Source organism: Patescibacteria group bacterium, assembly GCA_027858235.1.
GTDB lineage: Bacteria > Patescibacteriota > Patescibacteriia > Patescibacteriales > BM507 > BM507.
The window spans coordinates 1-57,671 of record JAQIDC010000055.1 but is presented as its reverse complement, the minus strand read 5'-3'; the positions used below and the strand labels follow the sequence as shown (position 1 = coordinate 57,671).

The 57,671-nt window shown below is 35.1% G+C and carries 38 protein-coding genes (1 of these 38 running past the window's edge); 36 read left to right on the top strand and 2 right to left on the bottom strand.

Annotation, left to right across the window (positions count from 1 at the left end):
• The 10 genes from PF572_04880 to PF572_04835 form a co-directional block, all read left to right on the top strand.
• A protein-coding gene (locus PF572_04880) for a fibronectin type III domain-containing protein (GenBank protein MDA3840399.1) crosses the window boundary here: on the top strand, nt 1-12,002 show its 3' portion. The gene continues 2,011 nt to the left of window position 1, outside the view; the window shows 12,002 of its 14,013 coding nt (coding positions 2,012-14,013); its start codon lies off the left edge, out of view; the stop codon is at nt 12,000-12,002.
• Between the two features lie 57 nt (nt 12,003-12,059).
• Complete coding sequence (locus PF572_04875; GenBank protein MDA3840398.1) at nt 12,060-13,688, top strand: hypothetical protein; 1,629 nt, start codon at nt 12,060-12,062, stop codon at nt 13,686-13,688.
• 85 nt (nt 13,689-13,773) lie between these two features.
• Nucleotides 13,774-15,096 (top strand): ABC transporter ATP-binding protein, encoded by a 1,323-nt coding sequence (locus tag PF572_04870; GenBank protein MDA3840397.1) that lies wholly within the window; start codon nt 13,774-13,776, stop codon nt 15,094-15,096.
• 197 nt (nt 15,097-15,293) lie between these two features.
• Nucleotides 15,294-16,490 carry an ABC transporter permease gene (locus PF572_04865; GenBank protein ID MDA3840396.1) on the top strand — a complete coding sequence of 399 codons (1,197 nt, stop codon included), beginning with the start codon at nt 15,294-15,296 and terminating at the stop codon, nt 16,488-16,490.
• 1 nt (nt 16,491) lies between these two features.
• A complete protein-coding gene (locus tag PF572_04860) occupies nt 16,492-16,959 on the top strand; it encodes a hypothetical protein (protein ID MDA3840395.1) in 468 nt (155 codons plus the stop codon).
• Between the two features lie 118 nt (nt 16,960-17,077).
• The gene (locus tag PF572_04855; protein ID MDA3840394.1) at nt 17,078-18,850 is read left to right on the top strand and encodes a hypothetical protein; all 1,773 of its coding nucleotides are present in this window, start codon (nt 17,078-17,080) and stop codon (nt 18,848-18,850) included.
• A gap of 204 nt (nt 18,851-19,054) precedes the next feature.
• The gene (locus PF572_04850) at nt 19,055-20,119 is read left to right on the top strand and encodes a hypothetical protein (protein MDA3840393.1); all 1,065 of its coding nucleotides are present in this window, start codon (nt 19,055-19,057) and stop codon (nt 20,117-20,119) included.
• 29 nt (nt 20,120-20,148) lie between these two features.
• A complete protein-coding gene (locus tag PF572_04845) occupies nt 20,149-21,408 on the top strand; it encodes a hypothetical protein (GenBank protein ID MDA3840392.1) in 1,260 nt (419 codons plus the stop codon).
• Between the two features lie 150 nt (nt 21,409-21,558).
• Nucleotides 21,559-22,620, top strand: coding sequence for a hypothetical protein (locus tag PF572_04840; GenBank protein ID MDA3840391.1), 1,062 nt, complete (start codon nt 21,559-21,561; stop codon nt 22,618-22,620).
• Nucleotides 22,621-22,644: 24 nt separating this feature from the next.
• Nucleotides 22,645-24,384: a cohesin domain-containing protein gene (locus PF572_04835; protein ID MDA3840390.1), complete on the top strand. Its 1,740-nt coding sequence runs from the start codon at nt 22,645-22,647 to the stop codon at nt 24,382-24,384.
• Nucleotides 24,385-25,296: 912 nt separating this feature from the next.
• Here the strand turns inward: PF572_04835 and PF572_04830 are convergent.
• Nucleotides 25,297-25,803 carry a hypothetical protein gene (locus PF572_04830; GenBank protein MDA3840389.1) on the bottom strand — a complete coding sequence of 169 codons (507 nt, stop codon included), beginning with the start codon at nt 25,801-25,803 and terminating at the stop codon, nt 25,297-25,299.
• Nucleotides 25,804-25,970: 167 nt separating this feature from the next.
• Here PF572_04830 and PF572_04825 point away from each other — a divergent pair, with 167 nt between their 5' ends.
• From PF572_04825 to PF572_04760, 14 genes are all read left to right on the top strand, one after another.
• On the top strand, nt 25,971-26,675 hold the full coding sequence (locus tag PF572_04825) for a DUF389 domain-containing protein (GenBank protein ID MDA3840388.1): 705 nt from the start codon (nt 25,971-25,973) through the stop codon (nt 26,673-26,675).
• Between the two features lies 1 nt (nt 26,676).
• The gene (gene argS, locus PF572_04820) at nt 26,677-28,374 is read left to right on the top strand and encodes an arginine--tRNA ligase (GenBank protein MDA3840387.1); all 1,698 of its coding nucleotides are present in this window, start codon (nt 26,677-26,679) and stop codon (nt 28,372-28,374) included.
• Between the two features lie 451 nt (nt 28,375-28,825).
• The gene (locus tag PF572_04815; GenBank protein MDA3840386.1) at nt 28,826-29,938 is read left to right on the top strand and encodes a 3-deoxy-7-phosphoheptulonate synthase; all 1,113 of its coding nucleotides are present in this window, start codon (nt 28,826-28,828) and stop codon (nt 29,936-29,938) included.
• Between the two features lie 153 nt (nt 29,939-30,091).
• Complete coding sequence (locus PF572_04810; protein MDA3840385.1) at nt 30,092-30,703, top strand: hypothetical protein; 612 nt, start codon at nt 30,092-30,094, stop codon at nt 30,701-30,703.
• 21 nt (nt 30,704-30,724) lie between these two features.
• On the top strand, nt 30,725-31,522 hold the full coding sequence (locus PF572_04805) for a hypothetical protein (GenBank protein MDA3840384.1): 798 nt from the start codon (nt 30,725-30,727) through the stop codon (nt 31,520-31,522).
• 46 nt (nt 31,523-31,568) lie between these two features.
• Nucleotides 31,569-33,452: a hypothetical protein gene (locus PF572_04800; GenBank protein MDA3840383.1), complete on the top strand. Its 1,884-nt coding sequence runs from the start codon at nt 31,569-31,571 to the stop codon at nt 33,450-33,452.
• Nucleotides 33,453-33,847: 395 nt separating this feature from the next.
• Nucleotides 33,848-34,489, top strand: coding sequence for a lysophospholipid acyltransferase family protein (locus tag PF572_04795; protein MDA3840382.1), 642 nt, complete (start codon nt 33,848-33,850; stop codon nt 34,487-34,489).
• Nucleotides 34,490-35,230 carry a lysophospholipid acyltransferase family protein gene (locus PF572_04790; protein ID MDA3840381.1) on the top strand — a complete coding sequence of 247 codons (741 nt, stop codon included), beginning with the start codon at nt 34,490-34,492 and terminating at the stop codon, nt 35,228-35,230.
• Between the two features lie 54 nt (nt 35,231-35,284).
• Nucleotides 35,285-35,935: an HAD-IB family hydrolase gene (locus PF572_04785; GenBank protein MDA3840380.1), complete on the top strand. Its 651-nt coding sequence runs from the start codon at nt 35,285-35,287 to the stop codon at nt 35,933-35,935.
• A 1-nt stretch (nt 35,936) separates the two neighbouring features.
• Nucleotides 35,937-38,114, top strand: coding sequence for an ATP-binding protein (locus PF572_04780; protein ID MDA3840379.1), 2,178 nt, complete (start codon nt 35,937-35,939; stop codon nt 38,112-38,114).
• The gene (locus PF572_04775; protein ID MDA3840378.1) at nt 38,115-40,301 is read left to right on the top strand and encodes an ATP-binding protein; all 2,187 of its coding nucleotides are present in this window, start codon (nt 38,115-38,117) and stop codon (nt 40,299-40,301) included.
• A 4-nt stretch (nt 40,302-40,305) separates the two neighbouring features.
• The gene (locus PF572_04770) at nt 40,306-40,671 is read left to right on the top strand and encodes a response regulator (protein ID MDA3840377.1); all 366 of its coding nucleotides are present in this window, start codon (nt 40,306-40,308) and stop codon (nt 40,669-40,671) included.
• A 62-nt stretch (nt 40,672-40,733) separates the two neighbouring features.
• Complete coding sequence (locus PF572_04765) at nt 40,734-40,910, top strand: ferredoxin (GenBank protein ID MDA3840376.1); 177 nt, start codon at nt 40,734-40,736, stop codon at nt 40,908-40,910.
• Between the two features lie 173 nt (nt 40,911-41,083).
• Nucleotides 41,084-42,373 carry a GIY-YIG nuclease family protein gene (locus tag PF572_04760; GenBank protein ID MDA3840375.1) on the top strand — a complete coding sequence of 430 codons (1,290 nt, stop codon included), beginning with the start codon at nt 41,084-41,086 and terminating at the stop codon, nt 42,371-42,373.
• A gap of 382 nt (nt 42,374-42,755) precedes the next feature.
• Here the strand turns inward: PF572_04760 and uvrB are convergent, their stop codons facing one another.
• On the bottom strand, nt 42,756-44,636 hold the full coding sequence (gene uvrB, locus PF572_04755; GenBank protein ID MDA3840374.1) for an excinuclease ABC subunit UvrB: 1,881 nt from the start codon (nt 44,634-44,636) through the stop codon (nt 42,756-42,758).
• A 613-nt stretch (nt 44,637-45,249) separates the two neighbouring features.
• Between uvrB and ileS the strand changes: the two genes are divergently transcribed.
• The 12 genes from ileS to PF572_04695 all read left to right on the top strand — a co-directional run.
• Nucleotides 45,250-48,276, top strand: a complete 3,027-nt coding sequence (gene ileS / locus PF572_04750) for an isoleucine--tRNA ligase (GenBank protein MDA3840373.1) — start codon at nt 45,250-45,252, stop codon at nt 48,274-48,276.
• Between the two features lie 143 nt (nt 48,277-48,419).
• The gene (locus PF572_04745; GenBank protein MDA3840372.1) at nt 48,420-49,616 is read left to right on the top strand and encodes a GspE/PulE family protein; all 1,197 of its coding nucleotides are present in this window, start codon (nt 48,420-48,422) and stop codon (nt 49,614-49,616) included.
• A gap of 169 nt (nt 49,617-49,785) precedes the next feature.
• The gene (locus PF572_04740; GenBank protein ID MDA3840371.1) at nt 49,786-50,769 is read left to right on the top strand and encodes a hypothetical protein; all 984 of its coding nucleotides are present in this window, start codon (nt 49,786-49,788) and stop codon (nt 50,767-50,769) included.
• A gap of 183 nt (nt 50,770-50,952) precedes the next feature.
• Nucleotides 50,953-51,519, top strand: coding sequence for a LemA family protein (locus PF572_04735; GenBank protein ID MDA3840370.1), 567 nt, complete (start codon nt 50,953-50,955; stop codon nt 51,517-51,519).
• Between the two features lie 242 nt (nt 51,520-51,761).
• The gene (locus tag PF572_04730; protein MDA3840369.1) at nt 51,762-52,676 is read left to right on the top strand and encodes a M48 family metallopeptidase; all 915 of its coding nucleotides are present in this window, start codon (nt 51,762-51,764) and stop codon (nt 52,674-52,676) included.
• A gap of 79 nt (nt 52,677-52,755) precedes the next feature.
• Complete coding sequence (locus PF572_04725) at nt 52,756-53,394, top strand: transposase (protein ID MDA3840368.1); 639 nt, start codon at nt 52,756-52,758, stop codon at nt 53,392-53,394.
• An 82-nt stretch (nt 53,395-53,476) separates the two neighbouring features.
• Nucleotides 53,477-53,746, top strand: coding sequence for a hypothetical protein (locus PF572_04720; GenBank protein ID MDA3840367.1), 270 nt, complete (start codon nt 53,477-53,479; stop codon nt 53,744-53,746).
• Between the two features lie 198 nt (nt 53,747-53,944).
• On the top strand, nt 53,945-54,838 hold the full coding sequence (locus PF572_04715) for a DUF1566 domain-containing protein (protein ID MDA3840366.1): 894 nt from the start codon (nt 53,945-53,947) through the stop codon (nt 54,836-54,838).
• Nucleotides 54,839-55,191: 353 nt separating this feature from the next.
• Complete coding sequence (locus PF572_04710) at nt 55,192-55,872, top strand: right-handed parallel beta-helix repeat-containing protein (GenBank protein MDA3840365.1); 681 nt, start codon at nt 55,192-55,194, stop codon at nt 55,870-55,872.
• A 45-nt stretch (nt 55,873-55,917) separates the two neighbouring features.
• On the top strand, nt 55,918-56,598 hold the full coding sequence (locus PF572_04705) for a hypothetical protein (GenBank protein MDA3840364.1): 681 nt from the start codon (nt 55,918-55,920) through the stop codon (nt 56,596-56,598).
• A gap of 17 nt (nt 56,599-56,615) precedes the next feature.
• Nucleotides 56,616-56,780 (top strand): hypothetical protein, encoded by a 165-nt coding sequence (locus PF572_04700; protein ID MDA3840363.1) that lies wholly within the window; start codon nt 56,616-56,618, stop codon nt 56,778-56,780.
• Between the two features lie 58 nt (nt 56,781-56,838).
• Nucleotides 56,839-57,671, top strand: an 833-nt coding sequence (locus PF572_04695) for a hypothetical protein (protein MDA3840362.1), incomplete at its 3' end; no start/stop codon positions are given.

Genomic DNA, 57,671 nt, shown 5'->3' with positions numbered 1-57,671 from the left:
GTTTTAAAATAAAATCTCTAGAAGGAGATTCGCAGGTGGTGCAACATGAGAATGAAAAAGTAATTGTTTGGGAAGTTGATTGGCAGTCTGGGGGAACATATGATTTAAAATATGTTTTTGATGCCCCTGATGTTTCTCCAGAGTTCTTTTTATTGGGACCAGCTCAAGTAGCCAATGAAAAAGGAAGTACAATATTTTTCGAGGCTAGGAAATGGCAAATAGCTTCTGATGCTGTTTATGAATATGATGGAGGTACAAGTATTGGTTGGATAAATTCTGCCAATGCTTGGGATTCGGTTGATGGTACATATGCCAAGAGAGATATTCCGAGAAGAAATGTTGATGATTCTGCGAATTATTTAGAAGCAAATGCCAATTCAGTTCCTTCTGAAACATATACTATAAATAGTGTCGAAATTGGAATTGAGGCTTATGCTGAATCTGCTGACGTTAGCGCCTACCTTGTTCCTAGGTTTAGTGGAAGCACCAGTGGATCTACCCAAACATTAACAGGGGCTACTATGGGGACTACTGATTCAGGAACTACTTTTTATTTTGATATAACAAATGATGCTCAAGCTCCAGGAACTTGGACTTGGTCTGACATTCAAAACCTAGATGTAAGAATCTATGGCAGCAACACCAACAATGGTCAACCTAGGGAATTATATGTTGATCAGGTGAGGATACAAGTTGATTATTCTGTTCCAAATGACCCCCCAACAGGGAGTTTTAATAGTGCCGCTCAAAAAACTGATGCCAGTGGAGTCGTCGATGTTTCGATAGAAATTGATGACCCCGATGATGATAATGTTAGTGCTCAAATTGAATATTCTGCTGGGGCTTGTCCTTTCGGAACTACGGCTGATCCTACCTTAAGTGAGGTTGATGGAGATACTAGTGCTGATTTTGGCGATCCTAATGTTCTTAACTCAAATATTTATCAAATCGGTAATGCGACAGCTTGGATCGAAACAGCCTCCGGAACTAATTCTGTTTTGTTTGATTGGGACTCTCAAACAGATGTTTCAACAGGGAATGGAGATTATTGTTTGCGCTTAACAGCAAATGATGGAACAGTAGACCAAACAACATCGGCTGTTCAAACTGTTACGGTTGATAATGTTAATCCAACTACACCTGGGGCCCTGACAAACAACTCAGTTGATGGGACTTCGGTAACTCTCAATTTTGGAGCCGTCTCTAGTGATACAAATTTTGATAAGTATATTATTTATTATAAAGAAGGATCTTCAGGAGTTGTAGTTACAGATGAATCTTTTACAAATACCGACATGGATTTAGCTAATTATAACGGGGCCAGTACTGTAAATATTCCAGACCTTTTTCCGAGCACGCAGTATGTTTTTAATATTTGGGCTTATGATGATTATGGAAATTTAGTAGCGGCGGCCACGGAGGTTACGGCTACAACGAATGCTCAATTAGTTCCTCCAATTTCTTCAGTTAATTCTGTTGCTCAAAAAACAGATGCTACTGGTATCGTTGATATATCTATTGAAGTTGATGACGGGAATGATGATGATGTTCGAGTTAGGATTGACTATGAATCAGGCTCGGCCTGTACTTTTGGGACGCCGCTAGACCCGACCTTGGACGAAACATCAGGAAATATTTCAGCTGATTTCGATTCGGTAATAATTGATAATTCTAGCACTTATCAAGTTGGAACAAGTACTGGTTGGGTTACAACTGCCTCTGGATCAAACTCAGTTCTATTTGACTGGGATACGAAAGATGATCTTACTGCTGCGGATGGAATTTATTGTATTCAAGTAACTGCCAATGATGACAATGCTAATCAAACTATTTCAGCAACATCAACTCTTTTAATTGACAATGTTTCCCCGGATGCACCAGGAGCACTTTCTCTGTCAACTTCTACTGACACAAGTGTTACTTTAACTTTTGGAGCAACAACAACTGATAGTAATTTTAGTCATTATAAAATATTTTACAAAGAAGGAACTAGCGGTGTTACTGAATCTGATTCTGAACACAGCGATGAAGATTTATTAGACTTAAATTTTAATGGAACACTCACCACAAGAGTAAATGACCTCGAGCCAGAAACAAGCTATATTTTTAATATTTGGGCTTATGATGATTATGGGAATAAAGCGAGTTCCACAGAAGTGAGCTATGCTACTCAAGAAGCAAAGCCAAGAAAAGCCAAAACAGTTACATACTTTGCAGGCATAAATTATGGTAATGGATCTACTGGTGATAATTCTGATACAGATAATACTTTTTCGACCTTTAATTTTTTACTAGGGGAGTCTGATGTAGAGATTAAAAACGCCTATATAATTTTTGAGGCTCAGTTTGAGGCTTATACAAATAATGCAGGAAATTATAGTGGTTATAATTTAGCTTTTGATACTTGCGTTGAGCCTTGTACAGCAGATGCATTCTCGGGAACAAATAGGATTTTAAAAGATGAGAATACAGTTTTGGTTTACGATGAAACTGAATCAAATCAGATTAGATTACTCTATGACGTCACCAGTGAAACTCAGTTGGCAGCATATGCTGGGGCGAGCGCAAACATGGAAGGACAAATTGGGTATCGAATTGAAAGAGGAGGAGCCTCCAATTCCATCTCCTATGCTTCAGCTAAATTAGTAGTAACTTATGTCTACGATGATTCTGTTACAAGTAATGTTACTAATACAGTTTACTACCCACTTGATTCAGATGTTGCGGGGCACAGCGGAACGAGACTAAGCTCTCAAGCTAACGGGTGTACTCTAAATACAGACTGCCCAACTTTTTCCTATCAAATGGATATTCCTGAATATGGTTCAAGTATTTCTGATTGGTTCGTAGGACAGATTGTAAATGATCATAATAATTCTACAAAGTCTGATGACATAGATTTCGATGTAAATATTGAGACTTATAATATTAATTCCGCTACGGTAATTCATGAGGTTGCAAACGCCGGCTCTCAGTCAAAGCCATTGTCATACTACTTCGGGTCTGTTCCAGGGCTCACTCCAAATGTTGCCCAAAGTCTAGAGATGCATCCTAATTCTTCCCTTGCTTACAATTATTTTTTAATGGGAGGGGAAGTGGCAATGACATATATTTCCTCAAGTACGGAGGCGACAAAAACAAGAACGGTTTCATTTCCTCTAGGAGTAACAAATAACGGGGCGAGCACAGCTCTTTCAAATTCTTCAGCTGATGTATATTTCCCTGAAAACGGAGCATCAAGTGGAGTAGTTACAATTAAAGATGCCTGGGTTAGAATAGTCAGTAGTAATTATGTTGCCGGAGGAAGTTCAGTAACAGTTTCATCACAGGTTGGAACAAATCTTCAGTCAGGAAACTATGTTTATAATTACGACCCTGCACCAGTGGCAGTTAATCCAACATTCGACATTTATCATATTATCCCATCATCTGATTATGCTGAGCTTGCTCTCGCCAACGGTGTTACTCCAAAGACTGTTACAGTAAACACAACCAATAGTTCAGCCAGTCAGGCGGGCGTTTCTGCTGAGCTTATGATTACCTATATTTATACAGATGAATCTAATGGATATTTAAGTAACATTAATTTATATGCTGGTCAAAGTAGTGAAAACGGAAATTCTCAATCATCAACCAGTACTGTAGCAAGAATAGTGGCTCCAGAAATAGTTGGAACAAAGACTATGCTAGGGGGACATCTCGAACCAAGTTATTTGATTTCAGATAGTGGGGGCACTGTAACTGGTGCAAATGCTTCTCTGGACGCAAATATTTCTACTACGACACCAACTTGTACAAATACTTATCTAACAGGAGTTGATAGCGCAAATGCATTTTCTCGTTTTTACAAGGATGTTTCCTCTGCTCTTTTGGCGGTTAATAGTACTCAGTATACAGCTTGTTATTCAAATAATGGAGTAGGGAGCGGAACAGGAGGAGCCAAGATGAATGGAATATTATCTTATACATATCAGTACGCACCTCCTCCTCCAGAGTTTACTCAAAATGATTGGCGTTGGTATGAGAATATTGATTCAGAAATTCCGCTTACAAGCAAAGCCTTAGAAAATACATCTATTTCTCAAGTTTATTTAGCTGATACTCTTAGATTGAGAATGAATGTTGCGGTAAGCAAAGAAGATTTGGCTACTTCATCAAAGAGTTTTAAATTACAATTTGGAAAAGATGCTGATTGCACAGCTGTTGGAACTTGGACTGATGTTGGAGATATTGGAAGCGGTGAAGCCTGGGAGGCTTATAACAACCCGAGCGTTTCTGATGGAGTTTCTGCTTCGTCGACTCTACTCGCATCTTCTACTGTAATAGAAACATACGAAGAAGAAAATCCAAGTGCTGTTGTGATTAATCATGTCGCCAAAGGAGAGCTGGCTGAATGGGACTGGGTTCTTTACGATAACAATGCTAGCTCGAGTGCAAATTATTGTTTTCGAATGGTAGAATCAGACGATACAATATTTACAAACTACAATACAGATGGCTATCCAAAATTGACAACTTCCCCAGCCAATACTGCTCCAACTACTCCTACGGATTTAGGACAATTTTTAGACGATGAAGTTACTGTGATAAACAATCAAAACTGGATAAGTGAAAATAATGTTAAATTGGTAGCGCAAGCAACTGACCCTGATGTGGCTGAAACAATTACACTTTATTATGAAGTAATTGACAATACTAATTTCTTTACAACATCTACTTCAACTCCCGTTGGAGCTTGTGTTTATGGAACTGCCTATGAGTCTTGCCCTTCATATATTTGGTATGTTGCAACTAGCTCTCCAGATTTTTTCAGATATGATCCCTATATTGGAACTACCAGTGTTACTGCCATTCCAGACGGTTCATATAAATGGCAAGTTCTTTCATGCGATGCTGATGGAGAATGTTCTACTTGGGTTGTGCCAGGAGCGAATCCAAATTTTCAAATTGATACTATTCCGCCAACAGCACCTGGTTCTTTGACCGACATAAGTGTTACTCCAACTAGTATTACGGTTGGACTTGGAGCATCAACTACTGAAATTAATTTTCTAGAATATAAAGTATTTTATAAAGAAGGTTCGTCGGGGGTTACTGAATTAGATTTGGAATATTTAAACCCAAGCGTTCTAGATTATCAAAATTATAATGGAACTCCTTCTGTTGATATTGGGAGTTTGTCTGCTGGGACTGCTTATGTAATAAATCTTTGGGCATACGACAAGGCCGGCAACAGCGCTAGCTCGACTATTGAGCTAGCAACAACAACCACGAGTTCATTTACAATTCCAACCGGTTCTATGGTTTCTACAATCCAGAAATTAGATGGTACGGGAGCAGTAGATATTTTGCTACAAGCTGATGATGCTGATAATGACAATACCTTGCGAGCCAAAATAGAGTATGTGGCAGGAGCGGTTTGTTATTTTACTACTCCTAATATAGCTACAATTGATTCTCGTGATGCCTATACTTCTGCTGACTATGGAGACCCTAAAGTTGACAATAACTTGGTCTATCAAGTAGGTTCGTCAACTGGTTGGATTTGGACTGCACCAGGAGAAAACTATGTTGCCTTTGATTGGCTTGCTAAAACAGATGTTCCAGATGTGGAAGGAACTTATTGTATTAGGTCAACGATTAATGATGGTATCGCTGACCAGTCTACTCCGAGTACAAAGCTAGTCTTGCTTGACACTGTGGACCCAACGGCCCCAGGAGCACTTACCCTAAATCAGAAAAATAGTGAAAGTATTGTTCTAAATTTTGGAGCAAAAACAGAAGAAAATAATTTTGCAAATTATAAAATATTTTATGCTACCACAAGCCCTGTTTCAGAAGATGGAGATGAACAAATTGATTCTAATTTGCTAGATATTGATTTTAATTTTGCAGCTACAACAACAATTAGTGGGCTAACTCCTGGAGTTACTTATTATTTTAATATTTGGGCTTACGATAATAACGGGAACAATGCTAGTTCGACTGAGTTAGTGGTGACAACAAATTATCTTCCTAACACTTTAGTGGTTGGAGATCAATATTGGAATGACGAAACTACTTTAATTACAAATGGAGCTTGGATAAATAACGATGATATTTATTTGTCAGCTTGGGCCAATGATCAAGATAGTTCAGAAATTTTAACTATTTATTTTGAATTAATTGATTCAAGCGGTACTTTTACAACAGCGACTACTGAGCCGACTGGTGCATGTGTTTGGGGAACTGATTACACGACCTGTGCTTCTAATATTTGGTTTACTTCAACTTCCACTCCAGGGAATTATAGCGTTACATCTTTTTATGCTACGACCAGCATAACAGATATCCCAGATTCAAGTGGAGGGTATAAGTGGCAAGTTTTTGCGTGTGATGATGATGGAGGGTGTGTTAGTGATTGGAGCACCTACAATACAGTTATTCCAAACTTTAAAGTTGATGATACAGCACCTTCACCTCCAGGAGCATTAGTCGAATCAAGTAAAAATAGTTCCAATATTACGATGACCTTTGGAACATCAACCGATGAAATCAATTTTACTGAATATAAAATATTTTATTCAACCACAACCCCGGTAGCAGAGACTGATGCTGAACACGCGGACACAAGTCTATCTTTCATTGATTATAATAGCGTCTCTATCACATCAATTTCTGACCTTCTTTCAAATACTCAATACTATATAAATATTTGGGCTTATGATGAGGCGGGGAATAAGGCAAGCTCAACAGAGGTGGCTATTACGACCGACCCGATATCTTCCACCCCGGGGGTATTTTTCTATACCAAAAATACGCAAAGTCTTTTCTATAGATATTGGGATGGTTCAGCTTGGAGCACGGAGCAAACTGGGCCAACACTTGGGTCAGCATCTGGAGATAACATCCGACATATAGACTCAATCCGTTCAGATGATGGAGCCAAAATTTTAGTAGTAGTGAAAACTTGGGATGGAACAAACCAAGAATGGTGGGGAACAGTTTATCGTTACGCTGCAGATGATTTTGTTAACACGTCTCAGCTTGGTTCGGCTTCGGCAGTTGCGACAGACGCTGATAAATTATCAGCTTGTCTTGGTTCTCTTTCTGAAAGCGAATTCTTTGTGCTTAGAAATAATAATTCTACAAACGGAACGCAGGTTTATTCCTGGAACTCAAGTGGTTGGACAACAGAATCGAACGGACCAGACCCAGGAGAAATCATGAATGGATGCAGACTTGAAAGAAGACCAGGGACAGACAACTATGTTCTCATGACTTTTGATAATCATTACCATAGAGCAGCTGGCCATAATTATTATGGAAATGTGGGAAGTGCGTATTATTACGGTGGTTCGACTTATGCAAATTCTTGGACAACCTGGACAGAACATTCAGGCGAAGAAGGAGAATTGGCAAACTATGTTGGTGAGGCTTATTTTAATCCAAGCGACAACACAAAGGGCGCTCTTAATTATTCAAATTCAGATACGGCTGCTTCTACAAAAGCAAAATATTTTGTTGTAACAAACACAACTATTAATTATGGAACGGAGGCTACAAGTCCTGTAACTTGGGCAGGGGCTTTTGTTCACGGTGAATTTGCTTCCAACCCCGAGTCGGATGGCGTGGCTTATTATATTGGTGATGACCAAAATGGAGAAGCAAATGTTTACGAAGTCGACATTTCAACTGGGGCTCCTGTTTGGTCAACTCCAACAAATGGAGATAACATTTCAGGCAGCAACGCCTATTCTTATACAAACAATTCTCAAAAACCCTATGATTTAGTTTTCTATGCGGCAGACTCCGCAGTTGCTCTTTGGAATGAAAACACTAGTGCTACACCAAAATATAGAAATCTAGATGCTAGCGCTAATTCTCTAGATGCTACTGACACCGCTGTCCCAGGATCATCTGCCGCAACTTGGTCAAGGGTAAGAACAGGCATTGATCCCAACGAGGATGAGTTTGTTGCAATTTATCAAAATAGCACTAGTGATTATTCGGCCGTATTTTGGGATGGTTTTAATGGTCGTTTTTACAATAGTACCGACAATCCAAGTTCCAATCAAATTTGGACTTCAATTGCGACCGGAATTACCCCGAGCGATTATGACGATGATGCAACAAGTTTTTCATTCGCCAAAAGAAATTCTGCTCCATCCACTCCGACTCTTTTAGTTCAGTATGAATCTGACGCGACCACCACTATTCCAAATGGAGATTGGTCAAGTACAAATGAGGTTTATCTTGAGGCAGCTGCCAATGACCCAGATACCAGTGAAGTGATTAGTCTCTATATTCAATTGATAGCAAACGCTTCTTCGTTTGAACTAAGCACTCAGGAGCCTGGGAGCGCTTGCGTCTGGGGGACAGCTTTTGGAAGTTGTGCTTCAAGAATTTGGTTTGTAGCATCAAGCTCGGCTGGAGATTATTCTGTCACAAAATTTTCTGATAAAGTTAGTATTCCTTCTGTCCCAGATTCAGCGACTGGATATAAATGGCAGGTCATTGCTTGTGATGACCAAGCGAAGTGTTCCAACTGGGTTAAATATAACCTAGCTACTCCAAATTTTAAAGTTGATGCTACTCCACCAACAGCGCCAGGAGCTCTAACAGAACAGACAAAAACTAGCAGTAGTGTTATTCTAAATTTTGGTGCACAAACCACTGAACTTAATTTTTCCGAATATAAAATATTTTATTCAACTACTTCACCAGTTAGTGAACTCAATGCCGAACATACCGACGCTAATTTGTCTGCTATAAATTATAGCGGGGCCAGTGATACAACGATTTACAGTCTCGAGGCTAATACAACTTATTATATAAATATCTGGGCTTATGATTTAGCCGGAAGTAGAGCAAGCTCAACACAAGTCACTATTACCACCAATCAAGCTCCTTATCTTGAGCAGTCTTCATATATTATTGAAAATGATGATGGGGCAACAGTAAATGCAAATACAGGAGCGTCTGCAATTGATACTAGTTTGGCTAATATTAATTTAGGAGAAAGATTTAATGGTCGACTTCAACTAGAGAATACAGGGGGGGATGTTGCTCTAAATACCACTTATCAGATTCAATACGAAAATCAAACCGACAGCCCTGGAACTTGGGTTAATGTTGGGGCAGAAACTCAAGTTTCATATTCACAAGGATTATCTGGTTCCAACGGAAATTTTATAAGTTCTGCTAAAGCTGCCCTTAATGCCAATACTTGGATAAATGGAAGTTGGCATGAGGGCTCTGATCAGACAGGAGTCTTTACTTTGGGTAATGGTTTCTATACAGAGTTTGTTTTTGCCCTTGAAACCAGCAATGCTCTCGCTGGAAAGACTTATCGTCTACGTCTTTATAATTTAACTGGGGATAAGGCATTGGATAATTATTCTTCTTATTTAACTTTCTCAACAATCGCTACCGAAATTATTAAATATTCAAAAATAAGCATAGCCAGTTTACCAATTGCTTCAAGTGATTTAACTTATTACCTAGATCCAAACGGTTATTCTGACATCGCCTCTGACAATGGTGTTCGTGATAGCATTACTACTAGTTCAGAATATCCAATTTATAATTTTGTCACCAAGCATACTAACGATACAGACGCTATTAGTGTCACTTGGAATGGTCAGTCTGGTATAGCGGGAACAGATGCTGATGTTATTTTGCAGGTTTATCGTTTTGGTTCTACAAATTCCTGGGTAACTGTTTCTACTAACGCCACCAGTACAGTTAATACGGATTTTGACATAACAGGAAGTATTAATTCAGCTTTAACAGAGCATTATAATGTTTCCAATCAAACTTTTTGGAGAGTGTATCAAGATGTTGCATCATCAACTACATTTTCTTCAGATTATTTTAATACTAGCTTTTCCCCAGCCGATCCAAATGTTAAACAAATTCATTATAGATTTAGAAATGATGATGGTTCTGAGACCACGGCCACTTGGAGAGAGTTAGAAGATGATGGGGACCCTTTAACCGGTATAGCTCTTGAGATTGGAAGCACAACTAGACTGAGAATTGAGGTAGCTAATATTGGTGGTGGCGCTGCATCAAATTATGATTATCAAATTGAATATGCCTATACAACAACTGGTTGTTCTTCTGACCCAGGTGGATGGGTGACTATCCCAGTTGGCGCAACAACAGAAGAATGGGAAATGGCAGCGAGCTCTAATTTTGTTGATAGTGATCCGACAACAGCACAACTATCTAATATTGAGGAATATACTTTTGTGGCTGGAACGATGGTGGAGGACCCTTCAAATTCATCTGGTAATATTAGTTTAATCGAAAATAGATATACTGAGTTAGAATATAGCATTAGAGCAACTGTCGATGCCTATACGGCAGGAACTTATTGTTTTCGAGTTACGAATTCCGGAACAGACTTAGATTCCTATAATATTTATCCGGAGTTAACATTAGCCGGTATTTCAAATACTGCTCCAGCATTTACGGTCAATCCAAGTGATAATAATTCAGCAACCAACACTCCAACAAATTTTGGAGAAGATGTCACTTTTACAGCAACTGCCGATGATATTGAAACAGATGATTATTATTTAGCAATTTGTCAGACTGATAGCATCCGATCAGGAAATGATGGTCCTCCAATTTGTCGTGGAGGAGAATGGTGTGTTTCGGACTTGGCTTCAAGCACAGACGAAGCTTTTTGTGCCTATACCACAGCCACCAGCACAGAATCACTTGAATGGTTTGCTTTTGTCTGCGATAAATATGCTGGTGTAGGAAATGCCAAATGTTCTCTTTCTTCACAGGGATCAGGAACAGCTAGCGCCAATGACAGTCCATTTGTAATAAATCACCCACCAGTATTTTCTGCTGTTATAACTTCTGATAACAATAACGACCCTGGGTCAAGCTTCACGATAACAAGCACATCAAATGATTCAGATACTTTGGGTGGAGACGATATCCTTTCCTTTTATGTTTGTATTGGGAATACAGCCGGGGTAGCTGGTTGTGGAGGCGGTCCTACTGATACAATTTGTTCTTATGCAACCACAACAGATAATGTTTCTTGCTCATTTACTGACACTGCTCCAACTCTGCAAGGAGATTACACTTACAATGCTTTTATTTTTGACAGTAATGGATTGGCATCAGTAGATAATTTCAGAACCAATACCTATACAATAAATAACGTTGCCCCAGTTCTTGGTTCATTGATTCTAAATAGCGGTTCCGCTATAACACTTAATATGAAAGGAGCTGGAGGAACTCCGATAAATACTGTTCTTGCTTCAGTGACAGACCAAAACGGATGTGATGCTGGCTTAATTGGAGCATCTGCTGCAATATATATGTCGGATGTTGCCAGCGGATTTAATTGCACTCCTAATGATAGTGTGTGCTATCAGATAAATCCACTATCTTGTTCAAAAACTGGTTGTACCGGGGATGATGACCCGAGCGCTTCCTATACCTGTAGTACAACCCTGGAATATTTTGCAGCTCCAACGGATGACTCTGAAAACAATCCTTGGTCAATTTATAATTGGCTTTCATATATTAGTATTTACGACGGATCTTCTTATGCGGCCACTTCCTCGTCTGGGGTAGAGCTAAATACAACAATAGCCCTAAATGTGAATGAAGATATTATTGATTTTGGATCAAATCTTTTTGTGGGTGAAAACTCTGGAACTGACAATGCTACAACCACAATTGTAAATCTAGGGAATTCACCAATCGATACTACCTTGTCTGGAACTGATATGTTTGGGAACCCATCCGGGACAATTCCGGCAAAAAATATAGAATGGGATCTGAGTAATTTTACTTGGTCTAGTGGAGTAGATCTTTTAACAATCGGAACAGATGTAAATACAGTAACTCCAAACCCAATTAACTCTAGTGAAATTAGCGATCAGCTTTTCTGGGGAATAGGTATTCCTAATGGAGCATATGCCTCAGTATACAATGGACAAAATGACTTTTCAGTTAAGCTTGACGTTGATGATTGGCAATTATATTAAATAATTTTTAAAATAAACATAAAATCTGTTATAATGAATAAATAACCCAAGGAGGAAATGAAAGCAAAACAATTTTTTATCGTAAATCTAGTAATGTTTGTAGTAGCCAGTCTATTAGTTTTAGGTTTGGGTATTTTTGTATTTATGCAAATGCAAAAAGTAAATTTGGCAGAGGCTGCTGATGACGAGACCACTCCAGATATTTCTGAAATAGTAGTTTCTGATGTTACCGCGACATCCACTTTAATTAAATGGAAAACAGATGAAGAAACAGATTCATTAATTAATTATGGTTTAGATAAAAATTACGGAGTTTCGAGGAGCCCTCATTTTGATAAAACAGAACACGAGATACTTTTGGCGGATCTTATCCCTAATATGCAGTATTTTTTTAGGATTACTTCTACCGACGAGTCTGGTAATCAAAAATTATCCAATGACTTTACTTTCCAAACTGAATACGACAGGGACTATGCCTACGGGAACCTAGAAGATGATATTTTGTCGGTTTGTTCAGAAATGTTTGGAGACGATATTTCAGGAGTTGATCAAGAGGGAAATGTTAAAATTGACGTTGACATGGAACAACTCGAGGAAGTAGAAGAGATAGAAGAGAAAGAACTCTTAATGCAAATTCTAGAAAAAATAGAACAAGTGCAAGAAGAGAAAACATTGGAAATTATTGAAGAGCATATTCAGGCTGTTGCCGAGGATGTTGCGAGCGAACTATCTATCATACTAGACAATGCTAATATTGAAGTGGGAACAGATTATGCAATTATTTATTGGCAAACAAACAAAGAGGCAAACTCAATAGTATCTCTTGCTCTTGATGAAACCTTTAATTATGAAGCTGATGATCCATACACCTGGAATGAAGGAGAGCCAGATGAAACTGTTTTGGAGCATAGAATTGAAATAACTGGATTAGAGCCAGCCACTACTTATCATTTTCAAGTATCCTCAAAAACCATTCTAGATCAAGAAGCCAAAAGCAGTGACGGCACATTTATGACCAAGTCTGTCTTGCCGATTATTCAGAACTTAAGTCTTTCTAAAGTAGAGGAAACTTCGGCAACCATAGCTTTTTCAACGAATATCCCAACTGCTGCTATCATAGAATACACAAACCTAAATACAGGAGAGTCCAAGTTAGAAGGTCAGTCAGCTTATTTAAGTAGTCATATGATTAAATTAAATAATCTTATTTTTGATACCTATTACTCCGTGGTCGTTACAGTAGAAAATGAACAAAATGAAAAATCTGTTTCCGACCCCCTAACTTTTATTACAACTAGGGATGCTGAACCACCACTAATAACAAAAGTAAATACAGAATCAACCCTGTACCCAGGTTCAGACAATAAAGTTCAGACTATAATTTCCTATGAAACCGATGAGGCCTCAAAATGTCAGCTTAATTATCACAGAGGCATTGTGTCATTAGATGGAGACGAAATACTCCCAGAGGAAAAGGACTATGTGTCTGACCATGTACAGGTCGTTACTAACTTTCTTCCAGCTAATGTATACAAGTTTTGGATAGTTTGCCATGATGATGCACAAAATATGGCAAAATCTCAAGATTTTACAATGTTAACTCCGTCTAGAGAGGAAAGTATTATTGATATAATTCTAAAGAACTTCGAAGGAACATTCGGATGGGTTAAGAATATAAAAATGTAGAAATAAGTAGAAAGTTAAAAGATGAAAGTTGAAAGTAGTATTTTAAAAAACTTTTAACTTTACACTTTTAACTTTTAACTAAAATATGCCACAACCAATAATTAAAACTAAAGGCCTAGAAATTACTTATAACCTTGGTAAGGAAAATGAATTTAAGGCAACCAGGGGAGTAACTTCAGAAATATATGAAGGAGAGGTTATATCTTTTTTTGGTCCTTCTGGTTGTGGTAAATCAACTATTTTTTATTCTATCCTTGGAATTCTAGAACCTTCAGCTGGGGAGCTTTATGTGAATGGAGATAATCCCTATACATATACTCCAGATCAAATGGTGGATTTTCAAGCGAAAACCATTGGAATTATTTATCAAGCATTTTTCTTAATAAATTCTCTTTCAGTTATTGATAATATATCCCTGCCCTTAACTTTTCTTGGATACAATGAGAAAAAAAGAAAAAAAAGAGGAAACGAGCTCCTAGAGAGAGTAAGTTTAACTGGCCAAGGGGGTAAATTCCCAGCCGATCTCTCTGGTGGACAGATGCAGAGGGTTTCTGTTGCTCGGGCAATGGTAAATAATCCAAAGATTCTTCTAGCGGATGAACCGACGGGGAATCTCGATTCAGTTTCGACAAAGCAAGTTATGGATTTGTTGGCTGAAATTAATGAAACAGAAAAAACAACAATTATTTTAATCACTCATAATGCTGCCCAGCTTATGTATTCGCATCGAGTTTTTTATATGGGAGATGGTAAATTAAAAAGAATTGTTCCAAATCCTGACAAAAAACAAATTGCAAAAGTAGATAGACAAAAAACATTTGTTTCAGAAATGGATCAGCTTTCAAAAATGTATCCATATGACACCCCTGTTGTACTAAAGGTAAAATCTTTAGTAAATTATTTAACACAAGATATAAGCTTTGATAAGATAATAAGGTTAGAAGAGTTAATTGGGAAAATGGTTGAAAGGAAGATGGGCAAAGATGAATTTATGAAGGAACTCTCAAGGAAATATTTAGAAGGAGGCGTTGGTTTATCTGAGTCAGTTTCTGAAACAATGTCTGAAAAAGTTGAACATATTATAAATCAATCAGAAGATGTTAGAAGATATAGACGAAGATTTGAGCACAATATTTTCTTTTCCAAGGAAGACAGAGTAGTAAATAAATTAACTAAATATGTTTTAGAAGAATATAAAGGAGAAATGACCCCCTACAGACTAAGGATGATGCGAGAAGCTGTTAGGGAGAGAATATCTGGTGTTTCCCGTAAAGAAGATTTTTATAAGAAATTAAAAGCGAGTACAAAAAAAGGGGGAGTCGGTTTTAGTAAAGTGTCCGCCAGAAATGTGACAGAATATTTTGAAAAATTAATTACTCAAGGGCTTGAAGTGAAGGCGGCCCATTAAGTTTATTTTTAAATTTATAGTTTTTAATTAAATTTTACGATATTTAATGTTTAAAAAAATCTAAGCACTAAATCCTAAATCCTAAATAAATCCTAATGTTAAAATACAAATGTTCAAAACTGTTTTGATATTAGAATTTTGAGTTTAGATATTGTTTAGAGTTTAGATATTAGAATTTAGAGTTTATTTATATAAATATGATTAGAGTTCAAGATTCATTAAAATTGTCAACAAGAATGTTTAAGACCAAGCCAGCAAGGACTTGGTTGACAATCGTTGGTATTGGGGTTGGTATTGCCGCCGTAGTTGTTTTGGTTGGCCTTGGGTATGGTTTGCAGGGAGTATTGCTTGAAAAGATTGTATTTGGCGAAGCACTTCTCAGTTTAAATGTAGGAACCCCTCCATCGAAAGTAGTTATTATTGATGATGAAATGGTAGAAGAATTCTATCAGCTAGACAACGTTGAAGCAGTTGAACCCATGGCTAGTTTTACTTCCCTCGTTACCTTGGGAGATTTAACAGGAAGTATTATGTTGCAAGGAGCTAGACCAGCATACTTTTCTTACGCTGGCGTAATAGCAGCCGAAGGATCAATGTACGTTGAGGGAGACAAAAATAAAATTGCTATATCGGCCGCAGTTTTAAAACTTTTTGGAATAGAACCAGAAGATGCTATCGGTCAGGGGGTTCGATTTAAAGTATTTATTCCAAAACTAGACTCAGAAGATGTTATTGAAGTACCAATGTCTAGAGAATATATAATATCAGCTGTTGTTGATGACCAGGCTTCATTGTTTGCCTATATTCCATTAACTGAGTTTGAAGATAATTTTGCAATACCTTATTATGAAAAAGCTAGAGTGAAGATCGTCAGTAATGAATTTTTAGATACGGCAGAAGCTCAAATTCTAGACAAGGGATTTATGGTAACCGCCCTATCTAAAACAGTTGATCAGGCTAATAAAATTTTTAAAGGAATCCAGGCTACTCTTGCTACCTTTGGTGGAATTGCTTTAATCGTATCGGCCATTGGTATGTTTAACACCATGACAGTTACGCTCTTGGAACGCACAAAAGAGATAGGAATTATGAGAACCATAGGCGGGTCACCATCGGCCATTAAAACTCTATTTTTAACAGAGTCAGTTATTATGGGATTTTTGGGAGGGATTGTGGGGATGGGAATCGGAGTTGGTGGTGGATTGGCTGTTAATTTTCTCCTAAATTCAATTGCACTCAAAATGGGTGGGACAGCAATCTCTCTGTTTAGATTTCCGATACCCTTCCTTACTTTTATAGCAATATTTTCAGCTGTAATGGGATTTTTAACTGGCCTTTTCCCAGCCCAAAGAGCAGCCAAGCTTAGCCCACTTGAAGCTATTAGATATAGTTAATATGACAATAAAAAAAGCAATAATTACATTAGGACTAACAGTAATAATAATTTTACTACTTTTTTCTTATAATAATAAAAACAATAATCAAAAAAATGAAGCCTGGGGTATTCCAGAGAAGGAGAATGCAGAAATCGTAACTACATATTCTCGTGTAAATTTTTTTCTTGCTGGTTTAAACAAAGCAAGCCTAGCCATCCCTGATTATTGGGAAGGAAACTATAGGATAAAAGAACAAGGGGATACCGTCACTTTTTATTTTGTGAGAGGAGTAAGTGATGAAATAAGTTTATTTAGTATTTTCCATAAAGAAAAATCAGAATTTTCAGAAGGAGATGAAATAATAGGCTCAAATAGTATTTCTGATTTTGTATTTTCTGAGCATGAAACAAAAAATTTAGATGATAATATTTATTATAAGATAATAGATAACATAGAAGATGTTGTAAAAAGCTTTAAAGCTAGCTAATATTTTTATTAAGATAATGATTGTAGGTTTTTGACAAAATGTGTTATAATAATATTAATATTGTGGATAAGTATATCTACAGAAATATAAGTTATTAATTAAAATTTAAATAGTCCCCATGGCTAAAATTATAAAAAAGAAATTTAAACATTCTTTACCTTTTTTCTTGATATTATCTTTGTTGAGTATGTCAGTGATTGGTTTAGTTTTTAATTTTGATATAGGTGTTAATAAAACAGGAGATAGGATAGGTATAAGCGTTGATATTCCAGAAGTGGAAGCACAAACCGATGATACAGCGACTACAACAGTTACTGTTCAAAACGCCCCCCCAACATTTACAGGGGTCGCAGCAGAGAGTCCAGCTTCAGCTTCAACTTCTCCTGTGAATGTAGGAAGCGATGTAACTTTTATAGGAACTGGCGATGATGCTGAAAGCAATGACTACTATTTACTAGTTTGTGATATAGATGGAGCAACACCTGGAGCTGGAGGATCAGCACCAAGCTGTACTGGAGGAGGAGCAAAACAATTTTGTGTTTCTGCAGTAGCTTCTTCAACCGTGCAAGCTTCTTGTTCGTATACCGTTGAAGCTTCTATAGTAGCAGAGACTCAGGCTTGGGTTGCATATGTTTGTGATAATCACAGTGATGAAGCTGCTTGTTCAGTTTCTTCAAATAGTGGAACAGGAGACCCTGGGACACCTTTTCATATAAATCATGCACCATTGTTCTCTGAGGTTACTACAACTGTAGACAATCAAGTCCCAGGTGATGATTTTACTTTTCTAGCCTCAACTACTGATTCAGATATTGTTGGTGGTGTGGATGTTTTATCTATCTATGTTTGTTCTACTGACTCTTGGACAGTGGCGGGATGTGATGCAACAACTCTCTGTACAGCGACTTCAACCTCACCAGATGCAAGTTGCTCTTGGACTAGTACGGTCCCTCTAGATGATGTTTCTTATAATTATTGGGCTTTTGTAAAAGATGAAGGGGATTTACCATCAACTGGAAATTCTCAAACTAGCAACTATACTATCGCTAATGCTACGCCGTCAGTCTCTTCAGTTTTACTAAATGACGGTAATCCAATTACCTTAAACCTAAAAGGAGCATCAAATATTGCTGTTTATGCTAGCTCAACTTCTGTAACAGATGATAATGGATGCGGCGATATATCATCGGCAACAGGGACAATTTATTGGTCTGATGCGACTGGTGGAGCTGATTGTTCTCAAGATGACAATGATTGTTATCCGATTCCGGTTGCTTGTACGGTTACTGGTTGTACAGGTGGAGTTGACGTTGATGTTGATGTTCAATGCTCAGCAGATCTAGCATATTTTGCCCTCCCAACAAGTGGTACTGGCTTGGATGCAAATCCAAACTGGGATACCGATTGGCTGGCTTCAATTAGAGCTTTTGATGAAGCGGCATCTTATGCCTCAAGTTCTTCTGGAGTAGATTTGAATGCTACCTTGGGTATAGAAGTAAATGAAGCTGAAATTGCCTACGGCTCTTTAGTCGCAAATACTGATTCAGGCACAGACAATGCTACTACGACTATTGTTAATGCTGGGAACACCCCTCTAGACACTCAATTGATAGGTGAAGACATGCTTAGAGATGGTATTGGTCCAGAATCTATTCCTGCCTTAAACCAGCAGTTTGATTTAGCAAATTTTGATTATGGTGTTGGAAGCACTCCAATCGCCTCATCCTCACAAATTCTTGTTGATACTGCTGTGCCAAGACCAACAAGCGTAACAGACGTTGAAGACGATATTTACTGGGGGATAGCAGTTCCAATTATTCTCTCAGGTGATTACACGGGCTTAAATACTTTTACAGCAGTTCTTGATGATAATGTAGCCGGTGAGTGGTAAAAAATACTATAATATATATAGAAAAAGATGGTCACATGAGACCATCTTTTTTGTTGATTTATTTTTTGTTTTATAGTATATTATTAGTAACAGTAGAAAAGTTCATAAGCTGTTTTTTGCTAATTTTTAGTAAAAAAATTTACTTTCAAAAATGATTTATTTTTAAATTGTAATGCTAAATATTTTAGTTATTTTAGTTATTTAATGTTCAAAAAATTACTATCAATCTTAATAGTTTCATCTATTTTTTTTCAGGCTACAGCTGTTAGCGCTGGTTTTGGTATCTCACCACCCTATGTAAGATCAGATAAGTTGACTCCAGGGACTCACTTTGAACAACAAATCACGCTGTTGAGATCCGCAGCAGATGAAGACTTAGAGGCAACTGTAGTTATAAATGCCCCAGAGATTGCTTCTTGGATATCCATCAAAGAAGGAAAAATTTTTGACCTACCCAAAGGCAAACTTCAGGTTCTAATGGTCGTTGTTGTTGATGTTCCTCAAGATGCAACCCTGGATGTTTATAAAGGTTTTATAAATATAAGAATTTCTCCAAAAGATAAAAAAACTGGCGGAGTTGCAATTGCCCTTGGTGCCCGAGTTGATATTGATTTAACAGTGTCAAATTTAACAATTTTTGATTTTAAAATCAGAAAAATTGAAATCGATAATTTTGAACAGTTAAGTTTTCCATGGAATATGAAAATATTTTCATGGTTTTTTTATAGGCTAAAGGCTGTGATGACTCTTGAGAATCTTGGGAATTTAGATGTCGCACCATCTAGGGTCCATATTGACATAACCGATATCTCAAAGAAAAAAACTCTAGCTTCATTAGATGATAAAAGCTTTGATAAAGTTGGTCCTTTTGAGGTTGCCGATGTTGAGGCGACTTTCCCTGTTAATCTAGATCCAGGTCAATATTGGGCTTTAATAAAAGTATACAAAGATAACGAAATTATTAAAACTGATGATAAAACATTCACAATATCTCCAGCTGGAGAAATGGGAGCCGCTGCTCCTGATTTTGGGATTTGGCCTTGGATGCTAATGGCTCTTTATGCTTTTATATTATTAATAATTCTAGCTCTTCTCGTTAAGATTAAATCTTGGAGATATCTTCTTTTAGTCCTCTATTTTCTCATAGGGAAACCTCTTGGTTTTGTCTTTGGTCTGCTTGGTTCGTCTTTTGCTGAAGGAAAAGTCCGTTTTTGGAAATGGATAGGCAAGAAAGCATCAAAATATCAAGACAATGAAAGACATAAATAAGTTTATTACAATATCCCCTGATGCAAACTTTGTTAAAAGAAAAATTGAGGTATTCTATATTTTATCTGGCCATTTTTTCCTTGGTTCTTTCTCCATTTAGTTTGAGGGCGGCAACGCAGGAAAACCTTTTGACTTCCGTTACTCTTTTGCTGGTTTGTGGCGATGGTTTTATCCAAGGACTAGAGGTTTGTGACCCAGGAGACCCTCCTGTATTTCCAATTGATGTAAGTGGACTAACTTGTCTAGACTTTGAATACGCATCAGGAGAATATTATAATTCAGGCGATCTTGATTGCTTGTCAGATTGCACGGATTATGACACAAGTGGTTGCTATAATTGTGGAAACAATATTAAGGAGGATTCTGAAGAATGTGATGGTGCTGATTATAATGAGCAGACGTGTATCACTTTTGGATTTACCTCCGGTTCATTAATATGTACAGCTGATTGTCGTATTAGTTTGGAAAATTGCGAAAGCTTTGATGTCCCTTCTGGCGGAGGTGGAGGAGGATCAACTGGTGGAAATTCAGGATTAACCACCGGCTTTAACCCTGGATCTGATGTACCACCAGGCGAGACCAAGGTTATTGTCCGTGGCAAATCATACCCAAATTCAGATGTTCAAATACTTCTTGATGGTAAGGTTATAGGTATTTCAAGAACTGATACATTGGCAAATTTCTATTTTGAAACTGATGAAATTTCCGCTGGTGTTGCTAGTTTTAGTTTTTGGTCAGAAGACCCCGTTGGTCTCAAATCGACTTTGCTTTCTCTAACTTTTAGAGTAACATTAGGAGCTGTCACCAATATCTCTGGGGTGTATATTTCCCCAACAATAGATATAGATAAAAAAACAGTTACAAGAGGAGACACAGTAACAGTTTTTGGAAGTACAGTTCCAGAATCAGGAGTAAATGTTCATATTAATTCACCAGAGGAATTTATCAATTCAATTGAAAGTACAGATGATGGAAAATGGGAATTAATTTTCAATACAGAACCCTTGGAAGAAGAGTTTCACACTGCAAAAGCATTATTTACTATTGCCTCAGCTGACAATACCCTGCAAAGTGGTTTTTCAAAGTCTATTAGTTTCTTTGTTGGCACGGTTGGAGGAGAGGCTGTTTGTGCCGAAGCAGATTTAAATGGTGACGAGAGAGTAAATATTACAGATTTTTCTATACTTCTTTACCATTGGGGAACAGATAATGAATGTGCGGATCAAAACCAAAATGGAGTAGTTGATTTAATTGATTTTTCTGTAATGATGTATTATTGGACAGGTTAAGGAAAAAACTCTAAATTCTAATATTAAAATTCTAAACTAATTCAAAATTACAAGCATAAAAGTTTAAAACAGTTTAGTATTTTAATATTAGAATTTATAATTTGTTTAGTGTTTATGGTTTAGTGCTTAGAATTTAAAATTATTATATATATGAAAAAATACTTATTCGCTACATTGATTATATTCCTACTTATTCCTGCCTACACTAAGGCTGCTTCACTTAGTCTTGATGCTCAAAAAAATGAATACCACCTTGGTGATGCTTTTACTGTTAATTTTAGTCTAGATATTGATGATGTTTGTATTAATACGGTAGAAGCTAAGATTACATTTCCAACTGGTATTTTGTATATAGAAGATTTTATAACAGGAGAATCTCTCTTAAATGTTTGGGTGGACCAACCGTCAGAAACTGATGTATTTGATGCAAATGATAGTGGTGAGCTATATGTGGCAGGAGGAATTCCTGGTGGTTATTGCGGTAAAATACCAGGTGATCCCGGTAATAGTAATTTGGTGGGAAGAATACTTTTTAGAATCCCTAGTTTTTATGTTGGTGACACTATTCCAGACACTCTTGATATAAAGCTCGAAGATGCAAAAGTATATATTAATGATGGCCTTGGAACTGAGGACAAATTAAGGATTGAAAATTTAAGTCTTGTTTTAAATAAAACAGTTGGAGCTGAAGTAGGTGACTATGACAGACTAATCAAAAGCGATAAAACAAAACCAGAACCATTCGTTATTGAATTGCATCAGAGAGACAATATGTACCAGGGTCAATATTTTGCTATTTTTTCTAGCATAGACAAGCAGAGTGGAATCGATCACTATGAGTTAATTGAAACAAAAAGTCTCTCAGTTAAAAAAACATTAACAGAAAAGGTATTGGAACTTTTCGTAAAATCAGAGGAGGCAAAGTGGAAAATAGCAGAGACTCCTTTTCTGCTCACAGATCAAAGCCTACGAAGTATTATAAAAGTAAAAGCCATTGATAAGGCAGGCAATGAAAGAAGTGTAGAATACATTCCCGAAGAACCCAATATTAAAAAAGCACTGAATTTTGACTATTTAATAATAACCATTGGTGTGTTATTGTTAATAATAACAATATTCTTTTTATATAAAATTGGGAGATATATTTTTCAAAAAATTAAAAGTAAAAAAGAATCTTCTCTAGAGGAGAAACAAAAAGAAGAACAAAATTAAATTAATAATTAAATACAGGGAGGTATGAGTAAAATATTTTTTAAATTAAAATTATTTTTTGCGGTTTTATTATTGTTATTATTGGGCCTATCTAATTCAAAGCCAGTTCAAGCGGCAAGTGCTTCATTGTATTTAACCCCCTCTTCTGGCACTCATGTTATTAATTCTACTTTTACAGTTACGGTGAAGGTGAATTCTGATGGAGTTTCTATAAATGCAGCTGAGGGGACTGTAGTTTATGATACAGACTCATTGGATGTGGTTAGTATCTCAAAGGCGGGTTCAATATTTAATCTTTGGACAGCAGAACCAACAGATACGGGTACTTCAATAAACTTTGGCGGTGGCATTCCAAGACCAGGTTATACCGGCTCAGGAGGAACTCTTTTTTCAGTTACTTTTAAAGGAGTAAAGGCCGAGAATGCTCAAGTTAGATTTTCTTCAGGAGCGGTTCTTGCCAATGACGGTAAAGGAACAAATATTTTAGCTAGTATGGGAAGTGGAAGTTATACTATTTCACCAAAAGTGATAGCTCCAGCAAATCCTCCAGTAGACAATAAACCAGTTGAAACAAGACCAGCAGTAGTGGAAAGAGTAAAACCAGAGATAATATCAGTTACTCACCCTGACCAGGAGAAATGGTATAAAAATAAGGATGCCCAATTCGAATGGGATATCCCGAGTGAAGTAAGTGGTGTAAGTTATTTATTTAATGATTCTCCTGATTCTAACCCTGGAAACACTTCAGATGGTTTAATTAAAACAAAAGAATTCACAGATTTAGAGGATGGAATTTTCTATCTACATGTAAAATTTAAAGACGGTGATGGATGGGGTACTATAGCTCATTACAAGATACAAGTTGACAATTCTCCTCCTCTCCCTTTCGAAATAGAAGTTAAGAAAGAAGAAGGAGAAGATTGGCCACTACTTTCTTTTGAAACTAAGGATGAATTATCAGGAGTAGTCTCCTATCAAATAACAATAGACAATCTGACTGAAAATGCTTTTGAAGCCAGTCCAGAAGACCCTACATTGAGAGTGAGTGGGCTTGGAGTAGGAGAGCATACAGCTTTAGTAAAAGTTATTGATGCAGCTGGAAATGAAACTTATTCAGAGCAAAAGTTCTATATTAATGCGATTGATACTCCTGTTATAGTAAATTATCCATCTGAGATGACCTCTTCTGACAGATTGTATGTTAGTGGTACAGCGCTACCAAATGTAGAAATTGAATTAACAATTCAGAAGGAAGGGACTTTATTAACTAAGAGCACTAGATCAGATCAAGATGGAAATTGGTTTATTATAAATGAGGATAAATTATCAAATGGATCTTATGTTGCCTGGGCCAAGGCAATAAATGCAAATGGCTTAAGCAGTGAAAACAGTGTAAAAATAGGATTTTTAGTAAGTCCTCCAATATTCACAAGAATAGGAGACTTCGTTGTAAATTATTTTACAGTTTTTGTTAGTCTACTGTTTTTAATTCTTTTAATAATTATTTTGTTTATACTCCTGGCGAGGTTAACAAAGAAAAAACTCAAAAAAGAAGCTACAGAGATTGAAGTTGTTTTGAGAGAAAATATTAAAGAACTAAGGAAAGAGATTGAAAATGATTTCACGGAGATTAAAAAAGGAAAATCTTCAGTAGCCCAAAAGAAACTGTTAGACGAAACACAAGCTGCTCTAAAATCAAAGATAGATACCATGGAAAAGAAGACCATGAAGGAGATAAGAGATATTGAGGATTTAGTAGAATAAAAAAAATTCAAACATAAAAAATAAAGTCGTATACTCGTACGACTTTATTTTTTATTGTGATAGGTTTTCAAAAAATAATATTTTGGCAAAAGCGAGTGAAATAGGCAAAATATTATCTTGATATTTTTTTCGACTTTTTTCACCCCAAGGGCATTTTGTCTTCGCCAGCGGGCGAATCGGGCAAGAAAAGTAGCAAAAACGTTCCCTGAGAAAATTTTGGATCATTTCACTACAAAATCTAGTCCCGCCGCGGCGGGACAGAGATTTTTACCTGTCCGAAATGGCGTTAACACATTAAACAAAATGTCCATGCCTAGCAATATTAAACATTATGATTATATAAAGTTGTTAACTTCGAGCCAGGCGGGCGTTTCATTTTTCTCCAAAATTTTCCAACGTCCACAAAGGCAAGCAAAATCAAAGTTTTTGAAATTTTTCATTGTCATTCCGGACTTGCCTGCCCGCCTCTGGAGGGGTCCGGAATCCAGAAATAAGATATTTGTAAAAATCCCCTCTTGAGAGGGGTGCCCGTATGGGCGGGGTGTGTTTTTATTCTCACTGTTAATAAGTGAGAATTACAGTGTATCAATTTGAACTTGTGTTAGAACCTTTTTATTAAGTACTTTTTAAAAAAGTACCAAAATCGTTCGCTAGTGATAAATTTTGGATACTTAGCTATGAAAGCTAATAAAATTCCGAACTCGTCATTTCGTTAACACTACATTCCTCAAACAGCGGACATTTTATTGAGCTTTCTACGCACGTCTCTTATCAAAATTTATCAATACTCACATTAATAATAAAGAATTAGAAAGCTGTTTTTCTTTTTTCTCAAAAAACTCCCAATGTTCACATAGTTGAATTAAAAAAAGTATAGAATTAACTCTATACCTAAAATAACAATAGTTTCATCTATAGTTTTAAATCAGTCGTAGTAGCCAACACATTCGTTGCAAATCCATTATTAGCCAAAACCATAGATTCATCTTCTAGAATAGAAATTGTGCTTGTTGCATTATCAATTTTTTCAAATATAATTTGCGCGAATAAACTAGTTGTTGCTACGCCAGGGTAGGGCTTCATTCCGCTCAATCTTAACTCGCCCGTATTGTTGTTAAAATTATTCTCAAGAAAAAAATCACAGAAAGAATTTCCGCTCAATGTTCCTAAGATATTTATTGAGCTCGTTGCAAACCCCAGGACAAGCCCACTAGCATTTATGGATTGCGATCCAGGATTGACCCAGATATCAAAAACCCCAAGGCTAGAACTAGCATCGAAATTTTGTAATTCCAAAAATATTTGAGCATCATGAATTACATTTTCAGTAGCTATTCTGCTTACGTCTATTTCAGCTCTGGTTGTAAGAGGAGAGATGAGTAAAACAAATATTAAAATTTGTATAATATTATTCTTCATATTGTTTTCTCCTTGTATGTGAATTATAGCAGGGTTTATTAAAAAAGAGAAGAATTATTACTTATATTAGACAAAAAAATGGAAATGTTGCTTAATATTTTTTTAAGTTACTGATTGTCAAAATGGCCAACATAGGCTACAATTTAGTTATATGTTAACAGTATATTATGAAAAATGTATTAGATATTTTCTCTTTTCTAAAAGTTGAACAGTCAGACAGGAATAACTTTTGTGAAACAATTATTGAATCAAGCGCCCCGAAGTTTGATTTTTATTTACTTGTTGTTCTTTCTTCTTTAATAGTCTCTTTTGGATTGATTTTAGACAATATTGTTCTAGTTATAGGAGGAATGCTTGTTACACCACTTCTTTCACCTATCTTGGCTATTTCTCTTGGAGTGGTTATTCTTAATTTTAAAGTGATTTTGAGATCGTTTAAAATATTTGCTTATTCTGCCTTTTGGTCTATGCTTATAGCATTTTTGGTTGGGCATTTTAACGAGTTTGATATAAGCTCTATAACGATTCTTGGAAATATGGAAATCGGCTATATTACTTTTGTAATCTCATTCATAGCCGGGATTGCAGCAAGCTATACTTGGATAAAACCAGACCTAAATTCTATTTTGCCAGGAATTGCTATCACTGTAACATTGATTCCTCCCTTAACTGCTTCTGGTTTAGCATTAACTTTAAAACAATTGGATTATTTTTATAAATTTATAGCAGTAACAGGTATAAATATTTTAGGAATTTTGCTTGCCAGCATGTTTGTATTCACTGCCTTACAATTTTATAAATCTAGAAATAAATTGATAGCTGAGGTGAACCATGAGGAAAAAGAAATAAAAAAAGACGGAATTTTTAACTAATATGGAGAACATAAAATTTAAAATACTCAATGTATTAAATGATAAATATGGGAAAGAGATATTAGCTGTCTCCGATTTTTCATATCCACCCAATGAGGAGATGGGTGACTTAAGCTTGCCTTGTTTTAAATTAGCCAAAGAGCTTGGGAAGAATCCAGCTGAACTTTCCCAAGCTTTGGTTAAAGAATTAGCGAATGACTTTGATAATGTTTTGTCACTTGTTTCAACTGGCCCATATCTCAATTTTTTTCTAGATAAAACAAAATTGTTTAAAGAAATTTTTGAAAATATAAGTGAAAAAAAAGAAACATTTGGAATAAACAATTCAGGAAACAAGAAAAGGGTTATGGTGGAATTTTCAAATCTAAATACCCACAAAGAAACACACGTTGGGCACCTTAGAAATATGTTCTTCGGAGATTCTGTGTCTAGGATTTTATCTGCCAATGGTTTTGATGTTGTTCCTGTATCCTATATTAATGATTTTGGTATCAATACCGCAAAAACTATTTGGGCATATAATGAATTTTACAAAAATGTATTAATTCCAAAAGAAAGAGGAGCCTTTTTGGGTGGTATTTATGCTAGAGCGTCAAAAGAGCTGAAAGACAATGATGTGGGGAAGGCAACAGTTTCTTTTATAATGAAAAAAATTGAATCAAGAGAAGGCCCTGAGTATGATCTCTGGAAAGAAACAAGACTTTGGAGTATAGAACAACTTGAAAATATATATAAAGAATTGAGCATAAATATTGAACACGTTTTTTATGAGAGTGAATTCATTGAAGAGGGGATAAAACAAGTTAAAGAAATGTTAGCTAGTGGACTCTTAAAGGAAAGTGAAGGAGCTGTTATCGCAGATTTAGAAAAATATGGACTAGGAGTCATGTTATTTTTGCGGAGCGATGGAACGGCACTCTATCCCGTTGCCGACATCCCTTTGGCTCGTCATAAAATTGAGAAATATAAATTAGACGAATCGATATATGTTGTCGACAATAGACAAAAATTAAACTTCAAACAACTTTTCAAAGTTCTTGAGCTAATGGGATATAAACAAAAATTAGTTCATCTGGATTATGATTTTGTCACGCTCCCTGGAGGTGCTATGTCTTCTCGGGATGGAAATACTGTAACTTATGATGAGTTTAGAAAAGAGTCTTTTAAAAAATCTTTTGCAGGAACAAAAGAAAGACATGAAGATTGGCCAGAATATAAGATAAAAGAAGTAAGTGAGAAAATAATTTTTGGTGCAATGAAATTTGAAATGCTTAAAGTTGGCTCTGACCAGATAATTACTTTTGACATAGACGAAGCTCTTCGTTTTGATGGCTACACAGCCGCCTACCTTCAATATAGCTATGCTCGTATTGCAAGTATTTTGAGAAAAACAGGAGATTTTTCAAAAGAGACTGTTAATTTTTCCTTGCTTCAGGAAAACAAAGAAAAAACCCTTATTTTAAAAATATCTAAATATTCAGAGGTAATTAAAAAAGCAGGGGATACATACAATCCAGCTGAGATTGCAAAGTATTTATTTGAACTAGCACAGAGTCTAAATGATTATTATCATTCAGTGCAAATTTTAAAATCAGAAGAAGAGAAAAAAATTGCTCGTCTGTCTTTAGTGTCTAGTGTTCAGCAAATTATAAAAAATGGCTTATTTCTACTTGGAGTAGAGACAATGGAGGAAATGTAGGGTACCCTATAGAGTACCCTATAGAGTACCCTATTTTTTGTCTATCAATAGTAAATACATTTAGCACAATTGCAATATATTTACTAGGGTTTTATCAGTTTTCTCCAGATGTCGGATTCATTCAGAACGACAAGGAATATGTTGATATTAGGGGGTCAAATTAACTTATCAACCACACTATTTATTGTATAGCCACCTTTGGTTGATTTATTTATAATATGTGTTATAATTATCCACAAGAGTTTATAAAAACTATGAATTATAAAACAATACAACAAAGTAACTTTTATTTTAGCTTTTGGTCTTTTAGTCAAAGGTCGTTTCGTTGTGGTGTTTTAATTACATAACAGTAAGAAAAACTCACTAGGGAAAACGAAAAGCCGGCCTTTGAAAAGAGGTCGGTTTTTTTATTGTTCTTTTAAAGTATCATCAACCCACAAAAGGAGAAGACATGAGTCAAAGTAAAATACTGAATGTGAACATTAAGAGAATTGAACCAATTATTGCTCCTCGTTACATTAGAAAGGAATTTCCAGTTAGCAAAAAAAATGAGAATTTTATTGTTCAATCGCGAGATACTATTAAAGATATAATGGGTCTTAGAGATAGTCGTTTTATGGTTGTCGTGGGGCCTTGTTCGATTCATGACCCAGAATCGGCACTTGAATATGCCGAGAAACTTAAAAGATTGCAAAAAGATGTGGCTGATAAATTTTTCATAGTTATGAGAGCTTATGTTGAAAAACCTCGAACCACTGTTGGCTGGAAGGGACTTGTTAATGATCCTGACCTAGATGGGACTCATGATATAAGCAAGGGCCTAAGACTTTCTAGGAAGCTTTATCGAGACATTACTGAAATGGGCGTACCTATTGCCAATGAGATGCTTGATCCAATGACTCCTCAGTATTTGGCTGAATTTGTTTCTTGGGGGGCAATAGGAGCTAGAACCACTGAGGCTCAAACTCACAGAGAGCTTGTCTCAGGCCTTTCCTTTCCTGTTGGCTTCAAAAATGGAACAGATGGTAATATAAATATTGCTACTCAAGCTATGGAGGCCGCTATCCGCGGACATAATTTTATTGGGGTTAATGCAGAGGGTCTAATTTCAGAAATTGAGACTGAAGGAAACAAGGATGTTCATATGGTTTTGCGGGGAGGAAGGCTTCTTCCAAACTATTCTCCCGCCTATATTAAGGAAGCTCGAGAACTTTTGTGGGAAAAAAAATTCATGAATACAGGCCTTATGGTTGATTGTAGCCATGGCAATTGTTCAGGGCAATTTAACCTTCAAGTCAGTGTTATGGATGAAGGAATAAATCAAATCCTTTCAGGGATTGCTATGGTTAAAGCCTGGATGATTGAAAGCCATTTGAATGAAGGTTCTCAAAAAATAAACGGAGATCGGTCAAAACTACAATACGGAGTTTCAATTACAGACCCGTGTATAAACTTTGAAACTATGGCCACAAATCTTCTGAAATCTGCCGATAGACTTAGACATGAAAAGATTGATCATTTTGCACACCTTGATCATTTACAGACCGTGGCTGCAAATTTTTAGGAAAACCAAAAGGTACCTTACGAGGTACCTTTTTTATTACAGAAAAACAGAGTGAAAACAAATTTTAGAAAAATTTTATCTAATTTAAGGCAAAAATTTGACAAAAAACAATTCGACTGATAAATTAAAATCGGATTAATTAAATTTATTATTATGAAAAAAGAAATTATATTCTTGTTTATAGTATCCATACTATTTGCAGGGTGTACTAAGCAGCCTGTTGTTGTTGATATTCCTGACGAAAAAGAAAGCTCAGAGCAAGATATCAAAGTAGACAATGACACTGCACTGGACTCAAACGAAGAAATTATTGAGATTAGTGATGATAGAAAAAAATATATAAATCATGAATGGGGGATAGAGTTCGAATTTTATAGCAATGAGAATATTGAGCTGACAAGTGATCAATATCATTTAGTTGTTCAAGATTGGAGTAACTCAACTTTCAAGAAAGCTTCAGTTATGAAATTGCCGCTCGGTGAAGAAGATGATTTATTATCAAAGCTAGAAAAACATTATCAAAGTGAGTTCGAGGTACTCGTAAATCTTAAAAGTTTAACTAAAGAAGTTAACAACAATGGAACAATATTTTACGACCTCAATGTAGATATGATGCCCACTCAGATTAGTAGAGGGGGAATTGTTAATAGTTCTAGATATTTTATACCTATTTCCGGGGATAATAATGCGTATTATAGTTTTTTAGGCATAGGAAAAACAAATCAATATATTATTTTAGATACCTTTAAGTTTATTGAAAAGTAAATTAGTGAATAAATAAAAAACATGAAAAAAATTAGTTTATTTATAGTTATATTATCCATTTTGTTTACAGGTTGTTCTAAGCAATCTGTAGTTATTGACAACTCAAGTGATGGTGGGAAAAGCAATAATCAATTAGAACAAAATTATGACTCAAAAGATAAAGCAACCTCAAGTCAAGAAGTAGAGTGCTCTGGTTGGCAATCAGAAGTTCCTGAGACGAGGGGATATAGCGAACTATTAGTTGTGGGAGATTATGAGGAGATAGCTGGCCTAAAAGAATATAGTGATGAAAATATATCTTTTATGTATCCTGATAATTGGAGTATTGAATTTCGAGGGGATTTTAATCTCAATTCACATTACACAGTTCGCGGAGAAAAAGGTCAAGACCTGAGCAGTCTTATTATTGGTAGCAAGGAAGATTTTTCAGATACTTATAGCCAATGTTTTAATGGTTGTTATGATGGTGTTCCTGATGGGGTGTGTAGCCCAAATTGCTACTTAGATTGTATTTTTGATTATTCGAATAGTAAAAAAGACAAAATATTATTTGGAAACTATATTAATTTTGTTCATACAGGACCAATGCCTGGAGGCGGTGTGAGCAACATCATATTTGAAAGAATAATTAAAGACAAATATTTTAAAATTGTATATAGTGCAGATATTAATCAAGATTTTCCAGGTTATATGGAAATCATAAATAAATATGGTAGCGGGGATGAAGTAAGTGAGGAGGATTTGCAAGCTATGACTAGTATAATTGATAATTTCAATAATAAAATATTAAATATAGTTAATACGTTGAAAGTAAAATAAAAATTCGCCCTTTACAATAAAATAAAATCTAACAAGGAGATTAGCGATGAAAAGATTTGCTTTGGTGATGGTTATTGCTCTGAGTATTTTTGCTTTTACTTCAAACTTCTGCCTAGCAGAAAGAAAGGTTATTTCTGGATTTCCATATATTAATCAGGTTGAGGATATGGATAAGACAAAGTTTCTTGGGTACAATGCTTGCGGTCCCACTACGTCGGTAATGTTGGTTCAGTATCACAAGGTTCAGTCAATTCCTGAGCCATTTCTACCAAGAGGTTGGTATGTATATAATCATTATTCGGGATTCACTGATAAATCTGGAAATAATTACAGTACTAAATACGCAATGGATTGGGATGGAGTGAGTTCCCATATTCATAACGTAAATGGAGCACATGGGAGCATTGTTTATTATGACGAATACGCTGACAAATGGTGGGCAAATATTGGAAGGATAACTCAGTATATTAAAAATCATGGATTAGAAGTCGGAAATCTGATTTATTCAGATAGACATGAAATAATCAAGAATAATATAGACGCCGGACTACCTGTTATTGGCCATTCATATATCAACGGAAATGGTCATTATTTACCTATTGTCGGTTATGATACTGGAGTAAATGGAGATGAACAAAATGTTGTTGTTAATGATCCTAGTGGAAATGCAAATATCGACTGGCTAGATACTCAAACGGGCGGTGAACAAGTGACATACCCTCTTCTTAGAGATAGTGGAAGCAGTTCTACCATTGACATTGATTACGTTGTAGAACTTCATCCAATTGGTATTTACAATTGGTTTCCTGGATGGAGGGCAGATATCTTTCCTCAATCATCACAACCTTTTGTTGATGCATATAATTTGTATGGAGGAAGAGATAGGTTTGGTATTCCATGGAGCAATGGACCGGGTGGTCCTTGGGTCCATGCTTGGCCGGATGGTGAAAGTAGTGAGAACACTGTATATCTTCAGGACTATGTCGATACCAATGATAATAATCATTGGTGGCAATTAGCTCTAAACATGGATAGTGGAGAAGTGTTTCCAGTTCATGGACAGATTCTAACTTTTTGGCATAATAATTACGGTTATTATAACTATGGACCACCGTCTACCACCGAATACAACAAAAGAAATACGAATGGAAATTTAATTATAGTTCAGGAATTTGAGAAAACTTCCACAACTCATTATCTTGGGTATGACACTGTTCTTGGACAAACCAGGGAGTATAATTTCTGGGAGCTTTATGATTATGACCAGACAGACATTGACGACGATCCAGATTTTGTTATTGTAGGCTCAAAAGATGATCCAGATTATATTCCAACAAACCTAGTAGCCTCAGCCATATCTGATAGTCAAATTTACTTGGCTTGGACAGGATTTGATAGTCCGGATGATTATTCAAATTTTGAATATCGTGTCTACAATTCCTCTGGGTCATACATAGGTGATTCTGATGTTCCAAATTTTTCTAACATGAATCTTTCTTCAAGCACAGAGTACTGCTATGAAGTAGTTGCGGTTTTTGATGGTACAGAGACTGAAGTTTCTAATGAAATCTGTGCAACAACGCTTTCAAGTGCACCGTCAGTTGTGGTTTATCCAGCAGGAAATTTTTCACTTACTAAAACAGGCGATTATGAAGTGAGATTATCTTGGGATTTTAATGAAAACGAAGATGCACCAACTCTTTATTCTTTAGTGTATTCTTTTGCAGATGGAGAATTTCTAGATATCTTAAACACTGGTAGAAATTTTGCTATTTATGATGAATTAGAAATTGGTGTTCAATATTGTTTTTACGTCAGAATGGAACTAGAAGGCATAGAGTCAGTAGCGACTTTAACTAAATGCATAACATTGTCGGACCCAACACAAACTGTCATAGCTCTGCCTTCACCAGCTTTAAGGATCGAGTAGTAAAAGAAAAAATTTAAAAATCAAAAGGCACCAACGGGGTGCCTTTTTTCTTGCTATCTTTTTATTTTTGATAGAAAGATTAGAGTAATATTTGTTGATAACATTAGGATGGTGTATTGAAACGGTATTTCATAATCTGGTTTATCCATGAAAAATTGGAATATAAACAGGATTGAAGCCATTCCAAGTATTGAGATGATAATTCTTTTTATAGATAAGGTTATCATTTTCCCTCCTTTATGTAAGTGTAGTAAAGAGCGTTTATAACTATAGCAAGAGAGGAGGAAACAGGTCAATTGACAAAATTAATAAAACATGCTATAGTTAATATATTAAATTACAATTTTGTAGTATAATAATAAGCGAAAAGAAGATAATATGATAATTTTTAAAAAATGAACTTAAAACTAATTTTTCTATATAAATACTTCTGGCTTTTTTGGTTTAAGCTCTTGCTTAAACTAAGAGTGAAAGGTCTAGAAAATTTCCCTAATATTAAAAAAGAAGGGGTTTTATTTATATCAAACCATGCTGGTCATACTGACGCAGTATTAATTGGAATCACTATCCCGTGGTCTTATTTCAAGGGGACAAAAACTATTAGATTTATGACTCATTATAAATACATAAAAGAGACCTGGTATGGATCAATCACTAAGTTTTGTGGAGGTTATTCTATTTATCCAAACGGAGGCGATTTGAATAAATCCATGGGAGAAACAATTGATATTTTAAAGAATAAGAAACACAATGTCCTAATGTTTCCCCAGGGCAAGAAAGAAAAAAAACTTTTAGTTGAGGGATCTAAATCTGGACTAGGATATATTGCAAAAAAAATAAATCCTCAAATAGTCCCAGTTTACATAGGAGGAACTCATGGACTGAGTTTGTGGGATGTTATATTTAAACAAAAAAAGGTGACCATAAATTTCGGAAAACCTTTTTATTATCAAGACGTTTCTAATGCAGAAGATGATTATAGAACTATTTCAAAGAATGCAATGGAAAGAGTTGTTGAATTAGAGAATCAAGCATAAATGATTAAAAAAATAAAACAAAGAAAAAAAGATTTTGAACTAGGAATAATAGGAGTTATTTCTAGTTATTTTTTTGAGTTTTTTGCTAAATATATTTTATCTCCAATCGTTAAATTCTTGTGGGTGAGAAAGATTGAGGGGATTCATCATATTCCTAAACACGGCCCAGTTATAATAGCTTCAAATCATGAAAGTTATTTTGATTTTATTATTTTTTATGCGATTTCACCAAGGAAGATACAATACCTAGCTGCCGAAAAGTTTTTTACATCAAAATTCTGGAAACCACTAATGGTTGCAACTGGTCAAATTAAAGTTGAGAGAGTAGAAGGGGATAAAACAAATGTTCATGAAAAAGCTCACTATGTTTTAAAAAACGAAGGAATGCTAGGAATATTTCCTGAAGGAACTAGAAGTAGAACAGGAGAAATAGGCAAAGCATTCACAGGAGTTACAAGGTTTGCCCTGGAAACAAAAACACCAATCATTCCTGTCGGAATAGAAGGGGCCTTTGATATTCTTCCCCCACATAAAAAAATGCCAAACCTTAAAAAGTGTAATATTAAAATAAGTGAACCTATTTATCATCATGAGCATTTCGAAAAAGAACATACTGAAGAACTTTTAACAAAATTGACTGATGATTTAATGAAATTGATCGCATTCTTAGTAGGAAAAGAATACAAACATCACTATTCTCTTCAAGAAAAACATCAAGAAGCAATAGATATAAAAGCGTAAAACAACAAAAATTAAAATTTATTTTTGACCACTATTTGTGGTATAATAAACTATATGAAAAATATAGTTTTTTTTGATCTCGACAACACTATAGTCAATTGCTATAGCCAAAAATGTTTAATAAAATATCTTTATAAAAACAAAATAATAAATATCTTTTTTCTTTGTTATATTTATTTTTGGTTTATTTTGTATAAATTGAAGATTGCGAAAAATCCACGAAAAGTAATGGAGCACTCCCTTTCTTTTTTTAAGGGAATGTCAGTAGATAGGGTTAATTCTATCTTGGAAAGTTTTTATAATGAAATACTTTCAAAAAAAATCAACAGTGAGGTTTTGAAAGAAGTAAAAAATCATCTTAAGGAAAAAGATGATGTTTATTTATTGTCAAATGCAATTTTTCCTCTTGTTAACGTAGTTGCAAAAAAAATTGAAATAACTAATGTGTTTTCAACTGAATTAGAGATAATCGATAATATTTATACAGGAGAAATATCTGGAGAAATTACTTATGGCAACAACAAGAGAAAGATTGCAAGTAGAATTATTGGTGATAACGAAGAAGGACTTAAATCTTTTGCTTATGCTGACCACCATTCAGACATACCTTTATTTGAAATCGTTGATTTTAAGATCGCTGTTAATCCAGATGGTGGTCTATTGAAGGCAGCTAAAAAAAATAGTTGGAAAATTATTTATTGTTAGTATGTACACTTTTTATATCATATCTACATTTCTCACCTTTTTTTCAAGTTTATTCTTGGGGTTGTTTACATACATAAAAGGACGAAAAAAAATATTTAATATATATTGGTCATTTGTTTCTTTCTCATGCTCCTCTTGGAGTTTGGGGTTATGGGGAGTTGTAAACTCTGACAATGTTAAAGAAGCACTCCTTTGGCAATCACTAGTCGATGTTTCTGCAATGCTGATCCCTTTTTTGTTTTTATTATTTGTGATTCACTTTGTAGATAAGCACAAGATGCTTAAGGTGGTGAGATATTTGAGTTTTTCATTGTTGGTATTTTTAGTTTTTTTTAGTTTCTCGGAATTTTACAAAATTGGCGTTGCTCCAACGATGCTATTTAAGTATTGGGTTAATCCTGGGAAATTTTATTTTCTTTTACCACTCTACCAGTTTTTGAATGTTTCATATGCGCTATATCTTCTTCTTGAAGATTATTTTAAAAGTAAGGGATTACGAAAAAAACAGCTTAAATTTATTTTTATTCTATCTGTGGTTGGATTTGGAGGAGCCTCCACAAATTTTTTCCCGCAATTTTTAGGATTTTATCCGTACGGACATATTTTAGTGGCTTTTTACGTTTTCTTAACGGCCTATTCAATTTTCAAATATCGTTTAATGGACCTCAAATTTGTCCTTCGCCGTTCTTCCGTTTATCTCTTGTCTTTCTCTACTGTTCTTCTCCTTGCCACGGGCCTCAAATATATATTTTCTCAAGTTGCTCCCAATACCGACCTTATTGATGAGCTTGTTATTATATTTGTTACTATTATTATTTTCCCACATATTCGAGAATATTTTTCTTATATCTCAAACAAATACTTTTTTTCCTCACTTTATAATTCCGGGGAAGTTATTGCTCGGTTTAGTGAAAAACTTTCGACAACTCTGGAGATTGATAGGTTATTAGAAACTATTACCAGTGAGGTTAATAAGTCGTTTTACCCGAAATCAATGTCTATTTTCCTTTATAATGAAAAGGATTCCAAATATTATGCTGCCTTTAGTGCTGGCGACTCTTTCAAAAAAAGGTCCATATTTGATTTGAACAAAAATGTATTCAATAAATACATTGATGATAGAAATATTTTAATATTGAGTGAAGTTAAAGAAAAATCAGAGAGTGATTATTTAGAAATCCAGAAAACATTTCTAAACAATGACATTAGACTCATAGTTCCTCTTAGTATAAAAGATAGATATATTGGTTTGTTTTTGATTGGAGAAAAGGAATCAGGGGAAACATACAACAACGAAGATGTCCAACTGTTACAAGTTCTCGCAACTCAGTCGGCCTTTGCCCTAGATAATTCACTTAAATTTGAAGAAGCAAAAAATTTCAATATATTACTTGAGAGGGAAGTAGAAAAATCTGTCATGGAATTGCAAAGAGCAAATGGTGAATTGAGAACACTAGACACTGCAAAGTCTGATTTTATTTCTATTGCTTCCCACCAGTTGCGAACTCCGTTAACTGTTATTAAGGGTTATGTTTCCATGATACTTGAAGGTGACTTTGGGCGTCTACCAGATATCGCACGTGAACCAACAGAAAAAATATATGACTCTAACGAAAGATTGATTAAACTTGTAGAACAGCTTTTGAGTATATCTAGAATTGAATCAGGAAGAATTAAATATCAGTTCGAACAAACTGATTTATCAGAGCTAATTTCTGGAATAATGGAAGGGATTCGTTACAGTGCAATAAAAAAAGGTCTTGATTTGTCGTATTCTCCGCCAAAAGGATTTTCTCCTATCGTAAATATTGATGCGACAAAGATGAGGCAAGTTATTACATCCCTTATTGATAACTCCATCAAGTACACCTATAAGTCAGAAGAAAAGAGAGGCTTTATTTTGGTTAGGATTGAAGATGTAAAAGATAAGGATAGGGTAAGATTAATTATTGAAGATAACGGCATGGGAATTAAGGAAGAGGATAAAATCAACTTATTCAAAAAGTTTTCTAGAGGAAAAGATATTTCTACGGTCTATACAGAAGGAACAGGACTTGGGCTTTATGTGGCCAAAAAGATAATAGAAGCACATAATGGATTTATTTATGCAGAAAGCAAGGGTCGAGATCAGGGCTCTAAAATATATTTTGATTTACCTAAAATAGAAAAACAAGAATAGATGAGTATATATTTATTTTCAATTTTATTTAATGCAGTTGTCGCCTACGTGTTGGGATTTTTTTCCTTGCGAAAAAAAGGTGGTGGAGATGTTTATAGAAATTTTTATTACCTATTATCTTTAGTTTCACTTATTTATTTTACACTTTTTGCCATGCAATTCTCCTATCAGACAAGCGCGACTATGTTTTTAGCGCAGATTTTAATGGTATGGATGATTTTGCTACCTTTGATTATATTGAGGACTGTTTTGATATTCGCAGGGAAACATAGATCTCACAAAAAACAATGCTATTTCTTGGCTGTAGTTACTTTCGGATTTTTAGTTGCTAATTATTTTAATATTTTTATTGATAGTGTTGGTCCGCGACCTTACTTTAACTCTTGGCCAAGTGCTAGTACATACTTTGAATATTTTAATATATACTTTTTTAGTCTTCTCGTTTATTCTCTTTTTATTCTTTTTTCAAAATATTCAAGATCACAAGCCTCCGTAAAGGAAAGTATAAAATACACAATTTTTGCTATTCTTGTTTTTTATATCTCCCAAATAACTGATTACTATTTTTGGTACGGGGTAAATATTCCTCCAATTGGAAATTTTGTATTAAATTCTCTATTTGTTTTGGTCTTTTACTTTTTCCTATCAAAACGTATTATAGATTTCCAGCTAGCCATAAGAAAATCGACCGTCACTCTATCATCTTTGCTTTTAATGTTTGCGATTGTCATTTTTCTTAAATACTTTTTAGCAATATTTCTACCTGAAGTGTTAGTTTGGGATGATTATGCTCTATTGATTTTAGCAATCTTTATATACCCGTTAATAAAAAACCGTCTCTTCCGTTTTGCTAACAGATATTTTTTCACCTCTCTTTATGATCCAGGGAAGGTTATAACCAAATTCAACAAAAGTCTGAGAAGTATTATTGAAATAGACGAAATATATGCATTGTTAGATAAAACTTTTTCTAGAACTTTTCATTCTGGTGCTTTTGGGGTTTTATTTTATGGATATGATAATAAAAAATATTCTATAAAATATAACACTGGCTTTAATATTTATTCCGATGTTGAGTTTGAAAGTGATTCTATGCTTTTTAGAAAATATATAGAAAAAGACAAAATTATTGTAATGAGTGATTTATTGAAGGATATTCAGTTTAGGGAAAGAAAAATGACTCAAATATTTAAACATTTCAAAATTGAGTTAGTAATTCCTCTTGTAATTAAAGATAGAGTTCTTGGTGTCATAGTTCTCTCGGCCAAAAAATCTGGAGATTCTTATAATAATGAAGACATAGGAGTTCTAAATGTTATCAGTTCACAGGTTACAGTGGCAATTGACAATGCTCTAAAATATGAAGAGATAAAAAAGTTTAAGTTTAAACTGCAACGTGAAGTGAAAAAAGCAACTCAAGAATTAAGAGTTGTGAATAGTGAATTAAAAAGAGTTGATGCAGACAAATCAGGGTTCATATCCATTGCTTCCCATCAACTGCGCACCCCACTGACTGTTATAAAAGGTTATTCTTCAATGATTTTAGAAGGTAATTTCGGAGGATTAAAAGATGTAACAAAGGATGCAATGTCAAAAGTATTTATTTCTTCAGAAAGACTGATTGAATTGGTTGAAGACTTGTTGGATATTTCCAGAATTGAGTCTGGTAAACAAAGTTACGAGTTTAAATCAGGGCAACTTGAAGATTTGATTGATAGTATGATAGACAGTTTGGCTATGAGTGCTGAAGAGAAAAAAGTCGATCTTGTTTGGAATATGCCCAAAAAACCTCTTTCACCAATAAAATTAGACAAAGAGAAACTTAGACAGTCGTGTATGAATTTAATAGAAAATGCGATAAAATATACTAGTAAAGCTGGAAGAGAGCATGCTTGTGTAAAAGTTGATATTTCTGAAGACAAAGAGAATAAAAGAATAACCGTAAAAATAAAAGACAACGGTCTAGGGATAAGTAAGGAGGACATGGCAAATTTGTTTACAAAATTTTACAGAGGAAAAGACAAGGCTATCGCTACTATTGAGGGGACTGGACTTGGTCTCTATATTGCCAAACAGATAATAGTCAAACACGATGGAGATGTGACTGTAAAGAGTGCAGGAGAAGGGAAGGGCGCTGAGTTTACATTCTGGGTTCCTACTTGGGTTTCAAATAAAAATATTAATTAAATATATGTCAAAGAAAATTTTAATTGTCGAGGACGAAGCATTCATCGCAGAGATGTACAAAATTAAATTTGAAAGCTTTGGTTACGAAGTTGCTCTAGCTCATGATGGGGTAGAGGGAATTCAAATGGCTGGTAAGTTTATGCCTGATTTAGTTCTCTTGGATTTGATGATGCCTCACAAAGATGGTTATCAAACCCTAAAAGAACTGAGAGAAGAAGAAAAAACCAAAGAATTGAAGGTTTTTATTCTTTCAAATTTGGGACAGAAGGAAGAGATTGATAAAGGAGTAGAAATGGGAGCAGACGGTTTTTTTGTAAAAGCCCATTTGACTCCAAGCCAACTTTTAGATAAAGTTAATGAAATCCTGTAGCGTCTTAGTCTTCGGGGTTTAAATGTTAACAAAACTATAATTTTTATAATTAATATATTTTTATGTCTGTAAAAGTAAATCAAGAAACTTGTATCGGGTGTGGTTCATGCGTCGCAATCTGCCCATCAAATTTTGAAATGGGACCTGAAGGCAAAGCAGTAGCAAAAAGCCAAGAAAATTTTCCTTGCGTTAAGGACGCAGCTGACACTTGCCCGGTCCAAGCTATCTCTGTTAATTAAAAGAAGGTATATATTAGGATATCTAGAAGCTAAGTTTCTAACCTGCCTACCGGCAGGCAGGTTGAAAATTTAGCTTTTTTATATCGTAATTGTTTTTTTGCTTTATATAATGATAGAGTTTTATAAATAAGGGTTCTTTAGCGGTCGGACCCCTGCGGGTTTAATCCTGTATTATGAATTTAGAAAAAATAAAAAAACTAAATATTCCAAAAGCTCCAGGGTCTTATCAATTTTTTGATAAAGATGGTGTTATTATTTATATTGGGAAAGCAGCTAATCTAAATTCTCGTGTTTTATCTTACTGGCAAAAAAGTACTAATCATTCTCCATCAAAACATGCCATGATGAAAATTATTAAAAAAATAGAGTGGGTTGAAACTGATTCGGAAATTGAGGCGCTCCTCTTGGAATCAAATTTGATTAAAAAACATCAACCGCAGTTTAATATTTTGTTGAGAGACGATAAAAGATTTTTGTATGTTTATATTTCAACTGATGATGAAATTCCTGGGGTTTTTACTTCTAGAAAAATAGGGAGGTCAGGAAAGTACTTTGGACCTTTTGTTAGTGCGCAAGCAGTAAAAGAGACTTTGAAAGCTATCAGGAAGATATGGCCATATTGCAGTGAAAAGAAACTCCAAAAAACTCCTTGTTTTTATTATCAGGTTAATAAATGCTTGGGGATTTGTGGTGGACTTGTAACAAGGGAAGAGTATATGAAGAAAATAATTAAACCAATTATTTTATTTTTTGAAGGTAAAAAAGAAAAAATACTCAAAGATTTAGAAAAGCAAAAAAAATCTTTTGAAAAAGAGGGGAACGAAGAAGAGTTAAGGAGAATTAAATTTTATATAAAAAACATGAAAAATGTTTTAGATCATGCCAACATATTGGGTCTAGTTGATAAATATGCAACTGACGTGATAGAACTTGCCAAAATACTTTCCTTACCAAAAATTCCAAACAGAATAGAAGGCTTCGATATTTCAAATATTTATGGTGAGAGTGCTGTTGGCTCGATGGTTGTTTTTGAAGAAGGAGAATCCAATAAAAAAGAATACAAAAAATTTAAAATAAAAGTTAGTGAAAAAGATGGCGATACAGGCATGATGCGAGAGGTTTTGGAAAGAAGATTTGCCCATTCTATCTCAAAAGAAGAAAAAAACCTTTGGCCAAACCCAGATTTGATTATTTTGGATGGAGGGAAGGGCCAGCTTAATGTAGCTTTAAAAATTCTAAAGAAATATAAACTGGATATTCCAGTTATCGCTATATCTAAAGGTGTCGGTCTTCGTTCAGCCGCAGCTCCAGATAAAATATTTTTCCCAGGAGAAAAAACCCCCCTAGAACTATCTCTCAGTTCTCCAGCCATGCACCTTATAAAAAGAGTTCGAGACGAATCACATCGCTTTGCAATTAAGTATCATAGAGAGTTAAGAAGAAAAAGTTTGTTTAAAAAATAGCAGACAAAGTCTGCTAGAATAGTGAATCGTGAATTATGAATAGTGAAGAATAAATATTTTCACTTTGTTATTCTCAGCTTGTTTACCCCGTAGCTTGACGTACGGGGACTGGGCAGTGTGCGCCCGAGCGTGCCCGAGCTAAGCGACAAAATGCCCTTGGGGTGAAGCGACAAAGTGCTCCTGGGGTGCCCCTTCGGGTAAATCCAGAAAAAACCTTGTCCTAAGCTAACTAATTTTGCCTAGAAGTTTTTTTGAAAATTAGTTTTTGAAAATTGATTGAAAATTTAAAATTGGAAATTAAAAATTATTTTGAATCTTTGAATTTTGTATTTGTTTAGAGTTTAGTGCTTAGTATTTAGAGTTTATTTAAAATAATACAAATTTATTGTCCCAATATACTCCCATGTAAATTAGTTTTTATCGCCATAGGAGTAATGTTGTTTTTTATATTGTAGGCTTCTTGTAAACGTCTTCTTCTCTTTGTTTCAGCAACAGCAAACTTAATTGCTGGCGTCATTTTGTTGGCATACATAATAACTCGACCATCTATATTTCTTGCTGCTCTTCCTACGGTTTGAACTAAGGCGGTTTCATTTCTGAGGAATCCTGAAATATCAGCATCAAGAATTGCGACCAAAGCTACCTCAGGTAAATCAAGCCCTTCTCGCAGAAGATTTACTCCAACCAAGACATCTATCTCTCCGGTTCTTAAACGTCTCAAGATTTCTACTCTCTCGAGAGTGTCAATTTCACTGTGGAGGTATTCTACTCTTACTCCACGTTCAGCAATAAATTCAGATAATTCCTCGGCCATTCTTTTTGTTAGGGTTGTTATTAGAACTCTTTGTTTTTTTCTAATAACTTTTTCAAGTTCATCCATAACATCGGCAACTTGATTGTCTTTTTTCTTTATTTGAATTTCAGGATCAAGTAATCCAGTCGGCCTAATAAGCTGTTCAACTATTTGTTTTGATTGATTGATTTCATATTCTCTAGGAGTTGCACTGGCGTATATTACTTGATTTACTTTTGTATTGAATTCAGCGAAATTAAGTGGTCTGTTGTCGAGAGCAGAGGGGAGTCGGAAGCCAAAATCAATCAAGGTCTCTTTTCTTGATTTATCTCCTGCAAACATACCACCGATTTGCGGAACGGTTACATGGGATTCATCGATAAACATTAAATAGTCTTTCGGAAAAAAGTCTATTAAAGTATCGGGAGATGTTCCTGCTTTTCTTCCCGATAAATGCCTAGAATAATTTTCGATGCCATTACAGTATCCAAGTTCCTCCATCATCTCAATATCATAATTTGTTTTTCTCTCTAGTCTATAAGCTTCTACGTTCTTTGGAGCAGGTGTGAGTGCGACATCCCGCACTCCTTTAGGAGTTTTCGCGGGATTATCCTCTCCTCTCAATGCCTTTAATCTTTGTTTTAATTCAGCTTTTATTTTTTTGACTGCCTTTTTCATTCGGTCTTCTGGAGTCATAAAATGTTTTGCCGGAAGCAGATTTATCTTTTCCAAATTGGCCGCATCTTTGTTTCGAAGTTCTCCAGCCCAAATAGGATTTCCAGCACTCGGCTTAATAGTAAATATAAGAATTTTCTCAATCACATCACCAAATAAAATAATCCTTATAACTCCTTCTCCGGTACTAAGATGAATATCAATAGTATCGCCCTTTACTCGAAATTGTCCACGATAAAAAGCAGTATCATTTCTTTCAAATTGCATCCGAACTAATTCTTTTAAAATATGATTTCTTTTTATCTCTTGCCCTTCTTCAAAAATAATACCCTGTTCAATATAGTCTTCTCGAGCCCCTATCCCATAAATACAAGAAACTGAAGCCACAATTATCACATCACGTCTGTTTACGAGTGATTGGGTTGCCGCATGACGGAGCCTGTCTATTTCTTCATTAATCGTCGCTTCTTTCTCGATATAGGTGTCAGACTGGGGAATATAGGCTTCTGGTTGATAGTAGTCATAATAAGAAACAAAGTAATGAACCGCGTTATTTGGGAAAAAAAGTTTGAATTCGTTATAGAGTTGAGCTGCTAGAGTTTTGTTGTGCGACATTACGAGAGTTGGTCTTTGGACATTTTCAATAATTTTTGCCATCGTAAAAGTCTTGCCGCTTCCAGTAACGCCAAGTAAAGTTTGTGCTTTATAATTTTTTTGAATTCCCTCGGTTAGTTGTTTAATAGCTTTTGGCTGATCACCTTTGGGTTCAAATTTTGATTTAAATTGAAAATCCATAATCTATATATTGTAGCATATAAATATAATTGTCATCCTCAGCTTGTTCACCCCGTAGCTTGACGTATGGGGACTGGGGATCCAGAAAGGGAATAAGAATAAGAATAATTTAGGATGATAAGAAATTTTTAAATTCATACCTGGACTAAGAAGGAATAAATAAAAAGCAGCCATTTTGCAGACTGCTTTGTTTTAGGAATAGCTTTCTTTGCTAAAGATAATAGCTAAAAAAACACCAAGTGAGGTTAACAAATAGTAGAATAAAAAGAAATTACCAAAGCTGGTAGAAAATTTACCTACATTCATCCAATGATTATATATTATAAGGGATGTTATTAACCAAAGAAATGTTACAAAGGCTGTGCGTTTTACAGACATTAGGATTGCTGACATTACTGCTGGAAAAAGTAGACAATTAATAAAGAGTAATATAAAATGCGAAAATTCTTTAATTTAATTCCACCATCATAATTATTCATGATAAGTCTCCTTGTATAATTGAAAGAACCTCAATAAATTTACAATAATATGTGTTTTCTGTCAATAGCCATCTTTGACAATAGCCCCTTTTTTCGTTAAAATACTTCTATAATTAGTAAAAAATACAAAAAAGATGGAAGAAAATAAGCAGGCGCGTAGCCCATTTCCTGTAATGGAGGAAGAAGTTTTAAAATTTTGGGAGGAAAATAAAATATTTGAAAAATCCGTAGACAGAGTAGCGCCTCAAGGTGACTATGTTTTTTATGATGGACCTCCTTTCGCCACGGGCACTCCTCATTATGGCCATATTGCCGCCAGTATTATGAAAGACTCAGTCCCTAGATATTGGACCATGAGAGGCTACAAGGTTGAACGTAAATGGGGTTGGGATTGCCACGGCTTGCCTATTGAAAATATTGTAGAAAAAGAACTCGGTTCAAAATCAAAAAAAGATCTTGATGCTATTGGTGTTGAAAAATTCAACAATCTTTGTCGTTCAAAAGTAGAGGGATATGCTGACGTTTGGGAAAAAACAATCGGAAGACTTGGGCGTTGGGCTGATATGAAAAATTCCTACAGAACAATGGATTTGAATTATATGGAGTCTATTTGGTGGGTCTTTAAACAACTTTGGGACAGGGATTTAGTCTATGAAGGTTTCCGTTCAATGCACGTTTGTCCTCGTTGTGAGACAACACTTTCTCAGATGGAAGTTAGTGAAGGGTATGAGACAATTAAAGATCTTTCAGCGATAGCAAAGTTTGAATTAATCGACCCTGTCATTGCGAGCGAAGCGAAGCAATCTCAGGAAACAGCCGATGAATTTAACAAACAAGGCCTAAAAGAAAGAGATCGCCACGTCGCTGACACTCCTCGCGATGACAAGATATACGTTCTAGCCTGGACAACAACTCCTTGGACATTGATTGGGAATGTTGCTTTGGCAGTCGGAAATGATATTGACTATGTGAAGGTAAAAATAACAAAAGAGGAAAATGCAGATATTTTTATTTTTGCAAAAGAGAGATTGGAAGACACTGTTAAGGAAAATGAATATGAAATTCTAGAAACGTTTAAGGGTTCTGAATTAGTAGGCAAAAAATACAAACCACTATTTGATTATTATTCAAAAGATGAAAAATTAGAAGGCCACGAAAAGGGTTGGGCTATTTATGCTGGTGACTTCGTAACAACCGAGGAGGGAACAGGTGCTGTTCATATTGCTCCTGCTTTTGGTGATGATGATATGAAACTTGGGAAAGAGCATGGATTACCTTTCGTTCAACATCTTGGAATGGATGGGATTATTAAAAAAGAAGCGACAGACTTTGCTGGGATGAATGTCAAAGAGATAGAGAATCACATGGCAACCGATATTGAGATAATAAAATACTTAGCACATAACGGCCTACTTTTCCATAAAGAAAAATATGAACATTCCTATCCTCATTGCTGGCGTTGTGAAACCCCACTTCTTAACTATGCAACTTCATCTTGGTTTGTGAGTGTTACAAAAATAAAAGATAACCTATTAGATAATGCCAAAAAAATAAATTGGTCACCTGAACACATCAAAGAAGGTCGTTTTGGAAAATGGCTCGAAGGAGCGCGTGATTGGTCTATCTCTCGTCAGCGTTATTGGGCATCTGTTATGCCTTTGTGGAAATGCGAATGCGGAGAGATAAAAGTCTTTGGGTCAATTGACGAACTTGAAAAAGCGAGTGGTGTTAGAGTAGATGATTTGCATAAAGATGTAGTGGATAAGGTTAAATTCCCTTGTGATAAATGTGGCAAGGAAATGAGTCGTATTCCCGATGTCCTAGACACTTGGTTTGATTCAGGTTCAATGCCTTATGCACAAATGCATTATCCTTTTGAAAACAAAGAAAAATTTGAAGCAAATTTCCCAGCCAAATTTATTGCTGAAGGGACTGATCAGACTAGAGCTTGGTTCTATTATTTGCATGTAATCTCTGGTGGAGTAAAAGAGACCAATGCATTTCAAAACGTAATCGTAAATGGAATAGTTCTCGCTGAAGATGGTAAAAAGATGTCAAAGCGTTTGCAAAACTATCCTGATCCAATGGAAATAATGAACACTTACGGGGCTGACGCTCTCAGATATTATTTTTTAAGTTCATCAGTTATGCTTGCTGAAAATTTTAGTTTTTCTGAAACAGGGGTAAAAGAAGCACTTCGAAAGAATAATATGATAATTTGGAATGTCTATAAATTCTATGAATTGTATGCGAGTGAGTTAAAAGATGAAAGTGAAAAGATGAAAGTAGAAAGCACAAATATTTTAGATAAATGGATATTGTCTCAATTGAATCAATTGATAAAAACAGTGACAGAAGAGATGGATTCTTATAATCTTCCAAAATCAACAAGACCAATAGAAGAATTTATTAATGATTTATCAACTTGGTATATTAGACGTTCAAGGGATAGATTTAAATCTGAAGACATAGAGGATAAACAGTTTGCTCTTGCAACAACAAAACATGTTTTGATTGAACTTTCAAAAGTGATGGCGCCTTTTATCCCATTTTTAGCTGAAACTCTTTGGCAAAATGTATCTGGACATGACTTTAAAGATTCTGAAAAATCAGTTCATCTAGAGTCTTGGCCAGAAGCAGGAGAGATTGATGAGAGTTTGCTGAAAGAAATGGAAGAGGTTAAAAGAATTGTCGAACTTGGGTTAGCTGCTCGTGATGAGGCGGGGATAAAAGTTAGGCAACCTTTGAGAGAATTCAAAATTCAAAATTCAAAATTCAAAATTACAAAAGATTTTGAGAATCTTTTGGCGGATGAATTGAATGTTAAATCTATAGTCTCTAAAAAGGGGGAGGGAAATATTACAGTTGAATTTGATTTAGAGATTACTCCAGAATTAAAACAAGAAGGAACAAAAAGAGAAATAGTTCGTTTTGTAAATGCTTTAAGGAAAAAAGCAGATCTAAGTATTGAGGATAGGGCAGATTTATCTTGGGGCTCTAATTCAGAAGATATTAAAAAAGTTTTTGAGATATTTTCTGAAGATATAAAAAAAGAAACACTCTGCGATAGCATGGTCGAAGGAGTAAATGATGACCTAGATCACACAAAAGAAGTGAAGATAGACGGGCAGTTGGTTAGATTTGGGATAGAGAAGAAATAAAAAAAATGTTGAATTGTTTCATTGTTAAATTGTTGATGAAAAACTATATAACAATTTAGCAATTTAACAATATAGCATTAATATTATAAAAATATTTAAAATATTCATGATTCATAATTCATGATTCATAATTCTATAACAATATGTTAAACAAGGAGAATAACGAACAAACTGAACCTATCAGCGAGGATGTTATAAAAATCGTTGATAATATTATTAAAGCTTCTATTGAAGCAAAAGCGAGTGATATTCATTTTGAGCCGCAAGAGGGAAAGATGATAACTAGGTTTCGTATTGACGGCTCCATGAATCATTTTTACGAAAGTAATTTAAAATTATACAAGTCAATACTTTCTAGAATAAAAGTAATGGCCGACCTAGAATTAACTGGTCCGGCTAAACCGCAGGAAGGTAATTTTCGTTTTTATCCGAACAGGATGAACAAAGACCATTATGTTGACCTGCGTATATCTATTTTCCCAACTAGTGCAGGAGAAGTTATTGTAATGAGAGTATTGGAAACTAAGGGTCGTTTTGCTTCATATGCTGACCTTGGTTTTTCAGAAGAACAACTTGCATCACTTGAATCAATGACTCACAAACCAAATGGATTGGTTTTGGTGACAGGTCCGACCGGTTCTGGTAAATCTACGACTCTGTTTACTATTCTAAATAAACTAAACGAACCAGACAGAGTGTTGTCTACTCTAGAAGACCCAGTTGAAAGAAAAATGGAAATGGTTAGGCAGACCGAAGTTGATCCAAAAATAGGACTTGATTTTGCAAGAGGTCTTCGTTTTCTATTAAGACAAGATCCGGATATATTAATGGTTGGAGAAATTCGTGACAAGGAAACGGCTAAAATATCAGTTCAAGCTTCTATCACGGGTCATTTAGTTTTGGCAACAATACATACAAACAATGCTGCTGGCGCTATCGTTCGTCTGATAAATATGGGGATAGAACCATTCATGTTATCTTCTGCGTTGAAATTTGTAACAGCCCAAAGGCTTGTTAGAAAACTTTGTGATAATTGTAAGCAACCATATACCTATCCTGCAGAATTTTTAAATAGCAAAGGTTTACCTACAGATATTACATATTACAGGGCTGAGGGATGTAGTGTGTGTAATAACAAAGGAGTAAAAGGACGTATTGGAATTCATGAGGTGCTACCAGTCACAAAAATGATTGAAGAAGCAATTCTGCTCAAACCATCAGATGAACAAATAAATAAGTTAGCTCGAGAAGAGGGGATGAAAACCTTGCAGGAAGCAGCCATGGAAAAATTATTGGAAGGAGCTATTAGTTTGGAAGAATTATTAAGAGTAGTAGAATAGTCAAAGAATTTTCAATTTTTAATTTAAAATTTTGAATGAATTTATAAATAATAATTTTTAAACATTAATAATTATATTTTGAATCAAAATTCAAAATTAAGCATTACATCAGTAGTTTGCTGGTAGTTTGTAAAATATTTAACAATAAGTTTTATTTAAAACAGAGCGTATGAGTAAAGCATTAGTACTGATGTCAGGTGGTCTTGATTCAATATTGGCAGTAAAAGTTTTAATGGAGCAGGGGATAGAGGTTACTGGATTAACTTTCGTAAGTAATTTTTTTGATGCAGCAGCTTCAAAAGTTTTGGCCAAAGAATTGGGAGTAGAATTAATTGATTTTGATATTTCTAGTGAACATTTAGAAATGGTAAAAAATCCCAAATACGGATACGGTAAAAACATGAATCCTTGCATTGACTGTCACGGGCTAATGGTCAAAAAGGCCTATGAAATAATGAAAAGAGGTGACTTTGATTTTATAGCCACAGGAGAAGTTTTAGGACAAAGACCAAAATCACAAAACAAACAAGCACTTGGCTTAGTGGAGAAATACGACAATATTGAAGGACATTTACTTCGACCTCTTTCAGCAAAATTGTTAACAGAAACCAAAATGGAGGCAGAGGGCTTAGTTGATAGAGAAAAACTATTAGACATTGAAGGGAGAAACAGAGAGAGACAAATAGAACTTACCAAGAAATATGGCATCAAAGATTACCCATCTCCAGGAGGCGGATGCATCTTAACCTATTCAGAATATTCAAATAAATTGAGAGGGATGAAAGATGCTTGGCCGAACTGCACGAACAACGACGTTGCTTTACTTAGAGCAGGAAGAATATTTTGGTTTAATGACATTTTAGTAGTAGTTGGCAGACACAAGGAGGACAATGATTTGCTAGAGATATTAGCGAAAAAAGATGATTTAATTTTTGGCCTAGAAAATGTTTTAGGACCAATGGTAATATTAAGAGATAAAAACAAGGAAAAATATGAAAAATTTGCTAAAATAGAAGTGAGTATCCCAAAAGAACTAGAGACAGGGGTGCAGTTAAAGACCAAAGATGAAATAGTAAAAATGGCTGCTATAATGACAGGATATTTTGTACCAAAACTTAGAGGAAAGAAAGTAAAAGTGTTAGTTAAATCCTAAGTTCGAAATTCTAAATTCTAAACAAATACAAAATTATAATTTTTAAAATGCTAAATAGTTTTGAATATTTGTATTTTGGAATTTGAATTTGTTTAGAATTTGATGCTTAGAATTTAGATTTTTAAATTTTAATTTAACATAAATAATTATTAACAAAGTCTTTCAATAAGACTAAATAAAAAAATGACTACAACAATTTGGGTCGTACTAGGTGTCATAGTATTCTTGGTAATCTATGTCATTGGAATGTACAATGGACTAGTAAAATTAAAAAACAGAGTGGAGGAAGCTTGGAGTGACATCGATGTTCAATTGAAACGTCGTTATGATTTGATTCCAAACTTGATAGAAACCGTAAAGGGGTATGCAAAACACGAGAGCTCAACTTTTGAGAAGGTAGTAGAGGCAAGAAATTCTGCCATGCAAGCTCAAGAGTCAGGCGATGCTAAGGCACAAGGAGAAGCAGAAAATATGCTATCTGGAACACTAAAAAGTATTTTCGCCTTATCAGAAGCTTACCCAGACTTAAAAGCAAACCAAAACTTCATTGAATTGCAAAATGAATTATCCGATACAGAAAATAAAATTCAGGCCTCAAGAAGATTTTACAATAATAATGTAAAGGATTTCAATACAAAAATTGAAATGTTCCCAACAAATTTGATAGCTAGGCAATTAGGATTTAAAGGAAGAGAATTCTTCGAGATAGAAGACGCTAAAGAAAAGGAAAATGTTAAAGTAGCATTTTAAATTTTGAATGATGAATTTTGAATTTTGATTGAATATCGAATGTTTAATTATTAAAAAATTAAAGTTTGATTCTAAATTCGAAATTCATAATTAGAAATTATTTCTCTTTGTCATTCCGGGCTTGACCCGGAATCCAGAAATAGTAAATAAAATCACCTTGTCATCCTCAACTAGATTGGGGATCCAGAAATAGTAAATAAAATTTCCCAATTATTCTAAATTCACAATTCTAAATTCCAAATATGTCTACAATATACACTCATTCAGACTCAAACAAAAGAAAAACTTGGTATTTAATGACTGGATTTTTCATTTTTATAATGATTGTCGGATATGTTTTTTCGGTAGCGATGGACTCATCCATTATCCTATATTTTGCAGTTGGATTTAGTGTATTCTCTAGTTTTTTCTCATATTGGTATTCGGATAAAATGGTATTAAAAATGAGTAATGCTCATTTGTTAAAATTTGAGGAAAATAAAGAGCTTTATCGAGTAGTAGAAAATCTTTGTATAACAGCTGGGCTGCCTTTGCCAAAAATATATATCATCAAAGACTCAGCTCCGAACGCTTTTGCAACAGGACGTGATGCAGAACATGCTGTAGTCGCTGTCACAACGGGACTTCTCGAAAAACTAGACAGAAGTGAACTCGAAGGAGTAATTGCTCACGAACTTTCTCACATTGGAAATAGAGATATTTTACTTGCAACAGTTGTTACTGTTCTTGTTGGAGTTATAGTTCTAATGGCCGATGTTTTTCGTCGTTGGGCTTTTTATGGGAGGAGAGGGTCAAACAAGAATGGTGGACAATTACAAATTATTTTAATAGTTGTAGCAATCGTCCTCTCAATCCTCGCTCCATTTTTTGCCTATATGATGCAATTTGCAATATCCAGAAAAAGAGAATTCGCCGCTGATGCTGACGGAGCACTTTTAACTAGATATCCAGAAGGTCTAGCCAAAGCACTCGAGAAAATATCAGGAGATACAGAAAAACTAGAAGTAGCCAACAGAGCAACAGCACATTTATATATTTCTTCACCTTTTAAAAAAGACGCAGTTGGAAAAAAACCAGGATTTTTCGCAAAAGCTTTTATGACCCACCCTCCAATAGAGGATAGACTAGTAAATCTGCGAGGAATGGATATGAAATAATTTTTTTAGTCACCCGATGACTACAAATGTAGTCATCGGGTGACTAAAATTACTAAAGAAGGGACTAAACTATATACAAATGAAGAGGACAAAATTTCAAAAAGGGGAATATTATCATATCTACAATCGTGGAGTTGATAAAAGGGAAATTTTTTTAGATAAATATGACTATCTTAGATTTTTACTTGGAATAAAAGAGTTCAATCAATTAGAGCCCATCGGAAGTATATATTTAAAACAAAGGAATGACTTTAGTCATCCGATGACTAAAAATGAGAAGCTGGTTGATATTATTGCTTATTCTTTATTGCCAAATCATTATCATATTTTAGTAAAAGAGTTGGTGGAGAATGGTCTTTCAAAGTTTATGCATAAAGTTTCAATGGGGTATTCTCGTTTTATAAATGAAAAGTATAAAAGATCCGGTTCTCTTTTTCAGGGTTCTTATAAATTGGTTCATATCGATTCAGAGAATTATATAAATTACATTTCTGCCTACATTAATGGTAATCCGGAAATACATGGGATAGGGAAGGCAGAAAAATATATTTGGAGCAGCTATAAGGAGTATTTAGGGGAAAGAGATGGTATAATACCAAAGAAAGAAGATGTTTTAAAAAATTTTTCAAGCAAAAAGGATTATTCTGACTATGTTAAAAAAGTTGTAGTAAATGCAAAACAGAGAAAAGAGGATGTAAAAAAATATTTATTAGAATAATGATTTTAGTGACTTTTAGTCATCGGATGACTACAACTGTAGTCATCCGATGACTAAAAAACAAATTAAAATATTTAAACATATGAAAAAAAACAATTTTACAAATCATTTCAAAGAATTGGGTTGGAGAGTTATAACAACCATTATTCTAACATTGACTGCGGTGACTACATTTACTGCGTATGCAGTTTTTACCGAGCCTACTAGTTTGCCTTCGGTCTCAAATCAGGATTTTAGCAAGAATATTTTGGGAGCTAATAGCGCTGACAATGATTTTGATTCTTCTTCTGTGACTTCCAATGAAGATGGGTCTATTGTTGAGTTGCTTGAGTATATTCAGAGCCAATTATAGGCTATTTGCCGGGCTCCGCTGGCTCCGGGATTGTATCCGGAGTTATAATGCAAGGCATAAAGATAAAAAAGAGTTTTAAACTATAATTCAAGCATTTCGCTCAAGCTCCAGGCACAGCCATGGAGCCAGCAACAAAAGAATTTCCCCCCTTTTTAACTTTTTTAAATTTTAAAATTAAATAATAATTAATATATACATATGTCACAATTAAAAATAATTTTTAACAGACTAAAAGAATTGAGTCGAAAAATGATAATCACTTCTTTCTTGTCTTTAGTAATCGCCGCCGGTTATTTTGCTCATGGAGCTTTTAGTGAACCAACCGCAGATCCATCGGCAAGCGATCAAGACTTTACCGAGAATATTCTTGGAGCAAATAGCGCCGACAATAATTTTGATTCAACCAGCGTTGTTGCGAACGCCGATGGAAGTATCATCGAGCGTTTGAATTATATCAAGGAAAATTTGGGGGGTGGTGGCATTGATTACTCTCTTCAAAAAAACCAAATTTATGATGACCTTAACTGCGTCAATAACAACGAAGAAGCAGACACGGCTTGCGGTGCTACTGACGCCGAATACACCGGTGAAGAAAGCACTTGGACACTCTACACCGACGCTAGTCTTTCCGGCGCCCTGGTCGCTTCGGGAAAAGTTTATTTAGATGAACGTACTGGTCTCTATTGGGCGGATGCGCATGACCTTGTTTCTGGAAATAATACTCCAGATGCAATAACTAATGAGTTTACTATCGGAACTGGCTGTTCGGACGCACAGATAAATGCTGGTGAATGTGACAGTTCTATGTATCAAACCAAAGGCAACGCCGTTCAATATTGCCTAGACCTCTCACTCGATGCCGATGGTGACGGCACTGATGAAACAACTTGGTATCTTCCTAGCCAGAAAGAACTAATGCAGGCCTATATTAACGGATCGGGAAACAACATTCCTAATCCGGCCGTATACTACTGGTCAGCCAGCGAGTACTATTCTAATGCTTCCTACGCCTGGTACGTCAACTTGTCGAATGGCGGCACGGGCCTCAACGGTAAGACTAATGGCACCTACGCTCGTTGTGTTCTCCGGTGATTTTATTATTTTTTTATTATTTTTAAAATAAACCCCCGCTGGCTCCGGGTTGTATCCGGAGTCCTAATGCAAAACGTGGAAACAAATATTAACTTAAAATTATATAAAAAGTTCATCAATTAGACTCTGGATATAACTAAGAATTAACTAACATATTATGGAAATATTTATAAAAAACAGACTTAAAGCGTATTTAACAGGGTAAATTTATGGCAAGATATCAACATCTCCCGGTATTCCAAGATACTTATGACCCGCTGGCTCCGGGTTGTACCCGGAGTACTAATGCAAAACGTCAAAACAAAGCTTAAATTATTTTTCCAATCTCTGCATCTAGAGAAATAAGTTTTTCTATGAATAAAAAAAAATATCAAAAATATGTTATTATTATAATAATTGTTCTAGCTTTTACTAGTCTTGTTTGGTTTTTATTCAACAAAAAACAAAGTGACCAATTTGCTACGAAGTTTTATGATAAGCAAAGAAATTTGCAAGCAGTGAGTGAAGAAGAAGTTGAATCTGAAATTGAGGGATATTGCGGGGAAAAAAGGAAAGAAGCAGCTAAATTATTTACAATAGATGAAATGATTGAGGCAGTAAAGATAGGAACCGGGACGCTGGAATTTGTTGGGAGAGAAGAATATTTTTTAAATATCGACAACGATTATGTTCTATTGGATATTCAAAACAAAGAAGTGAAACTTGAATGTTTCAACTTTGATAAAAGAGTAATTGTGCAGGGTGAGGGGCAGATTGAGATTGCTTATAGTAATTTCCAAAATATCAAAGCCAATGCCATAGGGATATTAGATGGCAGAGGAAGTATTCATCACAATAAAATTGTAGGAGCAGAAAAGTCAGGAATATATGTAGATAATGGTGAATTTGAGATTTATAAAAATATTATCAAGGATAATTTAAGTTACGGTATATACGGAGGAGTGGAGGCTAAGTTGGATATTTATGAAAATTATATCTCGGATAATGGTGGATATGAGGTGCGCTTATTGAGCGAAAGACAAGTCTGGGAATAATAATTATATTATAATACAGTCACAATAAAAAAGAAGAATATTTGCATGATTTTCGGTCAATTTCAAAAAATTTCAAAAAATTTCAAAAGTAAAATGATTGCTATATTGTTTTTTATACTTTTATTTTTTTCTCCCTTTTTCGTTTTCGCCGCTGACTTCGGGAATTCGCAAGGATTCGCTTGGTCTGAGATTTCTGGTTGGATTCATTTTTCTGGTGAAGATTCAAGCGTTGACTATGGTACGAATGTGACTAGCGACCAGGTTACGGGGTACACATGGAGCGAGAAAACAGGTTGGATTTCTCTCAATTGTCAAAACACTGGAAATTGTGCCAGCGTCCCGTATGGCGTGGTGTCAGATGGTGTTGGTAATCTTTCCGGATATGCTTGGTCTGAACTAGGCGGTTGGATTAATTTCTCCGGTGTTGGTGTGGTTGAATATCAAGTTTCGGTGGATGCTAATGGTGTTTTTTCTGGCTATGCTTGGAGTGAAAAGATTGGTTGGATAAATTTCAATGATGCTGGTTCGTATTATGCGGTTAGCACCGGAGATACGAGTGCTTATTGCGAAACTTGTGATCCCTGTAATCCTCCTGTTTTATATTGGAACTTTAATTCCGGTTATGGCGCAACAGCTTTTGATGATAGTAATCGTGGTAATAATGTAAATAACGACGGCACAATTTCTGGCGCTACTTGGCAAGATGAATCGATGTGTGTGGCATAGAGGATACAATACATAATGTGATTGGTGCCAAGATGGTTATTCGAAGATTCTTTAAGTATTTTAGAAAAAAATACAGGTGGCGTAAGAAATATTGGCAATATTTTGATGTTTTAAAAGATTTTCATTTACTTGAGAAAGAAAAGATAAGTAAATCATTTTTAAAAATAAAAGACATAAGCTAGAATATAGTTAGGACTAACTAATAATATTCAAAAACCTATGTCTTTCACATCTATTATAATGTCATATAAAGAAAATTGCAAAGTTGAAGGAGAAATAATGACTATGTTTAAAATAGCTCGTGCCTATTTCTCAAACAACTATCAACAAAAAGATATTGCCCGTAGTATTAAGTGCCATAAAAACACAGTTAACAATGTTATTAAAAAATGTCGTAGTCGTGACCCGGGAGCTGAGATATGGAAGTACTTGAATAGTAATATTCATATCTCAGAAGAGAGATTAAATGAGTTATTCAGTTTTCTAAAGAGTGATTCAAGAAGACCGAATAACTGCCGAGTGGGTTTTGCTAAAGGTAGTAATGAAGAGAGATTGATTGTTGAAAAGTTTGAGGGTGGTAAATATGGTTACAAGCGGATGTATAGACATTTAAAAAAGCAGGATTATGATATTGAAAATGTCTATACGCTAGGGAATATTAAAGGTGTCTACAAACGAAATGAATTTAAAGCTAAGAAAATACGTACGGCTAATGGTGAAAGACGGGCACTCTATGATTATGACCTAATAGCCGCCTTTGAGTATCTACAATACGACGTTAAGGTCATTGCTGATAAACATGCCCTGCCAGCTGATATTTACGCGAAATTTAAGGACAGCAAACGATTGCCGAAATACCAATGGACGATTATTGATGCCAAAACCAGGACCAGGTTTCTAGCCTGGTCACATACGAGATGTAGCTTTTTCGGTCTGAGGTTTCTAGAATACACAGTGTGTTGGTTGCGATCTCACAACATAACAACAAAAATTAATGTACAAATGGATATGGGTGGTGAGTTCTACTCTGGTTCGAAGAGAAAACAGGAAGAGTGGAACGAGCACTTTTCTAT

What these genes read in the sequence shown, in the direction of transcription:
- PF572_04875 (MDA3840398.1), top strand. Translation starts at nt 12,060, where the DNA reads ATGAAAGCAAAACAATTTTTTATCGTAAATCTAGTAATGTTTGTAGTA.
- PF572_04870 (MDA3840397.1), top strand. Translation starts at nt 13,774, where the DNA reads ATGCCACAACCAATAATTAAAACTAAAGGCCTAGAAATTACTTATAAC.
- PF572_04865 (MDA3840396.1), top strand. Translation starts at nt 15,294, where the DNA reads ATGATTAGAGTTCAAGATTCATTAAAATTGTCAACAAGAATGTTTAAG.
- PF572_04860 (MDA3840395.1), top strand. Translation starts at nt 16,492, where the DNA reads ATGACAATAAAAAAAGCAATAATTACATTAGGACTAACAGTAATAATA.
- PF572_04855 (MDA3840394.1), top strand. Translation starts at nt 17,078, where the DNA reads ATGGCTAAAATTATAAAAAAGAAATTTAAACATTCTTTACCTTTTTTC.
- PF572_04850 (MDA3840393.1), top strand. Translation starts at nt 19,055, where the DNA reads ATGTTCAAAAAATTACTATCAATCTTAATAGTTTCATCTATTTTTTTT.
- PF572_04840 (MDA3840391.1), top strand. Translation starts at nt 21,559, where the DNA reads ATGAAAAAATACTTATTCGCTACATTGATTATATTCCTACTTATTCCT.
- PF572_04835 (MDA3840390.1), top strand. Translation starts at nt 22,645, where the DNA reads ATGAGTAAAATATTTTTTAAATTAAAATTATTTTTTGCGGTTTTATTA.
- PF572_04830 (MDA3840389.1), bottom strand. Translation starts at nt 25,803, where the DNA reads ATGAAGAATAATATTATACAAATTTTAATATTTGTTTTACTCATCTCT.
- PF572_04825 (MDA3840388.1), top strand. Translation starts at nt 25,971, where the DNA reads ATGAAAAATGTATTAGATATTTTCTCTTTTCTAAAAGTTGAACAGTCA.
- argS (MDA3840387.1), top strand. Translation starts at nt 26,677, where the DNA reads ATGGAGAACATAAAATTTAAAATACTCAATGTATTAAATGATAAATAT.
- PF572_04815 (MDA3840386.1), top strand. Translation starts at nt 28,826, where the DNA reads ATGAGTCAAAGTAAAATACTGAATGTGAACATTAAGAGAATTGAACCA.
- PF572_04810 (MDA3840385.1), top strand. Translation starts at nt 30,092, where the DNA reads ATGAAAAAAGAAATTATATTCTTGTTTATAGTATCCATACTATTTGCA.
- PF572_04805 (MDA3840384.1), top strand. Translation starts at nt 30,725, where the DNA reads ATGAAAAAAATTAGTTTATTTATAGTTATATTATCCATTTTGTTTACA.
- PF572_04800 (MDA3840383.1), top strand. Translation starts at nt 31,569, where the DNA reads ATGAAAAGATTTGCTTTGGTGATGGTTATTGCTCTGAGTATTTTTGCT.
- PF572_04795 (MDA3840382.1), top strand. Translation starts at nt 33,848, where the DNA reads ATGAACTTAAAACTAATTTTTCTATATAAATACTTCTGGCTTTTTTGG.
- PF572_04790 (MDA3840381.1), top strand. Translation starts at nt 34,490, where the DNA reads ATGATTAAAAAAATAAAACAAAGAAAAAAAGATTTTGAACTAGGAATA.
- PF572_04785 (MDA3840380.1), top strand. Translation starts at nt 35,285, where the DNA reads ATGAAAAATATAGTTTTTTTTGATCTCGACAACACTATAGTCAATTGC.
- PF572_04780 (MDA3840379.1), top strand. Translation starts at nt 35,937, where the DNA reads ATGTACACTTTTTATATCATATCTACATTTCTCACCTTTTTTTCAAGT.
- PF572_04775 (MDA3840378.1), top strand. Translation starts at nt 38,115, where the DNA reads ATGAGTATATATTTATTTTCAATTTTATTTAATGCAGTTGTCGCCTAC.
- PF572_04770 (MDA3840377.1), top strand. Translation starts at nt 40,306, where the DNA reads ATGTCAAAGAAAATTTTAATTGTCGAGGACGAAGCATTCATCGCAGAG.
- PF572_04765 (MDA3840376.1), top strand. Translation starts at nt 40,734, where the DNA reads ATGTCTGTAAAAGTAAATCAAGAAACTTGTATCGGGTGTGGTTCATGC.
- PF572_04760 (MDA3840375.1), top strand. Translation starts at nt 41,084, where the DNA reads ATGAATTTAGAAAAAATAAAAAAACTAAATATTCCAAAAGCTCCAGGG.
- uvrB (MDA3840374.1), bottom strand. Translation starts at nt 44,636, where the DNA reads ATGGATTTTCAATTTAAATCAAAATTTGAACCCAAAGGTGATCAGCCA.
- ileS (MDA3840373.1), top strand. Translation starts at nt 45,250, where the DNA reads ATGGAAGAAAATAAGCAGGCGCGTAGCCCATTTCCTGTAATGGAGGAA.
- PF572_04745 (MDA3840372.1), top strand. Translation starts at nt 48,420, where the DNA reads ATGTTAAACAAGGAGAATAACGAACAAACTGAACCTATCAGCGAGGAT.
- PF572_04740 (MDA3840371.1), top strand. Translation starts at nt 49,786, where the DNA reads ATGAGTAAAGCATTAGTACTGATGTCAGGTGGTCTTGATTCAATATTG.
- PF572_04735 (MDA3840370.1), top strand. Translation starts at nt 50,953, where the DNA reads ATGACTACAACAATTTGGGTCGTACTAGGTGTCATAGTATTCTTGGTA.
- PF572_04730 (MDA3840369.1), top strand. Translation starts at nt 51,762, where the DNA reads ATGTCTACAATATACACTCATTCAGACTCAAACAAAAGAAAAACTTGG.
- PF572_04725 (MDA3840368.1), top strand. Translation starts at nt 52,756, where the DNA reads ATGAAGAGGACAAAATTTCAAAAAGGGGAATATTATCATATCTACAAT.
- PF572_04720 (MDA3840367.1), top strand. Translation starts at nt 53,477, where the DNA reads ATGAAAAAAAACAATTTTACAAATCATTTCAAAGAATTGGGTTGGAGA.
- PF572_04715 (MDA3840366.1), top strand. Translation starts at nt 53,945, where the DNA reads ATGTCACAATTAAAAATAATTTTTAACAGACTAAAAGAATTGAGTCGA.
- PF572_04710 (MDA3840365.1), top strand. Translation starts at nt 55,192, where the DNA reads ATGAATAAAAAAAAATATCAAAAATATGTTATTATTATAATAATTGTT.
- PF572_04705 (MDA3840364.1), top strand. Translation starts at nt 55,918, where the DNA reads ATGATTTTCGGTCAATTTCAAAAAATTTCAAAAAATTTCAAAAGTAAA.